This window comes from Pararhizobium gei (genome assembly GCF_029223885.1).
Taxonomy (GTDB): Bacteria; Pseudomonadota; Alphaproteobacteria; order Rhizobiales; family Rhizobiaceae; genus Pararhizobium; species Pararhizobium gei.
On the sequence record NZ_CP119410.1, the window covers coordinates 55,808 to 113,478 of the forward strand.

Consider the following 57,671-nt stretch of genomic DNA (forward strand, 5'->3'; position numbering starts at 1 on the left):
GGCGGCCAGACAGATGAAGACGCTGGCGACCTACCATACGTTCAATCATCGCTCGAACGATCCTTGCGCGGACGTGGTTGAGCAGATCGCCGAGCTTTCGCCAATTTCAGGGAGCAGGGTATTTCTGGTCAACTCAGGCTCGGAAGCCAATGACACGATGGTCAAGCTGGCCTGGTATTATAACATCGCCCGGGGAAAACCATCCAAACGTAAGATCATCAGCAGAAAGGGCGCCTTCCACGGCAGTACCGTGATGGGAGCAGCTCTCGGCGGCCTGCCGCACATGCACGAGAGCTTCAATCTGCCAGGTCTGAACGTTATCTACGCGGAGAAGCCACACTTCTACAAACACGGTATGCCGGGCGAATCGGAGGAAGCTTACTGCGATCGTCTGATTGCCGACCTGGAGAGCCTGATTACCGCAGAAGGACACGAAACCATAGCCGCAATGATCGCCGAACCGGTCATGGGTGCAGGCGGGGTCGTTACGCCTCCGCCCGGGTATTTCCCACGCATCAGCGAAGTCCTCAAGCGCCATGACATTCTCCTTCTCTCGGACGAGGTGGTCTGCGGCTTCGGACGCAGTGGCAACTGGTTCGGATGCGAGAGCTTCGGTTTCGTACCCGAAATGATGTCCATCGCGAAGGGCCTGTCCTCGGGTTATGTCCCTATCGCCGCAGCAGTGATCGGAGATCACGTTTACCAAACAATAGCTGACGAGGCCGATCGCATTGGGGTTTTCGGACACGGTTTCACGTATTCGGGTCACCCCGTAACGGCGGCTGTGGCCGCCGAGGTGCTCCGTACATACCGTGAAATGGATATCCCCGCGCGTTCCCGGGAACTAGGCCGTTATCTTTTCGAGAAGCTTGAGACCTCGATCGCTGGCAGCCCCTTTGTAGGTGAAATTCGCGGCGCAGGCTTTCTCGCCGGGATCGAGCTCGTAGCCGACAAGTCGACGAGGACCGCGTTTGAGCCAGCCCTCAAAGTTGGCGCATTTGTCGAGCGTCGTTGCCGCGCACACGGCGTCATGATCCGGAACATGGGCGATGTGATTTCCGTCTGCCCGCCATTCATCATGACAACACCACAGATCGACGAGCTTGTGGGCGGTATTTCCGCGGCGCTCGAAGACGCTGTTTCTGAATTCAAGAATTGAGCGTGTACGATGGATGAACTTGCAAAACTCGATCTCTGCGCCCAGGCGGCGCTCGTCAAGGCAGGGCAGGTGACTGCCGAAGAGCTTCTGGAGGGCGCCATAAGGCGGTCCGAAAAGACAAACCCGCAACTGAACGCCATCATCCGGCCTCTGCATGAGGAGGCTCGCAGGGAAGCGCGGGGCGCAGATAAGAGCAGCGTTTTTGCGGGCGCTCCCTTCCTCGTCAAAGACCTGTATTGCCACATGGCAGGCGTGCCAACCACGGGTGCTTCGGAGATCACACGGGATTTTGTGCCGGACCACGACAGCGAACTGATGCGCAGGTACCGCAAAGCTGGGCTCAGTACGTTCGGCAAGACCAATCTCTGCGAGTTCGGTACCCTCGGGACCACAGAGCCGAAAATCTTCGGAGCCACCCGCAATCCATGGGACATTTCACGGTCAAGCGGCGGATCGAGCGGCGGCGCTGGGGCCGCCGTGGCTGCTGGCATCGTCCCCGCAGCCCATGGCGGTGACGGAGCGGGCTCGATTCGAATTCCGGCGTCATGCTGTGGCTTATTTGGTCTAAAGCCGTCGCGTGGAAGGATCACACTCGGCCCGGATCTGGGGGACAGTACAGGTGGGATCGTGAATGAACATGTTCTATCGGTGAGCGTCCGTGACAGCGCCGCTCTCCTAGATGCGACCCGAGGGACTTTGGCTGGAGACCCCTATACGGCTCCCACCCCGGAGCTCAGCTATATCGACGTGTTGCGATCAAGGCCGCGCCGGCTCAGGATTGCGGTGACCACCACCTCGCTGCTCGACACATATGTAGATCCGGAGTGCGCAAAGGCGACGATCGAAACCGCACGTCTTTGCGAAAGCCTGGGACATGAGGTGGTCGAAGCCACCCCGCAGCTGGATGGCGATACCTACCGCACTTACTACAAGCGGTTCTGGGCAATGACCGCCACCAGGGCCATCACGGCTCTGGCCAGAAGCAGGAATGTCAGGCCCGAAAGCCTAGCGACCGGTGTCGAGCCCTTCAACCAATACCTGTACAGCGTTGGCTCGAAGGTCACGGCGGCCGATTATTTGGTAGACCTCAATTGGTTTCATGGTGTCGGCCGGACCATCGCGAACTTCCTCGGCGACTTCGATCTCTGGCTGACACCGACACTCGGCTCTCCTCCGCCTTTGCTCGGGCACTTCGATGCGGACATTCACGGCGGTGAGGAAGTCATGGAGCGGTTCCTCCAGTTCCTATCGTTCACCACATTCGCCAATATGGCCGGTCTGCCGTCCATGAGCGTGCCTCTGTACTGGACACCGGCTGGACTCCCGGTCGGCACACAATTTACGGGTCGCTTCAACGACGAGGAAACACTGTTTCAACTTGCCGCTCAGCTTGAGGAAGCTCGCCCGTGGTCGGGCAGACGGCCTCCGGTCCATGCAACGGCATAAGCGCATCATAAAAAGGGGAACCGCTATGTCATCTTCAACGTATGTGGAATTCATCAATGTCGATAAAAGCTATGACGGGCGAAACCTCGTCGTGGACAGCCTCAACCTCTCCATCTCCCAAGGCGAGTTTCTGACAATGCTTGGACCATCGGGCTCGGGCAAGACGACGAGTCTGATGATGCTCGCGGGGTTCGAGGCTCCCAGCGGCGGCCACATCCGCATCGCTGGTCGCTCATTGGCATCCGTGCCACCGCATCGCCGGAACATCGGGATGGTGTTCCAGAATTATGCCCTCTTCCCGCACATGACCGTTGCGGAAAACCTGGACTATCCCTTGCGCGTCCGCAAGCTATCCAAAGCCGAACGTAATGATCGTGTCCGCAAGGTTCTGGATGTGGTGCAGATGGGAGCTTTTGCCGAACGAAAGCCCGCGCAGCTTTCGGGCGGGCAGCAGCAGCGGATTGCACTCGCTCGGGCGATCGTTTTCGAGCCAGACGTAGTCCTTATGGATGAGCCGCTCGGCGCTCTGGACAAGAACTTGCGCGAGCATCTCCAGCTGGAAATAAAACACCTTCACGAGCGTCTCGGGATTACCGTGGTCTATGTCACCCACGACCAGTCGGAGGCCTTGACGATGTCCGACCGTGTTGCGGTGTTCAACGCTGGGAAGATCGAACAACTGGCTCCGCCAGCTGAACTTTACGAGCGTCCCGCTACTCCCTTCGTTGCAGGCTTCATCGGGGAGAACAACCGCCTTGCGGGTGAGATTTCCGGGCGGAACGGTGATGAATATGTCGTCCAAACAGAAACCGGTCACAGAATGATCGTTCGAAGCCAAATGGACTTCTCAGAATGCCAACGGGTCATGATATCTGTCCGACCCGAACGGGTGCGGCTCGATACCGCTGAGGCGTGCCTCAACACCTTTAGCGGGACTGTCGAGGAGGTGATCTATCTTGGCGACCACAAGCGCGTCCATGTCAGGGTCAGCGAGGCTTCCACGCTCATTGCAAAGCTCCCCAATGCAGGCACCAACATCGACATCAAGCCGTCTCAGGCGTTGTCCCTCGGATGGGACAGTGGCGATGCGGTACTGATCCCGGCTTGAACTTCAGGACAGACTATTATGGTTGTCTTCCGGGATCTCCACCTTCGCAACCCTAAACTGATGCGTGATCGAGCCTTCGTGGCAGGGAACTGGGTCGAAGCAACGTGGGCTGATCGTATTTCCGTGACCGATCCCTTTGATGGGAGCGCTATCGCAGACCGACCGTCATCGCTGGCGGGCGCTGGAGCGAACTGGGTGGAAATTTTTTCGAGCCAACCGTCATGACGGGCGTTACCCAGGAGATGAAGGTGGCGAAGGAAGAGACATTTGCTCCGCTGGCTCTCCTGATCGCGTTTCGCACCGAGGTCATCGCCATGGCCAACAACACGGAATACGGGCTGGCGTCCTATTTCTTCACCGGGAATTATGCGCGCATATGGAGGGTGGCTGAGGCACTTGAGGCAGGCATGGTCGGTGTCAACACCGGGCTAATCGGAAGCGAGTCAGCTCCGTTCGGAGGGGTGAAGCAGTCCGGTCTCGGGAGAGAAGGATCAACGTACGGGATCAACGAATACCTGGAGATCAAATACGTTTGCGTCGCCGGGATAGGGTGGGCTGGCCTAAGATGAAGGTCGTCTATTCCCACCTCCACAGGTTACACGTTCCAGGTGACGTGGTCGAGAACGGCGTACCTCGTCCAAGCCGCGACGTCCCCGAACGACTGGATGTTCTCCTGCGAGCTGTCAGGCAAGCGGGCCTTGAAGTTGTAGGCGCATCAGACCATGGCCTTGAAGCGCTTGCCACTGTGCACTCGACCGAATACCTGTCTTTTCTGGCATGCGCTCACAGCGAATGGCAAAGAGATGGCTTGCCTGGTTCCGTTGTGCCCGCAGCCTTTGAGACGCGACGTGAGACCTATCGGGTTAACTGGCCGCTCATTGCCAAGGCGGGTTTTCATCTGCGTGATCAAATAACACCCGTGGACGAGGGGACCTGGGACGCTGCTTACTGGGCAGCTCAAACAGCTGTTACTGCAGCGGATCTCGTCGTAAAAGGAGAACGTCAGGTCTACGCTCTTTGCCGTCCATCAGGTCACCACGCCGGGCCAGACTATGGCGGAGGTGCAACCTATTTGAACAACGCCGCAATTGCCGCTCGGCGACTGGCTGCGGAGGGAATGCGCGTTGCCATCGTCGATTTGGATGTCCACCATGGGAATGGCACGCAGGACATATTCTGGAACGATGCGAGTATCTTTTTTGCCTCCATCCACCGCAGCCCGGCAGGCTATTACCCCCACTTCACGGGTTTTCGTGAAGAGGTGGGTGGTATGTCTGCCGAAGGTGCCAACATGAACCACCCCTTAGACAAAGACGCGGGCGACAAGGAGTACCTTGTCGGCGTCGAGGGCATCTTGACCGCAGCGCTTGAACACAACCCCGCGGCTGTGGTCGTGTCGCTTGGTTTTGATGCACTCGCGAGCGATCCAGCGAAGGGGCTGGCCGTGACCGAAGAGACATTTGAAAAAGTAGGTAGGCTGATTGGAGATGTCTCGCTGCCCGTCCTACTGGTGCAGGAGGGCGGCTACGACCTGAAGAGGTTGCAGCATGTAGCGGCTCGCTTTCTTGATGGCTTCTGTTCGCCTCGTTAGCGGCCGTCGCGTTTGATTGAGGAACCAACGGCGGCGGGGACAATGTAGCGGTCGTACATATTGCTCAACGCCGCAAAAACAGACGTCCCCTTTTCGGCGCCTAACTTGCAGAGGCGACACGATCATTCGATGAAATCGAACAACATAATCTAAATTATCCAAATTCCAGAGCATGCGGGGAACGCCTATGTTGCCTCAATGAAACGACCAGTCTCCACAGATGGGAGGCAGCGAAGGAATGCACCATGCAAACTCCAGCAGTAGAATTCGGGCTCGATACCTTTGGCGATGTTACCTACGACAGCACGGGCCGACCGGAGCCACACGCGACCGTAGTTCGAAATGTTATAGAGGAAGCGAAGCTCGCGGATGAACTCGGCATCGACTTCTTCGGCGTTGGCGAACACCATAGAGAAGACTTCGCGGTGTCTTCGCCTGAAACCGTTCTGGCAGCGATTGCGGGAGTGACATCCCGGATCAAGCTTGGCTCCGCAGTTACGGTCTTGAGTTCGGACGATCCGATCAGAGTCTTTCAACGCTTCTCGACACTGGATGCCGTTTCCAACGGACGCGCCGAAGCGATTTTGGGACGGGGCTCTTTTACCGAGTCATTCCCCCTGTTCGGGCTTTCGCTGGATGACTACGAGACACTATTCCAGGAAAAGCTAGACCTGTTTTCAAAGCTGCTTGAACAGAAGCCGGTGACGTGGTCAGGCGACACGCGGCCTCCACTAAAGGATCAGAGTGTATTTCCTCCCGTCCAGAACGGGAAGCTCAAGACCTGGATCGGTGTTGGCGGTAGTCCGAACTCGGTCATTCGGGCGGCGCAGTACGCGCTACCCTTGATGTTGGCAATCATTGGCGGCAGCCCTTACCGCTTCAAGCCTTACGTCGACCTCTATCGGGAGGCGACACACAAGCTCGCCAAAGAACAGCAGCCTATAGGTATCCATTCTCCAGGATATGTAGCCGCGACAGATGCAAGGGCTCGAGACGAGTTCTGGCCGCATTACCGGGTCATGCGCGACAGGATCGGGAAGGAGCGGGGTTGGGGACCCGTTACCATGGATGAGTTCGTATCTGAAATCGATAACGGTTCGCTGTATGTCGGTTCCCCCGAAACAGTCGCGGCAAAGCTCGCTCCGGTAATCTTCACTCTAGGCATCCAGCGTTTCCAGCTCAAGTACAGCGCAGGAACTCTGCCGCACAAGGATCTGATGACGAGTATTAGGTTTTTCGGCGAGGTAGTTGTTCCCACGGTTAAAGCCGCTCTGGGGGATCGGAAAGCAGCTTAGCTCTCTCGAACCCGCATGCACATTGTCGCGGAAATCCATGCGCAGCGGACGGAGGAGGTTTGCGGGTTTACCCGTCCAACCTGCTCTGGTTTGGAGAGGCGAAACCGACAACATGCCTGTGACAGCCGCTGTGACCTGAGAAAACGATAAGCGAAAAAACGCCTTGATAAATAACTTATAAGATATAAGTTCTACTTCCAGACGCCAAAGGCGCAAGGGAACTAATTCAGAACCGGGAGCTTGTTATGCAGAAACTGTCGCGTCTTTCCTCAGTAGCAACAGTCATTGGACTCTTGCTTTCCACCCAGCCTGTGCACGCCAAGGACTGGTGGCCGTTCAAGATTGCAGCTGCAAAAAACGGCGACCTCAAGAAGGTCGAGCAAATTGAGTATACGCCGCTCCTGAAAGCAGAAAAGGCTTGGAACCTCTGCGTCCTGTATCCTCATATGCAAGACAGCTATTGGGTGTCCGTGAACTACGGACTTATCGAGGAGGCGAAGCGCCTCGGCGTGAAGGTGAGTGCATTCCAGGCTGGTGGTTACACAGCCCTCCCGAAGCAGATTGCCCAGTACGATGACTGCCTCGCGGCAGGTGCCGACGCGATCCTCATCGCCCCCATTTCTGAAGCGGGGCTCGCCTCGAAGATCAATGAGGGAATGAAAAAGGGGATCGTAAACATTGCTGTTGCAAACCCGATCCTTGAAACTCCGATTACCGCCCGCATCACCCCTGATACCTACCAGAAAGGCCTGCAGACGGGCGAATTCCTCAAGAAGCACCTCGGTGAGAATAAAGGGGCCGCCGTCGGCTTCCCCGGACCGCAAGGCAGCGGATGGGCGGAGAGCTATATGGCTGGTTTCCGCGATGCTTTGAAAACTGGCAACATTCAGCTTCTGGCCGAGCAATATGGCGAGGCCAGCGTGCCGGCACAGCTAAGGCTGGTGGAGGACGCCCTCCAGACCTACGCCGATATCAATGTGATCTGGGGGGGAGCGCCCACGGCCGAAGCAGCTGTCGGAGCGGTCGCAGATACCGGAAGGGAAGACGTGACAATCATGGCTTCTTACGAAAACCAGACGATGCTCAAAGCGGTCGCGGATGGGAAAGTCGTTGGCTTCGCCTCCGAGTTTCCTGTCATGATGGGAAAGATCAGCGTCGACCTGGCCGTTCGAGCCCTGGAGAAGAAGCCTTATGAGAAAGTCCTACTTGTGGCGCCCGGTATCGTAACGAAGGACAATATTGCGACCTTCGATACCACCCAGATATTCGCCCCTGAGGGTACAAAACCTGAATTCTCTGTGAAGTGAAGCTCCCGTAGGCGGACTAGCCGCCTACGGTTCTCAACTTTGGAAACGCAGATGTTGTTAGGTCAGAATCTCGGAAAACGGTTCGGGGGCGCTGTTGCGCTTGAAGCCGTCGATTTCGAACTGCGGAGCGGCGAAGTCCATGCGCTGCTCGGTGAAAATGGAGCGGGTAAGTCGACGCTCATCAACCTCTTGGTCGGCACATTCCCCCCGACAACAGGTTCGATTGAGCTGCAAGGAAAGAGCCATGCTTCGATGTCTCCGAACATGGCGAACGAGCTCGGCGTGGCGGCCGTGTTCCAGGAATTCAGCCTGCCCCCTGATCTGACAGTGCTCGAGAGCCTGTTCCTGGGACGTGAGAAGCGCCGGGGATTTTTACTGGATCGCCGAGGCATGAGAAGCGAAGCAGAGCAGTTGTTACAGCAACTTTCCTTCGATATCGATCTCGACCAACAGGTCTTAAGCCTTACGCGCGCTCAGAAGCAGATGGTGGAGATAGCAAAGGCCCTACGGACCAGTCCCCGTGTCCTGATATTGGACGAACCGACGGCATCTCTTACTGACGGAGAGGCGGGAAAGCTGTTTGACGCCATCGCCCAGCTCAAGATGGGCGGCGTCGGAATCATCTACGTCTCGCACCGCATGTCCGAAATCCGCAATCTGTCTGATCGGGTTACTGTTCTACGCGGCGGTCGCAGGATCGGCACAGTCAATACAGCGGACGTGTCGGACCAAGAACTGATCGAGATGATGGTAGGCCGCCCTATGGAGCAGCTGTTCCCGGTGATCAGCTCCGCTCCCGGATCAGTAGCCGTTCAGGTAAGTGACTTATCTACCGCTGACGGCACGGTCAGACACGCCTCCTTCACCGCTAGAGCGGGCGAGGTGGTCGGTCTAGCGGGGCTGGTGGGCTGTGGGCGAAGCGAGCTCTGCCGCGCTATCTTCGGTCTCACCTCTATAACAGGAGGCTCGATCGAAGTACTTGGGAAGAAGATAGGCCAGCAGCATCCCTCTTCAATGCTCGACCGCGGCCTTTGCTATTTTCCACCAGACAGGGGAGCGGAGGGTCTGGCACTCTCGCGGCCAGTTCGGGAGAACGTGACAATGAGCTCCCTGGACCTCACCTCCTTGAAGGCAGGCCCTTTTCTAGACATCCTGCGCGAGCGACGGGTCGTTAGAGGACCTTTGCAGGAGTTGAAGCTTAGGCCACTTTCGCCGGAGAGCCCGGTGTCGACGTTTTCCGGCGGCAACCAGCAGAAGGCAATGCTCGCTCGCGGGCTGATCAAAGAATACGAGGTTTACGTATTCGATGAGCCGACAGTCGGCATCGACGTCGGAGCCAAATCCGATGTGTATCAGCTTATCAAGAGGCTGGTCGAACGAGGGGCGTGCGTGATCCTATCGACGTCCGAACTCCCTGAACTCATCAACCTGTCTTCCAGGATTTACGTGATGCACCAGAGCTCAGTCGTTGCGGAGCTTCACGGAGAGGGAATGACCGAGGCTGCCGTGCTTTCCCACTATTTTGGGAACTCGGCAGAGGAAAGGAAACTCCAGTGACAAGCATAGCTGTTTCGGGAATGCCGAATGGGCGCGGTAGGAGCAGGCGCGACAGGTTCATCGCCCAGGGAGGAATTGTCCTGACGTTCCTCGTTGTCGCGGCGGTGGGGACATACTTGTTGGAGCCGAGGTTCATCAACCGCCTCAATATCCTCAACCTTCTTAGAAACTTCTCGTTTCTCCTGCTTCCGGCACTCGCCCAGATGGTCGTGATGACCACAGGGGGATTCGATCTTTCGGTGGGTGCGATGGTCGCAATTTCCTCGGTTCTGACCGCCACCGTAATGCTGTACCTGTCGTCATTCGCTCCAGACATGCCGGTAGCAGTGTCATTGACCGCTCTGGCAGCATGCCTTCTCGCTGGCGGGCTGGTGGGCTTGGTGAACGGCGTCCTTATCGCGGTGTGGAAGCTGTCACCTTTCATGGTGACACTTGCCACGGCTTCCATGATTACAGGGACGACGCTTTACTACACCCAGGGCATACCGATTTATGGTGTCCTGCAGCAGTTCTCCGACGGCGTTGGACGGGGCCAGATCGGAGGAATACCCGTCGTTGTCGTAATCACACTCGCCGTAACCGTCTGCCTTGTGATTATGCAGCGTCAGACAGCCTTCGGTCGGCATCTCTACGCGGTGGGTAGCGATTTTCGGTCGGCACGGCTTTCCGGAGTCGGCACGATACGCACCACACTCGCTGCCTATATGATCTCCAGCACCCTGGCGGCGATAACCGGATACCTTATGACGGCGCGCCTTGGCTCCGGGCAGGGCACGATCGGAGCCACGCTTGCTCTCGAGACGATCGCCGCCGCGGTTATAGGAGGTGTGTCCTTGCGCGGCGGTGTCGGGCGGGCCGAACTGGTGGCGGTCGCGGCGCTCTTTCTCGCAGTCACCAACAACGCCATGAACCTCCTCAAGATCGACAGTCGTTTCCAAACGCTGATGCTGGGCGTCATCCTGATCGCCGCGCTGTGGACCGAACGATCCCTCATAAGGAAGAAGTGATGGCGGAATTGGCTCTCCCTGAAAACCGTTCCTTCGACAAGGCCAAGCTGCGGACATGGACGCTGCCTGCTGCAGTAATTGCTGTGTTCGTCGGCTTCTCGATCGTCGAGCCCCGCGTGTTCTCGCAGGCGAACATCTTCAATATAGTCACACAAACAAGCTACCTGGCCATATTCGCAATGGCGCAGACGGTCGTGATCGTAACTCGGGGATTTGATCTCTCGCTCGGCTTCGCAGTTTCGCTCGTCAGTGTCCTCTCTGCCATTGTAATGGTCGCGGTGGGCGAGCCCACCTTATACCAACCGTCAGTGAGCATGACTCTGAAGGGGATTCCCAGCAGCCAACGAATCTGAATCTGTGATGCAAACTGGAGGTTTGTGATGGGTTCAGCGATTTCTTTGCGATCGGACTTCGACGGAGCCAGGTTGCGGCTTCTGGCTCGGCAGACACGCGATGCCGATCAGGCACGGCGGCTTCTGGCACTTGCATCGATCTATGATGGCGGCTCACGCGCCGATGCCGCCCGGCTTGGCAGTGTGACGGTTCAGATCGTGCGCGACTGGGTGGTGCGCTTCAATGAACGCGGTCCCGCCGGCCTTATCAACGGCAAGGCCCCGGGCAAACCTTCTCTCCTGAACGATGAACAGCGAACGGCTTTGGCGCAAGCCATAGAGCGCGGACCGACCCCGTATCTGGATGGAGTCGTTCGCTGGCGTCTGTGTGATCTGGCGCAATGGATTTGGGAAGAGTTCCGCATCTCGGTGAGCGAGGAGACCCTGGGCCGCGAAGTGCGTGCCATGGGCTATCGCAAGCTCTCGGCTCGCCCAAGACATCATGCGCAGGATGCCGAGGCGGCCGAGGCATTTAAAAAAACTTCCCCGCCGCTGTGGCAGAAATCGCCGCAGGTCCCGCCAAGGGCAAAGTAATCGAAATCTGGTTCCAGGACGAAGCCCGGATAGGCCAGAAGAACAAGATCACGCGTCGTTGGGCCAAGCGGGGCTCAAGGCCGTCCGCGCCGCACGACCAGCGAACCCGATCGGCCTATATCTTCGGTGCCATCTGTCCCAAGCACGGCAAGGCCGCCGCTCTCGTCATGCCGTGGTGCGACACCCATGCCATGAACCAGCACCTGATCGAGATATCCCGCAACGTCGCCGTTCATGCACACGCCGTCCTCATCATGGATCAGGCCGGATGGCACATGTCCAACAATCTCGTCGTTCCAGAAAACATCACCATCCTGCCACTGCCGCCCAAATCGCCCGAGTTGAACCCGGTCGAAAACATCTGGCAGTTCATGAGGGACAACTGGCTCTCAAACCGAGTCTTCAAATCCTACGAGGATATCGTCGACCACTGCTGCTACGCTTGGAGAACCCTCCAGCAACGACCATGGAAGATCATGTCAATCGGCCGACGCAAATGGGCGCAAGGGTTCTAATCAGTGACGGTTGGTATTAGCGATAGCCGCCGGCATATTTACCGGCCTTGTTGTGGCTGTGATTATAGGCATGGCAAACGGTGTGCTGATTGCAGGAATCGGAATAAACCCGCTCGTGACGACGCTCGGCGTCGCCAACATAGTTTTATCCCTCGCCTCAACAGTAAGCGGAGGCTTTCCGGTCAGCGGTTTCACTCTTCAATTCAGTCAGTTGTTTGCCCAAAGCTCGTTCCTAGGGCTTCCCGTTCCGGTGGTCGTCGCGGCTGTGGTTTTCGCGGGATTGTCCGTGTTGATGAATTTGACCTCATTCGGACGCAGCCTCTATATAATTGGGGCCAACCCCAAAGCCGCCGTGGTCGCCGGGATCAGGAGTGGTCCCGTCGTTGCGGCGGCCTACTGCCTGTGCGGAATGCTCGTCGGGCTCGGCGCTTTGATGCTGACAGCGCGAACTGGCTCGGGTGAACCGAACCTGGGAGGCAACCTCACCCTGGAATCCATCGCGGCCGCTGTAGTCGGAGGCGTGAAGCTCTCCGGCGGCGAGGGCGGCGTTGGAGCCGCAGTCCTTGGCGCGCTGTTTGTCACCGTGCTGTCGAACGGAATGAACCTTACTCAGGTAGACGGCTATCTCCAGCAGATCTGCCTCGGCGCGATCATCATCATTGCCCTGGTCACCAGCCGTGGCCACAGCAGACATTAATAGAGGAAGCTATGGGATATCAGGTTTGTATCGATATCGGCGGGACTTTCACCGACTGCCTTGTGTCAGATAAGAATGGCGAGATCTCGATTTTTAAGTCGCCCACCACGCCGGGCGAGTTCGAGAAAGGGTTCATCAATGTCCTGAACGTGGCCGCCGAAGGTTATGGCCTCGCGCCTGACGCCTTCCTCAAAGATATCGACCTTATCGTCCACGGGTCCACCGTTTCGACCAACGCTCTGGTCGAGAAGAAGACGGTGAAGGTAGGGTTGATCCTGACAGCCGGACACCAGGACATCCTCGTGCTGCGCGAAGGTCCGCGAAAAGGAGCCTTCCAGTGGAAACTCAATTATCCTGAGCCTTACGTACCGCGGCATTTGACTAGGACAGTGACCGAGAGGATCGATGCCCGGGGTCGCGTCCTCACAAGCCTGCTCGAAGACGACGTTTTGCGCGCCGCTTCCGATTTCAAGGCTTCCGCCGTCGAGGCGGTCGCCGTCGGGCTCCTTTGGTCCGTGGTCAACAGCCAGCACGAGCTGAAGGTCCGGGAAATCCTTGAGCGTGAACTGCCGGGAGTTCCTGTAACCCTGAGCCATGAGATCAATCCGATGCCGCGGGAATACAAACGCGTGATCGCGGCCGCCATCGACGCCTCGATCAATCCCATCGTTCGCACCTATATCGAGCGGCTCAAGATGGCACTAGACGAGGCGCAGTTCGCAGGGGAGTTGCTTCTGGCGAACTGCGTGGGCGGGATGATGCCGGTGCCAGAGATGATCCGGAAGCCTATCTATAGCGTCATGTCCGGGCCGACACTCGCACCGATGGCGGCGCTGGCTTTATCATCCGAGCCCGACATAATCGTCGGCGACATGGGCGGTACCACGTTTGACGTTTCCGCTCTGCGAAGCCACCAGATCATCGTTACGCCAGATTCCATGATCCACGACGACTCTCTGGGCATTCCCAAGGTGGACGTAAGGTCCGTCGGCGCTGGAGGTGGTTCTATCGCTTCGGTCGATGCTGGAGGGATGCTTCATGTCGGCCCTCATAGCGCAGGCGCTCGACCGGGCCCTGCCTGCTATCAACGGGGAGGCATGAAACCCACGGTAACGGATGCGAACGTCGTCCTCGGTATCATCGATCCCGACTACTTCCTCGGCGGAAAGATGAAGCTAAGCAAGGAGCGGGCGGAGCAAGCACTGGCGGAAGTCGCCGCGCCTCTAGGTCTGTCGATCGAGGAATCGGCATTCGCGATCTATACCACAAGCAATCACAACATGGTCGCCGCGATCGAAGAGATCACGGTGCGTGAGGGCATCAACCCGCGTGATAGCTTCTTCGTCTGCGGTGGCGGCGCAACGGCGATACACATTGCAGACATGGCCGATATCCTCGGCCTCAAAAGATATATGATACCAAGATTCATGGCGGGATTGAGCGCATTCGGCGGACTCATTTCTGATATCCGGAGAGAGGATACCGCCGTCCTACTTACTTCCAGCGCGACGTTTGACGCTGAAGGTGTCACTGACGCTCTCGGAGGGCTCCTCAAAGCAGGCCGTCAATTCCTTGCCGAAGCAGGGGTGTCGCCGGAGAACCAGCGCTTCGAGTTCGCCTTCCTTGGACGATACGAGTACCAGTCATTCGAAATCGAGGTGCCATTTGTTCCAAAAGACCGCGCGGTAACGCCAGGCCAGCTTCAACGTCTTGTGGAGGATTTCCACCGAATGCACGAGCGCATCTATTCGATTAGGTCGGATGGTGACGTGGTCGAGTTCACCGGATGGAAACTCAGGTCCATCGGCAAGCGCGACGGCCAGGATATCTGGCTTAACCACAAAGTGCCTCGTCAGATAGAAACCGTCACGGCCGCAGGTTCCCGAGCCGTTTACAGTCATTCGCTCGGTCGCCGCGAAGAAATCCCGGTATTCAAGCTCTCGTCTCTCGGCTGCGGGGCCGCGGTTGATGGCCCCTGCGTCATCGATGCGGACACATTCACCGCCTTCCTCAAGAGGAGCCATCGCGCAACGATCGACGACTACGGGAATGTCGTCGTAACGGTCGAATGACCGCAGGAGAACCACATGAATACTGTCGCGAAGTTCGAAGCCGAGCATATGAATCGTCGGGTGGACCCATTCATAATGTCGGTTCTCAAGAGCCGTTTCGAAGCGATCGTGCGCGAGATGACACTCGTGGTGATGCGCGCCAGCCGCTCGGCCGTGATCAAAAATGCCCGCGATTTCAGCTGCGCCATCCTCACCTACGACCATCGCCTGGTTTCTGTCGAGGACGCGCTGCCGATCCATGTGATGTCCATGGACATGGCGACGCGCCCGATCACCCGGTTCTTTGACGACATCAAGCCGGGCGACATCTTCTTCAATAACTGCCCTTTCACGGGCGGCACCCATCACGCCGACCTTATAGTGGCAATGCCTGTCTTCTATGACGGCGAGCCGCTCTTCTGGATGATCGCTCTCTCGCATCACGCGGACACCGGAGCGCCTGTGCCCTCTACATATCTGCCTTTCGCCAAGAGCATATTCGAAGAGGGCATTCATTTTCCGTGTGTGCGTGTGGCAGAGAATTACGTCGAGAAGGCCGATATCCTTCGGATCGGCAGCACGAGAAATAGAGTGCCGGAACTTTGGCTGGGCGATGTCCGTGCGCAGATCGGCGCTTGCCGCACGGGCGAAAAGCGGATTGCGGAACTGGTTGGTAAGTATGGCAGGGACGTCGTGACGGACTTTGTTGAAGACTGGTTCGATTATGGTGCTCGGTGCGCGAAGGCGGCGATCGCAAAACTTCCGGCCGGGAGCTACACTTATGAAACCCGGCACGATCCAGTACCTGGAGTGGCGGAAGATGGAATTCCAGTCAGGATCACGGTGACGGTCGATCCCCAAGCCGGAGAAATCGTCGTGGACGCCCGCGACAATATCGACAACGTGCCTGGCGGCCTCAATCTCTCGGAGAACACAGCAACAGGGTCCTGCCGTATCGGAGTTTTCAACAATCTTGATGAGTCTGTTCCTCACAATGAAGGAGCAAAGTCACAGATAAAGGTGCTCCTGAGGGAAGGGAGCGTGGTTGGCAAGCCTTCGCCGCAGGTAGGTACATCGGTCGCGACCACCAACGTCAATGACCGCCTTATGATGGCGGGAAACTGTGTATTCTCCGAGATGGGTGCGCCGTATGGCCAAGCGGAAGGCGGGTCCCATCTTCCGGCAGGCATCGGTGTCATCTCGGGTCGCGACCCCTTCAAAGGCGGTCGGTCTTACGTGAACCAGATATTCGTCGGCTACGCAGGCGGTGGAGCGCGCAGCGAGTACGATGGCTGGCTTACCTATTGCGGCCCTGCCAACGCGGGTCTGATCCAGTTAGACTCGGTCGAGGTGGACGAGTCGATGTATCCAATCATTATCGAGAGCCGAGGTGTTGTTGCAGACAGCCAAGGATACGGCCAATTCGAAGGCGCTCCTGCAGTTGGTGGCGTCTTTTATCCACTGGAGCACGACATGACGATCGTATATGCTGCGGATGGAACGACGTTTCCCCCTAAGGGCGTGCTAGGTGGTCGAAATGGGGGAGCAAGCTCAAGTTGGAAGATTACTTCCACGGGTCATACCGCCGACCTACCTGCCTTCGCGGAAGTGGTGATCGAAAACGGGGCAAAGATCGCCTTCAGAGCTTGCGGCGGGGGCGGCTACGGTAGTCCGCTTGATCGCGATCGGGTGAGGGTTTTAGAAACCGTAAACCGTGGATGGCTATCGCCTGAGAAAGCCAAAGAGGTATATGGAGTAGGGGTACGATTGACGTCGCAGCCCGGCCTGTTTGAGCTGATAACTTAGTGGCAATCTCGTTACTTTCACGGACCATGGTATCAACCGTGAGACGACGACGGAACCGTAAAAATCGGCTGCGAACATGCCTGGTCAGCAGCCGGCTTCCATGACGGTTTCGGGAAGCCATTGGAAACACCCATGTTCCACCCAAGGAAGCGCCAGCAAGCACCATGCCGCCGCGCTGAGGCAACGTGATCCGCCTTCGATGTGCAAGGCGCGTCAGGCCAGATGGCGGGCATTTCGACAGGTGGCTTCTCCACATTTCAAATCATTCTTGGAGAAACAGGCAACCTTCGTAGAGGCTTAATCTACCGGTCGCATTCGGTCAGTCGCTAAGTTTCTCTCGTGTCCAAAGCGCAATCGGCGCAAGCGAGAGGAAAGCAAAATGTCGAAGGTTTGGTTTATCACTGGTGCAGCCCGCGGTATCGGCAAGGAAGTGGCACGTGCGGCGTTGGCTGCCGGAGATAAGGTTGTCATCACTGGCCGCAATGTCGAGCAGCTCACGAAGGCATACAAGGGCGATGACGATGTTTTGGCTCTTCAGCTCGATGTATCGAACGAAGAACAAGCCGCAACTGCAGTCGACGCTGCTGTGGCCTATTTCGGCCGCATCGACGTTCTTCTGAACAATGCCGGCTTCGGCCAACTCGGACTATTCGAAGAAATCGGCTCCGCTGCAATCGTCAACCAGTTCAACACCAACGTGTTCGGTCTCCTCAACGTGACCCGCGCGGTGCTCCCCGTCATGCGCAAACAGCGCGGCGGCCACATCCTCAATGTATCATCGATTGGCGGGTCCGTTGGCTTTGCGGGTTCTACAGTCTACTGCGCCACGAAATATGCTGTCGAAGGGTTCTCTGAATCGCTCGCGCTTGAGGTTGCCGACTTCGGCATCAAGGTCTCGATCGTAGCGCCCGGCTTCGTCCGTACGGACTTTCTCGACAGTTCATCGGTTCGTTACGGTGACAAGACGATCGATGACTACGCCGAAGTCTCCGCCAATATCCGCGCCACCTACGACAGCTACAGCCACAAACAAGCTGGCGACCCCAAGAAACTGGCGAGCGCGATCGTGACGCTTGCCAATCAGAACGAGCCTCCGGTGCGCCTGCTCACGGGATCGGACGCTATCGCCATGGCAAGGGAGAAAATCGGGAAGGTCGATCAGGAAATCGATCGTTGGCAGGATCTCTCCGCTTCCACGGACATCATTGAATAAGGATGGTCACGAGGAGACCGGCGCTCCTGCCGGTCCCTCCTTAAAGTTTGAACTGATGTATAAAAGTCAGAAGATAGCAGCACTGATCGGACAAAATACCGGGATGGACGGCGTCTTCTCGACCATCCTGCCCGGCGTTTTCCTGCTGCGCGCCTCACGTCCGACGGCCCCGATACACACCATCTATGAGCCGAGCCTTTGTTTCGTCGCTCAGGGCCGTAAGCAGGTGTCCGCTGGTTCCCTGAATTATACCTACGAACCGGGGGCGGCGCTTGCAGTTTCCGTCGCGTTGCCTGTGCGTGGGCAAGTGTTGGAGGCTTCCCCTTTAGAGCCCTTTCTGTGTTTGCGCATTGAGTTGAGGCAGGAAACTTTCGCTGGACTTCGCGGCATTAGCACAAGCCAGTCTGACGCTAACTGTCTTCACCCAGGAATGGGTATCGTTCCGTCCTCCATCTCTCTGGAAGACGCACTTGTCCGGACATTGCAGCTTCTCGCAGAACCGCGAGAAGCTAGGGTGCTTTGGCCCCTGTTGGAAAAAGAAATCAGCTATCATCTGCTGTCGGAATGCTCGAGCCCTGTCCTCAGGCAACTATCACTGCCAGCGCGCCGATTTCAGCACATTACGCGGGCTGCCGGCTACCTGCGCCGACATTTCCGCAAAAGCGATGCGCCAAAAGACCTCTCCATTTGGGCTGGCGCTCGGACCATGACCCTCGATCGTGATTTCAGACTTGTGACAGGAATGAACGTTGCTGGCTACGTGCGCACCCTGCGTCTGCAGGAGTCCCGGCGACTGCTGATGTTGGGTATTCAGGATCCATGCGAGCTCGCAAGGAGCACGGGTTACTTCGACGCATCTACCTTTCTACAGGACTACAGCACAACGTTCCATTCGACGCCCGTTATGGATGCCGAGCATTGGCGTCACACTTCCAGACCCGCTGGAGAAGAGTGATCAGACTTGCTCTCCTTCACGTAGTCGATCCACGCTCTGAAAGCAGGCGAGACCTGCCGGCGGCTTGGGTAGAACAGGCTAAAACCGGGCAGGGACCGTACCCAATCCGGCAGCACTTTTACCAAGGTGCCCGCCGCAAGGTCACCCGTCACCTGAGACTCGAACAAAAAGGCGAGCCCGAGGCCGTCCAAGGCCGCCGCGCGGATTGCTTCGCCGCTGTCCAGCACAAGCGGCCCGTCTCCTCGAAACTCAAATCGCGCATTGTCTTTTTCAAGGGGCCATCGGAAGATTCTGCCAGAGGTCGCAAACCGGTAGTTGATGCATCGGTGGGATTGCAGGTCAGCTGGCGTTGACGGCAGGCTCTCGAAGCTCGCCAGATATCCCGGGCTCCCAACAATAGCGGCTGGCGACGTTGAAGACAAACCAACCGCTACCATGTCTTTTTCGACCAGCGAACCAAAGCGAATACCGCCGTCAAAACTTGCCGAGATGACATCAGTCAGGCCATCGTTGACGGAAACCTCCATGCTGACGTGCGGATACCTGGCGACAAACCCGGATAGCCTCGGGCGTATGAGCATATCATAGGCGACCTGCACGGTCGTCAGCCGGATTGTCCCGGCTACGTGAGAACGCATATCCTGCAGACCCTGGAGTTCGGCCTCGATTCCGCGCAATGCCGGTTGCAGGGTCGCAAGAAGCCGTGTGCCGGCCTCCGTGGGCGACACATTCCCCGGACCTGTTGCGCTGGATGTACTCCCGCTCCAACACAAAGGCGGTTGAGATAAAGGCTAGCCATATGGTCCAAATGTCTCAGACCAAGCGGGTAGCGGACATGATCATGGAGGCGGTGAGAGCAGTAGAATAACAGGAAAGAGCAGGCGGGCCGGAAAGCCGCCTGTTCTACCTTTAATGTTCGCGCCTCAACACCATGCCCGCATGGTAGAGGACATCATCGATGAAATCACCGTCTGCCGTGAAACCCGTATCGTCGACATAATCGATGTGGTCTCCGGTAATGCGGTAGCTACCCTGGTAAGCGCTTTTCCTCTTTCCACGCGCTTCATCATATCTACCATTAGGTAGAAGCTCATGACGGATGTAACCGTCTTCCGTGACCCACATGCCGACGTAAGGATGTTCGTTCTTGATCACGGTGTTCTCCATGTGTTGATTTTCCGTCGTTGCAACCTCATTCGAAAATGCATGGTGGCTTGCGAGGATCAGGATCGAACCAAGGAGGATCGACGCAGCTATCACTGCGCGTCGTTCATCTCGGCGCATAAGCTTGCTCCGTAGTCATTGCCAGATAATGGAGATCAAGCACGCCGTGGATCATGGTGGGGACGGCATCCACGAACTGTCTCATGTGAGGCGTTTCGAAATGTGCGTCCAGATCCTGCTTGCTGCGCCAGTTCTCGTAGACGCACCAGACGTCAGGCTCGTCGAGCGAACGATGGACATCATAATTGATGCAGCCTGGCTCGCTACGGCTTGGCTCGGCCAGCCGATTGAGCCAATCGCCGAGCACATCGGCGCTTCCCTGCTTTGCTCGCATGAAAGCTATGTTTGTAAGTTTCGTCATGGTTCTCTCCTCATCGTTTTTGAAAGGCAGCCAAATGGCTGTCCATGAGACAAACATGCACGACCTCGGCACGAAGGCGGTAGAACGCTTCTCTGCGCGGCTTGCCCGATTCTATAGGTTCCATAAATGGAGAAGCCGCCCGAAGACGGCTCAGAAGTTCGAGAACCTATTGCCAACTCGTGGCGGGCATCGCCTTCATTTTTTCCACATCCTTCTTCGGCGAAAGGCCAAACATCCGGGCGTATTCGCGCGAAAACTGGGAGGGGCTTTCATATCCAACCGAGAAACCAGCGGATGCGGCATCCAGCGCCTGAGCGATCATCAGTCGCCGTGCCTCCTGCAGTCGCACCTGCTTCTGATATTGAAGGGGGCTCATCGCCGTGACCGTTTTGAAATGCTGATGGAACGACGAAACGCTCATATGGACCTGAGCGGCAACTTCCTCAATCTTCAAGGCCCGATCGTACTGGGTCTTGATGATCGCGATGGCCTTGTTGATCTGACTAAGCTTGCTCTCGGCCATTGCGATCTGACGGAGACGGTCGCCCTGCTCGCCAAGGAGCAGCCTGTAAAGGATCTCGCGCTCTGCAAGCGGCGCCAGAACGGCCCGGTCGCTTTCACGTCCGCTTTCCAGCAGCTCTGCAAGCCTGACGACCGCGTCAAGAAGTTGCGCTGGCACGTCACTGACCGCGATCCCTCGCTGGGGCTCCTCGTTTCGAAGCCCACCGGGCACGGCCGCGGTGATGACGTCTGCAATGGCGGCGGGTTGAAGATCGAGTCGCAAGCAGAGGTACGGGATTTCAGGCGAAGCCTCAAGAATTTGACCGGCGATAGGAAGATCGACACTGACGATGAGAAATTTCATTGGCTCATATAGATAAGCCTGATCGGCCAGCGTGGTTTGCTTGCGGCCTTGCGCGACGAAACAAACCGCCGGCTTGTGCAAGATTGGAACCGCCTCTGTCGGCGTGACTGAACGTAAGATATGGACCCGCGGGACATCTGTCTCAGTGACACCGTCGTTTCGGCAGTTGTCGGCCAGAATGCGCGCGAGACGTTCGATCATCTATGTTCCTAAAATCGTTTGATAATGTCACACAAAAATAGCCGCGAAATTCGCGGCTATCAATCTATTTCATCCTAACTTGATTTCCCAGGATGAGCGCCGATTACCGGCTGTTCTGCGAGTTGGGGAACTCTTAGCCCGACGCGGCACTTCCGTTCCCAATCGCGGATCCCCGACGAGCAGGCCCAGGCGCGAAACGCCGAGATCTGCCAGATGCTCGTCGGGGAGGCGGTCAAGCTCCTTCTTCAACCTTTTTATGCGGTAGGACCGGACTATATTGGCAAAGAATTCCATCTCTTTCTCCTCTCGTGTCGTTTGATGGTTGAGTAATCCCACAAGCTTTGAGAGAGGCGGTATCACGATGCCATAAGGGAATTGCACGATCCTACGAACCTGAACGGCTGTCCCGTCTCAGCAGCGGTTTCAGTCCCTCAGTAGGTTGAGCGCGACCAGTGCCTGCCCGAAATGTTGAAGTGAACCGGAGGCTTTGAAACTGCCAAGGTCGGACGGCGCAAAGCCCAAACGAGCGATCAGATCTGCTACCTTCTTACTGGCCTCTGGAAAGTTTCCCGACAGAAAGAGAACGCGCTTTCCGCTCGCTTTCACCGGATCGGCAGCCAGTACAGCGGCCGGGAGGGTGTTGAACGCTTTCACGAGCTGAGCGCCAGGGAAGAGATCGGAGACGATTTCCGAAGACAGCCGGCCACCAAGTTCACGTGGTTTGAAAGCAGGAAAGTCGATAGCGTTCGTCGCGTCCACGATGGTGTGGCCATCCCAGACCGCTTTTTTGCCAGCGACTTCCGGTACCGCATCATAAGGCACGGCCAGAATAAGAACGTCGGATTGAAGAGCCTGATCGAGTTCGACGGCCTTCACCGTGCTGCCGAACTTGTCGGTGACAGGCTGAAGCGAGCCCGGACCGCGTGTGTTGGCGATAACGGCGTCAACGCCTGCAGCATGGAAGCGTTCAGCAAGTGCAGAGCCGATCGCACCAGAACCGATGATTGCATAGGTAGTCATTGTATTTCTCCTTGATTAGATGGGGTTTCAGTTGAAGTTGTCGGGGAGGGGAATGAACTCGTCGTCGCCCGGCACGCCGGGGAATTGTCGTTCGCGCCACTGGTCGGCAGCATGGCGAATGCGCTCCTGATCCGTGGCCACGAAATTCCAGCGGATGAACCGCTTTTCAGGAAGCGGCTCGCCTCCGAAGGCAAGAAACCGGGCTGGCTGGTTCGCCTTTACAACGATCTCCGCGCCCGGCTTGAACACGATAAGACGATCCGGCCCGTAGGTACCGTCCTGCCCGATGATCTCGATCGCACCGCTGACGACGAAGATCGCTCGCTCGATATGCTCCCCGTCAATCCTGTAGCGTGCTCCAGCCTGAAGCTGGATCTCTGCGGAGAAGAGGTCAGAGAAGGTGCTGGCAGGTGAGCGCCGTCCGTGCAGGGTGCCGGCGAGAAGCTTCATATCGATGCCCTCACCATTGATCGTTGGCAGTTCATGGGCGCCGAGGTGCTGAAAAAGCGGTGCAGTCTCTTCCGATTGCTTGGGAAGAGCGATCCAGCTCTGCAGGCCCGTGAGCTTGCCCCCATCCTTGCGGATATGTTCCGGGGTCCGCTCGGAGTGAACAATGCCGGAACCGGCGACCATCAGATTGACTTCCCCGGGGCTGATCGACTGTACGTAGCTCTCGCTGTCACGATGCAGCAACTCACCTTCGAGAAGGTAGGTGAGTGTTGAGAGACCGATATGCGGGTGGGGGCGGGTATCAATCCCCTCGCCAGCACCGAACCGCACTGGCCCGAAACTGTCGAGGAATATGAAGGGCCCGACCATCTGGCGCATGGCCGCAGGCAGCGCCCGGCGAACGGAGAAGCCTCCGAGGTCACGGGTCGAGGGCAGGATAACCTGCTCGATGTCAGCGTTAGACAAATAGGACATTGTCAGCTCCAGCGGTTGAATTCGATGGATTGAAGGTAGGCCCCCTAGACGTTTCGGAAAACTCAGATAATTTCGGCGAAAATGATCGAGGAATTAGAAATGTCAGACCCCGGCCAGCCGACGCTGGATCAGCTTAAAGTCTTCATCACCGTTGTTGAGACGGGGAGCTTCGCGGCGGCTTCCAGGAAGCTCAACCGTGCGACTTCTGTGATCAGCTACACGATCGCCAACCTCGAAACGCAATTGGGTGTCACGCTCTTCGATCGGCTTTCGACGAAGAAGCCGCAACTGACTTTGGAGGGGAGGACGGTCCTTGCCGAAGCCAAGAGCGTCGCCCATGGCATCGACAATCTTCGGGCTAAAGTAAAAAGCATGCTCCGCGGCGTGGAGCCGGAGGTGCACCTTGCGCTCGACGTCATGCTTCCTGCCGCCCGCGTCATGGACGCTCTGAAAGCGTTTCGAAAAGAATTTCCGAGCGTATCTCTTCGGCTTTACGTCGAAGCCTTGGGCGCGGTAACGCAGATCGTGCTTAACCGAACCGCCGCGATAGGCATCAGTGGCCCACTCGATGTCGAGATCGCGGGCTTGGAACGCATAGGGGTTGGCTTTGTAAAACTTATCCCTGTCGCGTCCCCGGACCACCCTCTTGCTGGCGGGTCGCATCCACCGGGCGCAGCGCGGGGCCATATCCAGCTAGTCCTGACAGACAGATCGCCTCTGACCCAAGGCCACGAGTTTGCTGTCGTCGGAAACCATACCTGGCGGCTCGCCGATCTGGGCGCCAAGCATATGCTGCTCAAGGAGGGTATCGGTTGGGGCAATATGCCAGAGCCGATGGTGAGAGACGACATAGAATCAGGTCGCCTCGTGCAACTGGATCTTCCGGACTGCAAAGGCGGTCCATATCGCCTTCAGGCCGTCTACCGCACCGATACACCGCCAGGACCAGCCGCACGTTTTCTGATCGACCACTTTCAGAGCCAGGACATCGATGATCCGATCGCGGCCGGCTAAACAAATGCAGGATCAGGCAAGGCGCGCATCAACGATCTACCGACCGTTTATTATCATGGATATTCAACACTTGGTCAGTGGCCCGACGGTTCGTATTGGTTCAAGACCAGATAACTTTTCGGGAAGGCATTGGGTCTCGCGGATTTCAAGTGCTAGGCATATTCCGAGAATACCGGTTCGCAATTATCTCCCGGAATCTCTTCACGACCTTTCGAAATCCCAGGTAGCCCGGATGGAGTTCATTTGCCCAGTCCGCCGCCTTTAGTAGGCCTTGTGTTTTTATAAGGTGAAAGTTGTTTCCGGCATCGACCTCTAGTGATTCAAGCATACTCTCAAATTGAAGGAGTGCCTCTTTAACAATCCTGGTTCCATCTTGCAGTGACCAGCCACACAAATCCAGCGACGGCTTCAGCCATGGGCCCGCACAGGAAGGATGCACCCCGTTTGGAATCGCCAAACCATAAGAGTGACCATAGATCGGAACGCCAGGAGCATATCGGTTTCGAAGCTCAAAAAGAGTTGAATAGGACGCCTCGACACTGCCAAGAATCTTCTTAAATCTGTTGATATTTAAACCTTTCGACGTTCCATCGTTGAAGTCCAAAAAGTTGCAAAATTGATCGCCGGCGACATCGTTACCCCCTGCTGAAAACAGAATTGCATCTGGTTTCCCTCCAACCCAGTTTGCTCGGTTCCGAAGAGCGCTAATTGCGCGCTGTTGCTTGGGTAAGGACATTGCGTCGGTCGATGCATCACCGCGGTGTGCGAGATTTAGAATCTTAAATGGCATGGCGCCGTATTGTTCAAGTTGGGCGACAATATCCGTTTTTTGTAGCACCGGACCATTATTAAGTAGCGGATAATCGAACCACGAGTCGCCGAGTGCAAGGAGTATTAGAGGCCGCTTAGGCGTGATAGCAGATGGTAAGGTTTGCCTTGCTTCATGTGCAGCTGAATAATTTGACACGATCGACTGATGGAGGCGCGTCCTTTCTGCCAGTTCAAACTCTATGGTGCTGTTCAGTCTTGCGGGCGTTAAGCCTAGCTCTTGCAAAGCGGCCTCCTTCTCGTAATTTTCAAATATAGCCATATCTGATACCAATGCCCGATGAAATCGACTCACGGGATTCCGTTTTCGAGCAAATCAGGATTCAACATGGCGGAAGGAGATTTCGCCATGGGAACGGCCCTCAATATCCGTCAGGATTACACTGCTTGTGACCTGCGTCAGCTTGCCAGAAAGAGCCTGGACGCTAACTGGTCCCGCCGATTGCTTGCTTTATCAGTGATTTACGAAGGCGGTTCTCGGAGCCAGGCCGCCTCTATTGGCGGGGTCGGTTTGCAGATCATCCGCGATTGGGTCGAGCGCTTCAACCGAGACGGTCCAGACGGCCTGAAGAGTGGAAAGGCCAAGGGCCGTGAGCCGTTGCTGAACGACAAGCAGCGCAAGGCGCTCGTCGAGGCGGTAGAAAAAGGCCCCGTTCCCTATCTTGATGGCGTGGTGCGCTGGAGGCTCGTCGATCTTGTGCAATGGCTTTGGCAGGAACACCGTATCTCGGTGAGCCGTCAGACGCTTGGGCGCGAACTGCATGCGATGGGCTATCGCAAACTCACGGCCCGGCCAACGCATCATGCGCAAGATAGCCAGGCGATTGAGGAATTTAAAAAAACTTCCCCGCCGCTGTGGCAGAAATTGCTGCCGGAGCAGCCCGAGGAAAGCGAGTAGAGATTTGGTTCCAGGACGAGGCCCGGATCGGACAGAAGAACAAGATAACGCGCCGCTGGGCCAGGCGCGGAACGCGGCCTTCAGCACCGCATGATCAACGCACTAGGTCGGCCTACATCTTCGGGGCGATTTGTCCGAAGCTCGGCAAAGCGGCGGCTCTTGTTATGCCGTGGTGCGACACCCACGCGATGACACAGCATCTTGCCGAAATCTCCCGCCATGTCGACGAGAACGCGCACGCCATCCTCATCATGGATCAGGCGGGCTGGCACATGTCCAACAACCTCGTTGTGCCCGGAAACATCAGCATTCTGCCGCTGCCGCCGAAATCCCCGGAACTGAACCCGGTTGAAAACCTCTGGCAGTTCATGCGCCAGAACTGGCTCTCAAACCGGGTCTTCAAATCATACGACGACATCGTCGACCATTGCTGCGACGCTTGGCGGAGACTCGAAAACCAGCCTTGGCGCATCATGTCCGTCGGTCACCGCAAATGGGCGCATGAATTCTAATCATTGAGCGTTGGTATTACAAGATAATTTCTTCCACATATGCATGTATTGTCTGCTGTGTTTCGGATCCATTTCACTCGGCCTTGTAAAAAAAGCAGCTCATGTGCCGAGAAGCGGAATCGGCTAAAACTCAACGTCAAGCGCCGGAAAACTCGCGTTTGCCGGTGGTGATTTGTCACCACATTCGGCGTCGTCAATGACTGCCCCTCCGTTGTCACTGAAGATTTCGGCCTCGTGATCGTTCCAGACAACGACCGCTTCGGGGGTCATTCCCGAAAAATCCGCATCAGGTCCGGCCGTCGCTTTATCGCTCTTTCCATCCCACCAGAACAGTTTCGGAGCGGGAACGCCACCGTCTGGTTCGGAGCCGGCGACAATCAGATAACGGTCTCCAACACGCGCAATATCCCGGATTCCCCGTCCCGTTGCGCCGGTCCCGTCGGACAGGCCGAGTTTGACGATCCGAGAGACTCTCGCTCGCCTATCCTTTGCGTTCGAAGCGATGAGTTCTGCGGGATTTCCGATCTCCACCAAGATTGCCTCGTCGGCTTGCTCGGTTCTCGGACCTCTGAGACCGATAAGCAGATGTCCGTCCGGGGTGTCGGTCATACCCTCAATATTGAAGCGCACCTTCAAATTTGCCTCGGTCTCATTCAGCGCGAGAGCCAAGTCTTGGCGCAGATTGCGATACACCTTGCCCTCGCTAGAGAGTGTCCCATCAGATTTGATCCGGGTTGCGAAGAGGAGCTTTCTTTTTTTCTTGTCCTCGCCGTCTTTGTTCAGGGAGTGGGAGGTGGTCCAGTAGATGATATCATCGATCCTGGCCGCAGCTTCGATATCCGTTGCGTCGTCACCTAGGTCGTATCGCGAAACGGGCTGAGGCTGCCCGCGTTGATAGATCAAAATTGTCTCGTAGTCGTCGCTGGCGATTGCAACATGAGACTGATCCACCAGAGTCGCAGCAGAGGCCTCGCAGATCTTGTTGTAGTTTCGGCTACTTGCTGCGGCAGGCATGGCCAGACCGCACGATATCAGCATACCAAGAAACATTCGCTCGTAAAATTCCATGCCACTCTCCGGTTAAGTATCGCGGCCGATGCCACGATGCCAGAAGTAAAATGCCAGCTCGGGCAAGGCCGAATAGTGCCAATTCGCACGGCCATGGTTGTTTTCGTGTGCAAATTTAGGGGGACTTCCAATGTAGCAAGAACGACCCTTGTTTCATCTGATCGATAATCTTCGTTGAATACTGGCGGTCTAACGCAGGGCATCCTTCGCTGCGGCCGATCCGGCCGTACTTTTTCGCGAACGCCTCCGAAACGTAATCTGCTCCGTGCATCACAATATAGCGCGAACGAGCACGGGAATTCGTTTCTTCCAGGCCATCGAGACAAAGCGAATAGCCATTCTTGGTTGATTGATAGGTTTCCGCACAACGATAAATGCCGAGAGAGGAAGCATTGGAATCTTCGACATTCGAAAAGACGTTTGCGTATCCATCGTCAGTCGGCCCTTCAGATCCTTTGCCGTGGGCGCAAAGATAGGATTTTGTGTCACGCTCGGCCAAGTCCAAGACAAAAAGCCTCGGTTTACTCGAATGGAGATCGAAATTAACGATGCCCCAATAGCGGGGACGACTTTGTGGGTAGCGTTCGTTGCGAAGCGCGATTAGCCTCTCGATTGCGAACTCGAGATGATGCCTGGCGCCGAGTTCTCGAAGAAGCGCCTCGTCCTCACCATCTGCCATCTCTTCCAGCGATAGAGGAGTGAACGCATTGTCGAAATCAATGGTTGAACTCTGAGCCGTTCCCGATGCAGCAAGCTCTTGACCTTCGTCGTTGTCGGTCAGGCTTTGCATGAGCGCTGTGGCATCTGCCAACGCATTATGAAGATTTTCGATCGCTTTGCCCACACGAGCCTGGGTGTCCGTATCGGCTGAAATTTTCTTTGCCATGCTGTCCTCCGTGCCCGATTTCTACACGGACCAAGCCGCGTGAATATGGTTGGAATGTCCATTATCTCCCGGCCCTAGAACCTGTGTGGCACCGAGAGCGGCGCACTTCCTTCTAAACTCCGTCTGTTCAGGGTGAGCGGAGCAGACATGTCTGCCATTGATGACGTTCACGTCTGCGGTGACCCCGCGGTAATGCCGAGACGCGCGGCTATGTTCGCCACCGCAGAGTTCAGACACGTCGAATGCGAATTCCTCTGCGAGGGAGAGAAGACCCTGCAGCATTCGTGGATCGAGTGCGACCGTGCCGCCTGGTGCCGTTCCATATGAACTACGACTGGCGGAAAGGCCGTTTGCAGTATCCACAATGTTCTGATGAGCTGTTGCATTGTCATCGACACCTGACACGTGAGCGCTTGCAAGCCGGATATTCGGGTTGTTTAGGATTTTCTCCGCAAGAGCCTCGGGACTGGCATCATCGACGCGGCGGCGCGAGGTTTCGGACGCTGACGGAGGTTCCAGTTCGCTCCAGTCAGTGACGATTAACGTGCTCAAGAGAGCATCTTGAACTGAAGGTCCAATATCCGGTTCATGGTCCGTAACGGGAGTGCCGTTCGCAACGATCGGGAGGATCGACAAATCCCAATTCCCGTTCCTGACCTCCCGGCTCAGGTCGTTTGTACGATAGTTGCTTGCCCTGATGACCGGATTAGCATGCAACGACAGCCAAGCATGCCTGACATCCAGATACTGGCGGATCCAGGTTTTCTCTTCTCCGCCGCGGTCGGGTGTTTTTTCAGGAAAACGTTGCCGGAGAAAGCCAAGGATACCGCCGCTATGGATGAAGGAATCATAGATGACGAGGATGGAAAGTGCGCGGTTAAAACCATGATCAGTCGCCCAGCGGAGCGCCGGCTGAAAGTAGCGCTTGTCGAAAAACTGATCCTGAGTTCGGTGCATGACCGGATCCAATCCGGCGGAACGCAATAGCCCCTTGAAGGTGCCGTCATCAACGAGTGGGGTGATACCGATGCGCGTAACGTAGGTGCGCAATGCCGCAGAATACCGCCCGTTGGCCGCCGCATACATGTCGATGAGTTCCCGCAAATTTCCGTACTCGGTCGTCTGCGAACGGCCATAAGTGATCTGCCGGCGCCCGTCAGGTCCGTCGTTGTAGATGCTTATTGCGTCGTACTTGCCATTGACCGTTCCTGTTTCGAACACGTTAATGACGCGTTCGCAAAGTCGTTTTTGGCGATCCGAAAGGACTACCGACGCGACGGCTCTCTCTTCCTGCGCCGATGCACGTGGCGGGTGATCATTGCCTTCGTTATTTGGTTTGCCATCATCCGTTGGCTGGAAGCCGCCGAGCGTATCCACGAGAGCCTTTGCAGTTTCAAGTAAAGTTGTCAGCCGGGCGGAATCTTCGGCTTTTAGAATTGGCTTCACCATCGCCATCTCCCTGGTCCGACCTTTCGCGGCCCGGACACTTTTTGAACGAAACTGGTTTACGAAGTTAGAACCATGCGTAGTCCACGGGTATCGCCACGATCAAGCTAGCCGGTATTGAGTTTTACATTCCCACCATGCGCCGGTTCACTACGTTCCGACTCAGTGAGGCGCGAGATACACGAATTAGAGAAAAGATGGATTTTGAACCGCGGAGCGCTATCGGGCGCCAAGCGGTTATTCACGCAGGGGAACGATACACTTTATCCGATCGTAGTTCATTTCCCTCTCTTTTGACGGGCGAAGTAAACATCAGCTTCTCGTTGCAGTCAATATCGTCCCGCCTCGCCAAATGGGACTGGCGGGGTGCGTTTGTAAAAACCCCTATCTCAAATACAGCACCACCCCCAATGATGTTGACTCCACTTCGCGTTGCATGGACAGTTATGCCGTCCGAGGGTTCGGACGAACTTGTAGCGGGTGGTGAAAAGGCTTGTTGGCAAGATCCTCGCGGGTCATTGTCGAGCGGTTGTCGCGATAGACAAGGCAAGGGAAGTTGAGCGGGCCAGCCATGTCGCGGCTTTGACCGTCCGCTGGCGGCGCGTAGGCCAGCATCAGCGCCGGTGAGGTCGAAGGGAGTGATCTGGCGTTAGCCGGTTCAAGGTGGAGATGCGATCCAGATCGCCTCCCACCCCAAAATTCGGATAAAGAGTCGAGGCCAACGGAGTCTTGCAGGAGTCCAATACTGATCCGGGCCTGTTGCAAGCTTGTAGCCAACCAGGAAAATTTGCGACGGGCTCCTTACACCTAGTGGTTGACGCCCTGCTGTTTCACTGCTGCCCGATCTTGCCGATTGACAGGCGGGTGCCGGCGCCGGCCAGCAGCGCAAGCACGATGTCCTGCACGCTGCCCCAGGTATTATTCGTCATCCACAGCACCAGCACACCCGCGCTCGCGATACCGGCAAGCGCGATAACGTTGGTGATCCAGTCCCAGGCGCGGAGCGAATGAAGCAGAGTTGTCAGCGGCGCGCCGGCAGCTGGCTGAAGCGCGCCATTCGGCCATTTGACTATCAGACCGCTTTCCGCTGCGAGGATTATCGGCACGTTGATCGCCCCATCGGCACTTTCCAGGCCCAAAAGCACGACAAACCTCTCCGATAGTTTCAAGACGTCGTCCAATGTTCCTTCAACGGGCGGATTTGCGGACTTCAGCGCCCTAACGTCCCGCTGAAGCTTTGCCAGCTCGGCCTTGAGGTCATCCGTCGGTGGTGCCTGCAAAGCTCTGGTAATTTCCCTGTCGAGCTTCTCGAGCACGGCCGAGGCAAAGGCGGCAGGCTTTTTCTCCAGAACCGCGGTGGCACCGTTCAACGCCGTCGCGCGGGTCGCGGTGTGTTTGCCGTCACCGCCGGGCTCGATTGGAACGAATGCGCCATTGCGAAGATCGAGCGCGCTATTCCACTCGGCAGGCGCGTCGGTGCCCAAATAACTCGCTGCCGGCGCCAGCTTGGCGGCTATCAGGTCGTAACGACGCGCTGCCTGGTACAGCAAATCGAAATCGGCAAGTTCGGCGCAGAGTGTCTCCAAGGCGGCGGCAACGGCATCGCGGTTCCATTCGATGGCATCCAGCGTGATGCACAGCCGTTGTGCCAAAAGGCCGAAGGTTTCGGTCGCGTTATTCCTGGGTTCCGTGGGCTGCGTGACTGCAATCAGCATTCCGTCTGCCCGCGTGAGCAGTTCGATCCAGGCTTTGTAGTCCCCGACTTTTGCCGTGGTGTCCACGCCAGCAAGAATCTCGGTATCGAGCGCAGTCAGCTCGGAGACAAGCCGCGTAGCCCGCCTCCTGACCGCCGCCTGTTTCGTCGTGTTCGCTAGCGTTTGCGCAGCGTCACGCAGGCGCGCTGTTTCAATGCGATGGACGGCAATTGGCCGTGCGGTGCGCCAGTCGGTCACCGCGGCACCAAGCAGCACGCCCAGGGCGATGACAATGCCTGCAAGCCATGCTGACGCCCGGACATCGACACTGAGCGTCCGTACTGACTGCCCGCCTCCGTTGCCCGGCACGATCACATTGATCGAGTAGCTGCCAGGGGCAACGCCTGACGGCAGTTGCACAGCGAAGACACAAGATTGGTTAGCGGGCAGGGGGCGGGGGCAACGGTCGTCGCTCACCATTGGCTCTGTCTCAGTGGCCGACTGCACTTTGGCATCGGTGGGGCCGAAAAGCAGCTGCCCGACAATCGGCTGACCGATCTCGACAGGCTCGTTCGATGCGTTGTGCGCGGTCAACTGGATCGGATAGGGCTTCGGGGTGAGGAAGTTGAGAAAGCTCAGATCGGCATGCAGCGGCTTGGGCTCCAACAGCAAGCCGTCCGTGACAGCCGTCATAGTGCGGGTAATTCGCACCGGATAGCGCGAGGTCCCCAACTTTCCCGCAGCCTCAATGAAAATCTCGTAGACGCCGGGTTTGGCAAATTCGCCGCTGACTTCGAAGGTTGCGGTCTCGCCTGACATGAGTTTGAACGTGCCGTCCGACGGGGTCGCAAGCGGGTACTTGATCCACTTGGCGTCGACCTTTTCATGTGTGGTTTCGTTTTGAAACTCCTTACCCACCGTTACAAGGACCTCCGCCTCCTCACCCTTGAGCGTAATCGATGCGCGGCCGTTGACGATCGTGGTCTTCGTCGCCGTGGCCGTATCGCTGGTTGCATTGTTGACCTTCTCCACGCCTGCCGCCGGCCCGGAAATGGCCGCGATCAGTATCGTAAAAAAAAGCAATCCGATTCTGGAACTAAACTTCAAGTTCATCGTCCGATCTCTCCCAAAAGCCACGCCATATGAAATTCCGAACTACAATATTGATAATCTAAAAAGTAAATTATGCCAATAAAGCGTGTATTTTTATTTATAGCTCGATTGATAGTTTGTTGATTTATATTATAAATACGATGGGGTAGATTTTTCTGCAATTTCACGTCACGGCTTCGATAGTCAATAGTAGTGCAGAAATAGAGTACCGATGGCGACCGTCGCGCGGATGCCCTTGAAATAGTCGACCGATATTCTTGCCCGGACTGCATGTGCTCTTGACGTAACGCGATTTATGGTAGTAGATTTCTTTAAAGTCAAGGAGCGGGCCGGACCGGCATGAGAGCTGTCTTACATAGGTCGCAAGAGGGCATATGCGGCGTTTGCCGGTGTGTTGCTATTTCCCAATTTATCGCCCCCATGCTTTGTGAGACGAGGACGGGAGTTCGCCGGAAACGGCCGATCGAGCATGACGATTGTTGATATCCTGGGCATGGTTGAGCTTGCACAAGGACCGGTCGCGGAGGGGCTTGACGTTCGGGTTCGCTTTGAGGACACAACGATGATGGACGGCCCGTCGATCGTGATCGCCGAGACCATGGTGCGGCTGGCGCCAGGCGCAGCGGCGTCCGCTCGGTTCAGGCTGGCTGTGCCCGCCGGCAGACTCGACACACGGCGGCATTATACGCTCTCGGCGCGCGGCAGGCGTGCAGGTTCGTCCGATTTTCGGGACTTCGGCACCGTCCAATCCTATTCATGGCGTGCTGGCGTCGACACTTTGTACCATCTTACGATCGAGACGTTCACGGGCGACCAGCAGAATCCGAGCGAACTTCGGCCTTCTGAATAAGATCACGCGGGTAACCGGGCAGCGCAGTCCATCGGCTGCTGATTTTTGCGACCAGTATCATGCACTAGCAACGAAATTCAGAGGAGGACGGCATGGCTGACGGCGAACAGACTGGCGGGAACGAAATCAAGACCACTTTCATGTTGGTGGGAGACAAGCTGCGCCCGGTACAGTATACGGTGGTGGACGGCCTGGCAGTGGTCGAGGGGTGCATCGTCATCGGCACGCCGGAAGAGGCGGAAGCCAATCTCAAAGCGGTGCAGGATCAGCCGGGCCTGTTGCGCGCCGATGTACAAGCTCAGGGGGTGGCCATAAAGGGCAAGGCCTTTCGCTGGGACAAAGGCAAGCTGATATACGAGATCGATCCTGCGCTACCCCATCCCGAACGTGTCGAGCAGGCGATGGATCACTGGCGCCAAAACACCGCGATCACGTTCGAGAAGCGAGATCCTGCCAACGCCGAGCATAAGAACTATGTACGCTTCGTCCCCGGCACCGGCTGCCGCTCGGCGGTAGGCAGGCGGGGCGGCATGCAGCAACTGGTGCTCGGCCCGGAATGCACTAAGGGCAACGTCATTCACGAGATCGGCCACGCGCTGGGGCTCTTTCACGAGCAGAGCCGTGGCGACCGCGATGCCCATATCCGAATCCGTTTCGACCGCATCCAGGAAGGGATGGAGCATAATTTCACCCAGCATATAGACGACGGCATTGATGTCGAGGCCTATGACTTTGGCTCGATCATGCATTATCCGCTCAATGCGTTCTCGGTCGACGGCAAGCCGACTATCGAGTTGGTTCATGACTTTCCCGGCGTGGTCGGCCAGCGCGAGAAGTTGAGCGAAGGCGATCGTGCCACCATCAAGAAGCTCTACAAATGACGCTGGTTTTCGACCGTACCGCCGATCTCGCGGGGAAACCGCAGACCCATGTCTTTCTCGTCGGCGTCAGCGAATACACGCATCTTCCCGGCATCGACGAGCCGCCGGACGCGGCAAGCTTCGGGCTACAGCGTCTCGCGTCCCCGGCGCTGAGTGCCTGGGAGGTCTGCCGCTGGCTCGCCGCGCATGCCGATACGCTGTATCGGCCACTGGGCTCGATCCGGTTACTGATGTCGCCGGCGCCCGACGAAGTGGCGAAACTCATGCCGATCACCGCGCCAAGGGGCGTGCAGATGACCAATACTCAAGGCGAGCGTATCACCGCGCCCGACGGAACCAATATCAGCGCCGCCAACGTCGAGCAGGCCGACTGGGCTCATTTCGTGACGGAGGCCTGGGCATGGCGGCGCGCTGCCGCGCCTCATCGCGACAGCGTCACCATGTTTTATTATTCCGGCCATGGGCTCGAACGTTCCGGCGATACGCTCATCACCCTTGCTGATTTCACCGATCCGGCGGGCGGTGGCAAGCTGCAGCGCTGCTGCGAGGTGAAGTCTAATTTCGTGCTCGGCATGGCGCCCACCAACGATGAATTCAGCAATATCGCGCGGAGCCAGTTCTATTTCATCGACGCATGCCGTGAACCGTTGCTCGAACCGGTTGCCATCACTGCGAATACCGCTTCGGTGTGGGAGACGATGGCGGGCAAGGACGACCGGACCACGCCGATCTTCCTCGCCACCTATGCGGGCCTGCGCGCCTTGGCCATCCGGGGCCAGGCGACCGATTTCTGTGCCGGCCTGCTCAAGGCGCTGGACACGGGTTCGGACAATTGCGACGTGCAGGACGCGCAGGGACGCTGGCCGGTCGATAGCGTCTCGCTGAGCGCCGCCCTCGAGAACTACTTCGGATGGATGGGCACGGGACAATTCGCGCCGACAACGGGAACCGTGTTCGGACGCCCGAGACTATGCTGGCTGGCCGATCCACCGGTCGTAGACTTCCGCGTCCTGGTGCGCCCGGATGCGGCAATCCCGGCTACTGAAATTCTCCTGACCAATCAGAACACTGGCTTCGAGAAGCGCATCGCCGCATCAACCGCCGACCACCCGTATCCAGTCAATGTGCCAGCCGGCGTCTACAGCCTCCTTCCGACTGCGAGTGGCGCCAAACGCCCCCCCGTTTTTCAGCTCGTCAACCAGCTCATGTTGGAATGGCCGGTCACGATAGGTTGAGCGCCATGGCAAAGAAAAAACTCTTCCTCACGGTGCCGAAGGCCTTCGAGAACGCGCGTGCCCAGGTGTCGATCCTTGCACACGACCTGACAGTCGTGCGCTCAACGACGCTAAGAGAAGCCGCCGGCGGTATAGAGCTGGAGCCTGGTGTCTATGCCGCGCGTGCCGTGCTGGCTGATGGAAATGTTCTCCAGGCCGCTTTCAAACTGTACAAGACCACGAAGCAGGAAGTGGTCGAACTTGTCGCCATGCCAACCTCCCAGTCCGGCTTGCACGCGGTTTCGTCACGTGTGTTCGCGACAAGCAGCGCAGCCCGCAATAGTCTCGCCCTGGAGGGCGTCGCCGCCTCTTATGCGCCGGGATCGAGCGCACTTGTTGAGGCCGATATGACTTCCGAGTCTGTTGCGTCGGTCGAGGCGCCAAGCTTGTCGCTGGTGAACCTCGGACTGGAAGGCGTGGTTTCAGAGAGCGCGGAACCGGTGACGCTGGATCCGGCAGGCAAGGTCCAGATGTCGGCGCAGGCTGGCATCCGATTCGTAAAGGCGCATTATCAGACGGGCGACCTGCTCGTGGCCGTGCCGACCAGCCATGGCGAGTCGGCAACTCTGAGCTTCACGCCGGGCGATCCGGACGTTCATGTCGACCTGGAAGATGACGATGCCGACCTGCTGCTCGCCTATCTAGGCACGCGCCAACTCGAGCAGCTCTCGCAGCTCATCGGCGGCTACTGGGAGAGGTCCCGCGATCTGTTGGAGGGTAAGAGGATACGCCCGGTGGCCGCCGCGGTTGGCGCCTATGTGTCGGTTCTTGTCGGCTCTCCGGACCTCAGCGAGGCGGACTGCCTGTCCGAAGACAACTGGCTAAACAGATGGACCAACAACCTTTTCAAGGACTTTCCCTGGCTGGTGGATGGATTGTGCATCCGAGCAGAGATTCTGGCTCGGCGCGGGGAGCATGAAGAGGCGATCAGGCTGTTCTGCATGTTGTCGGAACGTGGTTTGCCGATGTTCACCTTTGGCTTCCGTTTCGCGATCGATCGCCTCGGTGGCTATCGCAACGCTGCCGAGAAAGGACTGCTTCGACAAGACCATCTGGCATCGATCGAAGCCGTGTTGACGCCGTTGAAGCGGCTCGCGGCCACGGTCGATTTTCGCAGGCCGGTGTTGAGTTTCTGGCACGCGGCTCCCACTCATCAGCGGGAAGAGGAGCGGCAACTGCCTGTCCCGTCCATCCGCACGACAGCAACCACAGCGGTGATATCACAAATCACGAGGAGCCAACCAATGGACGAGGCAGTCGAGCGGCAGCGCCGGAAGAATGCGCGAACCACACGTAACGAGGAATTCGTGCAGCGCCTGTTTGCCAGGCATCCAGATGCCAGCGCCCACTATAAAGCCGAACTGGAATCCGCGTCTTTGGAGAGCGATGTAGCGCTTGAGTCGGTCGCCTCCGCCGCGCCCGCGACGACCGGGCGCGAGCTCATGCTGGAGACGATCGTACGCAAGGAGCGCCCGGTACTGTTCGTCAGGGACGACTGGCTGGACATCGAGAACGTCACGACATTTGGTCTTGAAGCGGAAGAACTGGTACGCGACCTCAACGCGCGGCGCAATATACTGAAGCCGCTGATGCCGCTGGTCGGGCGCATTGACGTCACTTCCTTTCCGGGTGCCGAATTCCTGGGTACCGCCTGGTTTGTCGATGTCGATATCGTCGTCACTAACCGCCACGTTGCCGAGTTGATTGCCCGCTGGGACGGACGTCGTTACGCCTTCAGCCGCGGGATCGGAGGAACGATTACCGCCTCGGTCAACACGCTGCACGAATTCGATGACCTTGCGGGCGACGCCGCGCGCAGTTTCGCTGTCGAGGAGGTGCTCTACATCGAGCGCGATCCGGCGGTCGATATTGCCTTCCTCAAAGTGCGCCGGCGCACCGATGGCGCGCGTCTCGACCGAATTACGATCGCATCGTCCGACGCCGAACCCGACACATCCGTGGTCACCGTCGGCTATCCAGCGCGCGCATCCAAGCGCGTCATCCCGGACCAGGACCTGATGGAACAACTCTATCGCGGACGCTTCGACATCAAACGCGCGGCGCCGGGCCTCGCAATGCCGCGCGACGGTGCGTCCTGGCGTCACGATTGCACCACGCTCGGCGGCGCCTCGGGTTCACCGGTGTTCGATCCGCGCACCGGCACCGCCGTCGGTTTGCATTTTGCAGGACTCTATGAAGAGGCAAACTTCGCGGTGCCGGCAACGATTTTGCGCGATTATGTCACCAAGCGGCGCTGGACAAAGCCGCCTGAGATCGAAACGACGCAACCGGCCAAGCCTGCGGCATCGCTGCAGACGCTGACTCCCGTCTCTCCGGTTCAGGCCACCACTCCCGGTGGGCTAACGGTAGGCTCAACGGGCGGCTCTGTAAGCGTGACAATCCCGCTCACCATCAACTTCAGCCTCGGCCAGCCCATGGCGAACGTTACCGTGGCTGCCATGCCGGCGGTCAGTGTCGGGCCGACTGATGACGGCGGCGCAACGATGGACGCGGAATCCGCTGTCAAGGCATTTTGGGCCGCGCGACCGGAGGGTGTGATCGCTGCGCGCGTGGGATTCCGCAGTGTCGGCGGGGCGATTGGCGAGCAGCCCTATATCGCGGCGGCAGCGCCTGCCGATCGGTTGGCCGACGTTGCGGATCGCGGACCCGTGCGCTTTGCCGGCTATGAGGTGCGCTATGAGCCGGCCAATGCCACCGAGATCATCGATGGCATGGCACTCACGGAGTCAGTCGACGCGATTTCCTATGACGACAGTGCGCGCACAGGAGCGGCCTTCTCGTTCGACCAGGTTGATGAGGAGATGACGGTCAGGGCACATGTCGGGCCGGAATATTCCTGGGATGAGCTCAAGGCTTTCCTGTCGGATGGCCGTGGTGGCGATCTCGTTTCGGCAATCTACGAATTCCACGCCCCGCAGATTAAGGATGTCCTCGAGGCCAGGCTGGTTGCCGGAGCCTCGCTGACGCTGGTTTGTGACAATGTCACCTATTCGCCGGTTAAGAACCCGAAGGAGGAGTTCGAGCGGATCGAAGTATTTAATGACTGGAACAATCGGTTCCGGCGGCGGTTCCAGCGGATGGTTCCGCCGGAGGGACGCAATGGCCTGATCTCGGACGCGTACCACATCAAGGTCACGGTGAAGCAGGACGACAGCTTCTGGCTCTCATCGGGAAACTGGAAGGCGGGCTCGAGCCAACCGGTGATCAGTGACGCGCAGCGTGATAACGCCGCCAGAGTCGATCTGCCTGGAAACCGCGAGTGGCACGTGGTGATCGACAATGCCACTCTGGCCGACCGCTTCCGCAGCCATATCCTGCAGGATTTCCAGCGCTCGAAGGATCTGGGCGGATCCGAGCAGCCGCGCCAGCGCGAGGCATCGGACGCGTTTATCGAAGTAGCGCTCGACCAGCAGATCCTGGAAGAGCGACCGCCAGCGAGCCGCCTGCTCAAGCCCAAGACATTCTCCGGCCGCGTACGGGCGAAGCCGCTGCTTACCCCCGACCAGGAAGGTGCGGTCTATTCCGAGGCCGTGCTGGAACTGATCGGCTCGGCGACCGACAACCTGCTTTTCCAAATCCCCTACATCTCCATGCCGTCCAATCCTGATGCGGATCGTGGCTTCATCGACACGCTGCTCCAGGCTCTGACGGACAAGCTGTTGACGTTGCGCGATGCCAGGCTGATCCTGCGCTCGGGCGGATCTAAATTCTCCGCCCCCACCCACGCCGCATGGTTCTTCAAGTCGAAAGGCGTCGATATCGACAATCGGGTAAGGCAGATCGAGAACCATCATACCAAGGGCATGATCGTCGATGGCAAACGTGTGCTGATCGGCAGTCATAACTGGAGCAAGCCCGGCGTGACTCTCAACCGCGACGCCTCGCTGCTGTTCGACAATACGCCTATCGCCAGCTACTTCGCCGAGGCTTTCGAGATCGACTGGCAGCGTGGCAGTCGCATCCGTCCGCGCGAATTCCGGCGGGAATCGATCCTGGAGGCAGCAGCAGGTGCCACGCCCCCGGGCCTCATGCGGGTATCGCTTTCCGCGTTGCTCAAAGATGAGGACTAGATATGGTTGGTGTCGTTGCCGTGGGCGTATCCTTCTTAACATCGCGCGGACCACCGTCAACCAACGACGGCCTTACGACTACAGGTCGATCATGCACTCGACTTCGACCTTCTTCTCCATGAATAACGAGTCAACGATTGAGCCACTTTTGTCGAGCGCGAGCATTGGGCGGACAGGACATTTGAGTGGCAGCGACATCCTGCTCATCAATGCGATCTATCCAAACCAAGCCGCACCATCGTAGTTCGCGAGCGCCGAAAAACAATCATACATCACCTCCAGAAATCCCGAGTGAATATTTACAATTCAACTATTGGGCGTATGTTGATGGTACCGACTATATCCAAGAATGAGCGTTCAGAGTGCTTGGAGCGCTTCAATTCAATCGGGAAACGCTCCTAGCGCCGATCCACTACGGGCTAGCGTTTCGGAGGAGCCTCATGCCGCCGGTAATCAAGGATAACGACTTCGAAGGAGCAGATCACGGGCTTGTATTGCCGGTGCGCCGACTTGTCGATGGCCCGTTCGAGCTTCGCATCGACAATCTCGATCGTGTGGATCCGCCCAGCCCGTACAGGCCCGGTGGCGTGCCGCGCGCCAGCACCTTTACCAAGAATGTTTTGACCCTGCCGGTGGAGGACGGCATGCCAGAACTCAAGGTGGCGTTGAAAATTGCCGGCTTTGATCCCGCGACGACGCCGGTCATATGGCGATTGCAGAGTCTGCACGTGCTCGGCCGCTTCCATCGGAAGGGTGGCACAAAGACCGACCCGCAATATTGGGCCAAGGTCGTGCCGCTCGGCGACGAATGGCGCGGCGAGAGCCGCACTGCCGACTTTACTCTGTTCGCTAAGGATACCCCGCCCGCGGATCACGTCGGCGGCGGCCACGCCATTGTCACCGTGGCCGTGAAACCGCCCGGCGCGACCGGTTGGCTGCAGGATTTCGTCCATTTGCGTATCATTGGCGCCAACCCGGACAGCAAATCAGTCAGGAAACAGATTCGTGCCGCATTGCCTGGCCGCGACCCCAATCTCTGGTCGATGCTGGACGCAATCTTCGCTTGGGAGGCGGGCTACAAGCAGTTCCGGCCCAAGTCCTATTCCGGCGATACTTATATGGGTGTCTCCTTCAAGTGGCCGTCTGACCCGGCTTGGTTTCCGGTGTCGTCCTTCGATTTCGGAGTCGGGCTTTCCCAGTTCACGCATCCCGATCAACTCACGGCTTCGATCGCTTGGGATTGGCGTGACAATATGAGCTCCGGCATCAACATCTTTCTCGATGCATTGCGCGGCTCATACAAAAAAGACATCACCTGGATCGACTGGGCGAAGGCTGGTTGGCAGAGATACAACGGCAGTGCCGATTACGCAAAAAAGCGAGCCGAATCCGACGACGGTAAGCTCGTCTCAACGGCCCTCACACCAGGCGATCTGGCGGTTAAGGCGCTGACCAAGATGCTAGCGCTCGTCAAGGCACCGACCTGGCCAGCGTGGCCTCCCGAGGCCGAGCTTGTGGGCACCAGTGAGGATTTCGAACGCGTCGCGACCGTGTCGCGGTCCGGGGTCAACACGATCGCCGAAGCGGTGACGGCCAAGGTGACCGACCGTGCCGCGCTGCTATGGATGTGGCCGCAGTTGGAGAGCCAAATGCTTGACTTCGACGACCATCTCGCCACGCCCCTATTTCCTGGTCTCAACGCCGAGCAAATCAGCGCAATGCACGCGGAGCTCAGCTCCGACGAGCTGCAGGCGGCGTTGGATCACGCACTTCTGGTCGCGCTACGGCGTTTCGACGGCCCTGTTCTTGAGACCAACGCTGCCGTGATGGAAACGACGCCGTCCTCGGCCAGCACCCTTGCCGAATGGAACAAGCTTTCGACTTTTGTGCGCAACAATATCAATGGCGGCTTTGCCGGCTACCAACAGCTGCGGACCAACCTACTCGGCCAGTTCGGCGGCCTGAACGACCCGGACAAGGCCATCAAGCGGATCAACGCGTATTACGGACAGTTGACCGGTGCCGCTTTTCCCAAATCCGCCAGTGCTGCCCCGGTCCACCCCGAACTCAAGGCCCGGCTCGCCAAGGGCAAGGCGATCGCGAACGCCAAGGGGGCCGCAGCGGCGGTCGCCTCCATCGGCAAGATCGGCGGATTCAATATACGACCAAACGCCAACAACCCGAACAAACTCAGCCTGCACTCGTTTGGCTGGGCGGTCGATATCGACTGGGACATCAACCCCAATGTCAAGAAAACGGCCTTGCCGCTTGCCATCATCAAGGCGGTTACCGGCGTCGACCTTTATGGTGCGGAGAGCATTCTGCTACGCGTGCCCGCACCCTATGACACGATGCTGCCTGCCGCGAGCGTACTATCGAAGGCTAATGCCGATTTCAAGGTCGCATTCGCGACCCAGGCCGGACTTAAGAGTGCGATGAAAGAAACGGTGAAGCGGCTCTGCGCCATCACATTGTCTGCCGCTGACCTGACGGCGGCCGAGGGTTTCGCGACCGCTCAACCGGCCAAGCTGGACCGCATTCGCGATCTGCTCGCCGGACTGGGTGTTGCGGCGGCAACGGCGAAAGCAACAGCCAAGCTCCTCGGCGAGGCAGCCGACCTGTTCCGCCGAGCCGCAAAAGTCACCAAACCTGTCGCCAATGGCCCCAGTGACGCAACGCTCGCGCATTTCGGTTTCTTCAACCATGCACCCGAACTGGTAGCTGCACTCGCCAGCAGCGACGGCGCCGGTCTGCGTTGGCTTGGCGCAGCGAACGGCACCAAGGACTACATGCATTTCGAACTGTTCCCGGCCGACACGCCCGACCTATTTTGAGGGCTCCATTCGGAAAGCTTGGCCCTAAGTGGCGCTATCCTATCGTGACTAGCCCGAGCCTTGGCTTGATGTACGGTGTCCCAGTTCGGGCGAAGCGCTCGCAATCGCGGCGGCTATTTCTTTAAGGAGACATGGACATAAGCACTCTTCTTAAAGAACACCCAGCCGAGCCCGGCATCTATCAGCAGCTGGCCGACCCGCCCTAGCTTGGCGCCGAGCCGCCGCCCTTTACCTAGAGTCCAGCATTGTTCTCGCTTCACCTGAATTTATCGCGTTCTTGAAGTTCAAAGCGCAACTTGGTCTTGTTAGGAAGTGAGGCTACAATAGCCAATGTTCTTCGGGAGGGAAGGTCGTGCGCATCATTTTGCTTGTTTTCGCCTTTTTCGCCGGCCTAATCATAACGACCGTCGAGTGTTTTGCAGCCCAGCAATGTCCCAGTGCAACGCAGTGCCGCGAGATCCCGCCGAATGGCAAGTTGATCCACAAACCCAATAGCGCGGGAAACAGGATTTGGACCAGTCCGTGCGGCCCCAACACTTTCCCAAGCTCAGACGATCAAATCTGCCTCGAGATTGCAGCATGCCCGCAAGCTGGGGCCTTCGGAAAATTCCTTAAGGCCGTATCAGGTCAGTGTAAGCAGAAGCATTTCAACGGTTTCTTTGGTCTCGACGGCATGACGTTTGGTATTCTCGATTGGACGTCTTCGAATATTCCCGGTGTACTGAAGGCGCATGAGGCTCGCTCACCGTCTGAATACCAGCGTCTTTTCGGGACACTGCCAACGAAGAACGGGTGTGTCGATACCGCCTGGGTCTGCAAGGCCAACCGAGAGGCAGCTTTCATGTGCGACAGTGCATTGCGTGACAGCTTCACGTCAGCGCTCGCGACCAGCGATTTTCGGAAAGCCGAAATGGATTACGCCTTGAAGCAATACGAAGAGCGCCTCAAACGCTATGAATCGCTTGGTCTCAAGACGGAATATGGCAATACGGCCATGGCAGTCTTGGCGAATAATCTTAAGCGGACAAATTCGTGCAAGCCCTCGGTATGGAAGGCTGCCTGCAGCAACAAGCCCACGGAGCGCGAGGTCGTCGATTGCATGCTCCAAAAGTATATCAATGGCACGTGCAGGGGCAGCGTCAGAGGTTCGCGCGAACGAGTCAAGGTTATCAAAGCATTGTTCGAGGGCGGGTCAGAGAGCACCGTCATTCACCCGAAAATTTCGGAGGTGGAGAAATGCGTAACCAACTGGAGCCGCTAATCGAATGCTCTCATAGGGCGAGGCCTCGAGGCATGCCAAAGAACTGCTCGGCTGTCCGGTACCACGTCGGACTGATCGAGCATGTTCGAAGACTGCTAGCGGAAACTGACGCTGGGCGCGGCCAGCGGCCGAAGGTAATCGTGGTCCAGTCATCAGGCTAGCCGTCAAATGTGAAAGGGCAGGCTGCGGTTTGAATTGACTAACCGGCACTTGATCATCGCGGCTCTCGTCTGCTTCTATTGAGCCGTCTCAGACGGTGCTTCACGGTTCGGGCACGAATTCCTTCGGCACCTTGTGCCCGTCCGCCTTGAACTGAAAAACGAAATAGGGCGGAATACAGAGACCCCTCTGGTCGCCCGCGCCTTCGTTGCTGCCGAGCCAGGCGTTGTCGGGCATCTTCTCGCCGAAGAAATTGATCGCCAGACGCTTGCGGTTAGCGGCGGTTTCCTTAACGGACATCCGGGCATCCTTGCGTCGTTTCGCGCGCTCGTCAAACTTCGTTTTGGCGTTATCGGGCGAATAGCCCATCGGGCTCAGGCATATATAATCGTCCCGGCAGGGATGGGCCGCGTCACAGGCGCGAACTCCGGAATAGTTGGTATAGATTCCGAAACAATTGTCAGGTGTACGCCTGCCCTCGCCGACCTCGTCCAGGCAGGGGTTGAAGCCGCTCGCGGCGAGAAGGCCGCATGTCGCTTCCTCCGGCAGACCGACGCATTCGGACAGTCGCAGCGCGCCAGCCGGAAAACCGCCGGTAGCCTGCTCCCGCACCCGCCGGGCGTGTTCCTCGGCCGTCTCCATCCTTGTCTTGCTTCCCACCTTTATCTTCATCGGGTCCAGCCCTCCGATCCCTTCATAGGCTTCCTGGTGGGACGCCACATAGCTGTTGCCGAGAGGAGCGGCAGGCGTCACATGCTCGGTCGAGATCGTCGTGTCGCGCGGCATGCCGTCCTTCGGACCGGGAACCTTGGGGTCGCGGAAATATTTTTCGATGCCGAATATCCTGGACACGACCTTGCCGACCTGCATTGGGTCGCCGATCTTCGCCCCCCCGTCGGGGCTGCTGCAAATGCCGATGCCCAGCTGGTTGTCCGACTGGAAGACGGGCTTGCAGGCGAGATGCTTGGCGCATCCCCATTGCCGCACGCCCTTCGGCGCCACGCCGTCCATCAGGCAGGTCGCGCCCCAGCCGCCGATCAGCTGGATGTCGAGATCCGCCGCCCTAGCGGACGCGGGGTCAGGTTTCAGCGCCTCATAGCTGTTCAGGGGACGAGCCGCATAACTCGTCGCGAGATCCGGGAATGTCGGAACCTCCCCGCTTGCAATTTTCTCGAGGATCTTGATGCGGCGGAGTTGGTCGCCGAAGAAATGCGCCGAACCCGGCAGGAAGACCGCGTTTACCGGCGACGTGTCGGGCCTATCCGCGCCCGGAAAATGAAAGCCCGCGATGGCGCGTGTTTGATGGCATCCGGAACAGGAGGCCTCGTTAAGCCGGGTGCGGAATTCGAGCGCCGATCCGACATAGCCGAGCGTGTAGTCGTCGTCGTATTTCTTGAGCGCGGCATCGATCTCCTTATTGTCGATGATCTGTTCGGCCTTCACGGGGGCGTCCCAGAACGGCTGGTTGCCGGACCGGCTGGCGCCGCCCGGCGAGATCGAAATGGCGCGGCAGGCAAGAAATTCCTGCGGAATATTGAGCAAGCCGTTATCGACGTCGCCGATTGCGTTCTTGCTCAGGAGATATTCGACAAGCGCCTGTCTGCTGATCTTTAGGCCCCGCTTGTCCTCGCAAGTATTGTCGTCGAACGGTTTGCCCAGCAGCCGCGCGCGATCGATCTGGTTGGTCATGTAGCTGGGCTTCCAGCGTCCGCCATTCTCGCCCTGCGTCCATCGGAACACCCTGATGATATAGGTGCCGAGGGTGCCGAAATCGGTGATATCGGCCCCGGCGGCCACCCTCGATCCCTGCATGTTCAGCTCGATCCGTTCGATATCCTCTGGCTTCAGCACGGAGACGAGCAATTTCGCCTGCTTGACGAGGTCGCCGGTGGGGGTCCCGTTCTTGAGACCATCGGCATAGTCCAGCCAGCGCCTGGCGACGTCCTGACAGCTTATCGCCTTGGACCAGGGACGCGCCGGGAAAACCACGTTCATCGTCACGGGCAGCCGCGATCGGTAGTCCCGAGTGCCGATCGCCGTGCTCGGCAGCCGTCCTTCATATGCGAACCGATAGATGGCGCTGATTTCTCCGCATTCCAGGCGCTCGCCGCGACCATCGACCCTGTCGCGGTTGAACTGCCGGTCCATGCGGTTGATGACGCCGACCAGCTCGATGCGCGCGCCGGCATAGGTTAAAAAACCTATGTCGAGGCTCTTGGCATTGCCGCCACCGAATTCTGTGTGCTTGGGCAGGGATTCGAGGTCCGCCTTCACCGTTTTCCGCACCTCATCGAACACCGAAAGCTGAAATGGGTTCGATGCGAAGTCCTCCTCCTTCATCATCGACCGGTCGTCCTTGAAGACGAGGCACTGGAAATTCAGTGATCCCGCCTTGGCGCAGTCGCCGTCCTGCTGGTCGAGCTCCGCAAGCGTCGTCGGGTCGATGATATAAGGTCCTACTAGCGGCGCGGGGATCGTCGCCGTCACATGCTGCTCGGAGGCCGCGCCTCCTCTATCCGGCACATGCACCAGTAGGAGTGCGGACAGGACCATCGGGATGAACCGGACGGGCCGGCGGCGAAAATATGTTGGAAGATTAAGCATATGTTCCCCCGAACGCTTGCAATGCCAAGTTGATATTTTGGCATACTGCGTTATTGTCAAGCGGTTTGATGCCTACCAGATTGAATTGACGTTGCATTCGCCTCGGCGATGTGCCCGGGTGCGTGAGATGGGGGAATTTCATGTTCTTGTCGATCCATATCCGCATGATCGCAGCGGCGCTGGCGGTGTCGGCCATCCTGACCGCACCCGCGGATGCGGCAACGAAATGCCCCAAGGCCGCGCATGGCCGTCGCGTCTTCCCCGATGGCGCCATCCTGATGCGAACCGAACTCGCGGTTAACCCCGACGGTACCGCGGCATCCTATGTGCCCGGAGATCACGGTTACACCTATGTGGCCAATGGCGTGAATCTCATAGACAAGGGCGAGAAGCGCGATTGCCTGGATAATTTCACGCTCTGCCGGAGGAAATGGAAGGAAGCGGAGACCGCCGACTTCGCCCCGGGTTCGCCGGAATTCTGCGTCTTTGCGCTCGAAGCCGTACCGTACAAGGCCGGTATCCCTCAGTCGAAATGCGAAAGCGACCGCTATGTCGTCGGCAATGGCAAGGGCAGGCCGAAGCTGGGGAAGAAAGTTTCGGCATTCGACGGGTCTGAGGTTGATACCTATCTATCGACCACCTCATTGAAGCACACCGTCGACAAAAAGCCCGTCTATGTCGACTCCGCCGCCATCCCCGGCTTGGTCGTACCGAGAGGCCAAAGCAGCCTGCTTGGATCGCTGGCCTGGGTTCGGTATGGCGATCGGGAGGTTTTCGCCATCGTCAACGATACCGGCCCAAAGTTCGGCGAAGGGTCCGTCGCGCTGCATCAGCTTCTGCGCTATGGCGCCATTCAGCCTTTCCAGCCGATCGGACCGATTTGGCTCGATCAGCGCTGTACAAAGGCGGAACTCGATCTCAAGGCACCCTTCCTGTCAAAGCCGGATGACGGAGAGGATGACCTATGCAAACCCGGCCATGTCACCACCAGCGCCTCGGACATCAGGGCTTATGACGGCATCGGCGGCCATGTCGTCACGATTATCCTCGCTAAGAAACCGCCGATGAAAGGCAAGCGACTGGTGACCGAGGAGCTGACGATCGATCACCTGCACCAATGGGTTCTCGATGCCGGCTACAGCTCCGACAAACTGAATGAGATGGCGAGCTGCCTGGGAAAAAAATAGACGCGGCCTCCGCACTGGATGGGACGGTTTGATTGAAGCAAGGCGTGGCGCGTCAAAAGCCACCAACAAGTAATGTCGGCGACGGCCACTCACGGAGAGGGAGAAGCATATGCCAATTACAGGACAGGGTTGGGAACTTCACGTTGAGCGCCTGGGAATTCAGAAAAAGGGCGGGCTGACGCGGACCTATGGAACATATCAGGTTTACATCAACGGCAACCCCGCGGCCGAGCTTTCAGGCCATATATGCGAAACAATCGGGCCTGGCGACAACAGCAAGAAGAACAACGGGAAGCGCGTCGAAGCGGGGGCATATCCGCTTTCGACACATTTTGGGGCCAAGTATGAGACGATTGGCTATTCGGAAGATCTGGAGACGCCGGGCGAGATCCATATGCCGAGCGTTCTGCTACTGGACACCAACAAGCGAACCGGCATCCTTGTCCATCCCGGCCATCCACCGCACCTCTATCTCTCGAGCGTCGGCTGCTTCAATCCGACCAAGCCACTGGGGTCGGCCGACGAAATGGATTTCTGGGAGAGCCGGGATCGCGTGATCGCGATCATCGAGAGCCTGAAGGCGTTTGCGCCCAATGCATTCCGCCGCCGCCGCCAGACGCCCATATCGAATGCGACGGTCGTTGTGGATGGCGAGCCGATGGGGACGGTCAGAACCAATCCGCCGGCCGACGTCCCGGTCATGGCCCGCGCGGCAGACGGCGGTCCGCCGCCTCCGGCGTCCAGCGTGCAGATCGGCCTGCTCACACAAGCGCTCGATGCGCTGAAGCGCTCCGGCCGCCCTGTGGCAAAACTGCATGTGGATTTTCTGGATTCGACGAGCTTGGCGACAATCAACGTGGACTTCCATCCGTCCACAGCAACCGCCGCACTGAGCACCGCTTCTCCAAGGGAGCTCAACCTGCACGACAAGGTACCGAACCAGAGCGAGATCAGTGTCTGCGGAGCGATCGTCAAGAAGATCAAGCGCGGTGATCCGGAGTTTGCTGCGTTAGTCAGCAACGCCAACGCCAATATCGAATTCAAGGATGAGGAAGGCACTGGGGCGGATCGCATGATGTCGCCCCGGCTCAGGGACGGCCTCGACCGCCTGGCCACATTGGTTGCCGCGGAATGGCCGGGCGTGAAGTTGCGCGTGACAGAGGCATGGGACGAGAACAACGAGCATCACGGCAGGTCGCTCCATTACGAGGGGCGCGGTGCCGATCTGACCACCTCACCCAAGGATGGCGACAAGCTCGGCCGCCTCGCCCAGCTGGCAGTCGATGCTGGGTTGGACTGGGTCTTTTTCGAAGACACCTCTCATGTCCATGTCTCGGTGAAGCGTTAAAAGCGTCGGAAGATCGATGCTAGGCAACGTCGCCCGGTTGAATCAGCGCAGCGTGGACCTTTCCTCGCTGCGCTCCAATTCATTCGATCGCGTCCAGTGACGTTTCCACCTCGATCTTGGGATCTGACAGGAAGAGTGCGGTCGAAAGCCCAGATGTCGTTGGGCCGATGGTCGGCACCCTCGGCAGCTTGAGAAGCTTGCTTTTCAGATCATATGCCGCCTTGATCTTCGGGCCATAAACGGCGCCATCGCCGTTGTAGATTTTTCCGAAGTTGGTCCAGTCCTGGGTTTGCATGTCATTAATGAGCTTCTTGTCTCGGCAGAAGTCAGCGAACCCCAGGACATGCCAACGTTCGTCGGCTGAGAAAGCATTGGCCAATTCTGTTGCCGATGAATAGCCGAGCGCCGCATGGTTGAAGCCCATGATTTGGGGGCCTCCCCAGCTTGATGAAAGACATGCAGCCTCGGTACCGCCCAGTTCCTTGGCGAGGCCGAAGGCCTAGTATTCGACGGTCTGGCTGTCAACATGCGACGTCTTGAATGGTCCCGTCGTACCCACACGATATTCGTGGCCCTTATGCCGCTGCTCCCCATCGCACCGACATAGAAAGCATTGCCTGCAAGCGCAGGTGACAGCAATTCCTCTCCCAATCATGATCATGGAAGGCAAAGACCGCAGTTGATCGATCGCCCCATTGGATGGTCGGCGCCTGGTGGGGGCTGTGCAGCAGATAGAACCCAGCACCAGCCATTTCGCCATGGTGCAATGTGAATTCGTCGTTCGAGTGGAGTTCTACCTCGAAGGAGGCAACGGCAGCCATCCTGCAGAGCGCCACCGCGGCCGGACCCGTACCCATCATCACCAGCCGGCGCCGTGTTTGATAGGTCATCGCCATACTATCGAAATGTGCCCGAGGGCCCGATTTCATTCTGCGTTTCACGCGTCGGCGCGCAGAGATCGCAGTGTCGATCCGACGAAGTTCACTCTCCGGCACGTCGACCTCGAAAACGAGCTCGATAGCGCTTCCGCAGGGGAGCTGGATGTCAACGTATGGAGAGCCGACGCCATATCGCACGCGACGACCTCGCCGACGCGTATCGCATCCAGGGCCTCCGCCACGACGGCGCGTTCGATGCAGCCGCCGGACAGGTAGCCGACCTATTCGCCGCTTTCGGAAACGGCCATCTGTGCGCCAAGCGGCCTTGGAGAATTTCCTTCGATCAGAACCAGTGTTACCAACGCGACCCGATGTTTGGCAGCAAGCGTATCGAGCATGAAGTCGTTCCACATAGTCGTCAAACTTGTCCCGTATTCCGTCAGACTTCATCATGACGCTGGCCTCCCGCCGCTCGACATTTTCCATCGCCGAACCGATAGCGAACGGGGCTTCCTGACGCCACTATGTCTCGCTCGATCGATGGATCCGTCCGACATCACAGCGCCTGCCGCGCGGATCTCAATCGGAAATGCCCGGCAAACGTTCCGGCCGCACCTATATTTGACAAGCAATCAGCAATTTATCGCGGAGGAACAGTTGATTCGTCCGGGTAGTGCAGTGCAGCAAGGCATAGGGCCGAGCGTCATTCGGATGAACGGCGGCTCGGCCGCCGGCCACCGAAGCCGAATGCGACGAGCGACCCCAACATGAGCGCGATGCCTAGTAGCCCCGATTGCGTCGGATGTTCACCGATCGTGATGCCGATCAGGACACCCCCAGCGATCTGAACGAAGTCGGTGAGCGTCACCAGCGAGGCCTCGCCATGCTTGAGGCATTGGTCCAGGCAAGCGTCCCTATGGCCGAGAGCAAGCCGGTCACGAACAGCATCAGTGCCTCAGTGGTCGAGGGCCATGTCCAAACAAGGGCCGCCGGTGGAAAGCTGAAGACCGCTATGATCAGGGTCGTCCAGGGCACAATCGTATAGGGATCTTCTGTTCGGGCCGTGCTGCGCTCGATGCAGGCCGCTGCACCCCAGCAGGCGGAGGCGGCGAGTATGTGCGCCACAATACAAGGCGCACGCGAGCGGACGCCGATAATCTCAAGCGGCTTCACGCGTTGCATCGGGGTGAGGGCCCCCAACGTGAGGCGCATGATCGAGCGCCAAGTTTTACCGCCCGCCGGCGATCTTCCACGCAACTGGATCATCACTTTAAGCGATCTCCGGCACCTTCGGTCCCTGGCATCAACTTCTCTCGTGTCGTCAGCCCTCTGACTGAGAGTGCTCCGAAGATGTCACAGCCGCGGCAGTTGACGGCGTGCGAGAAATACTCTCAGATACCCGCGAAAATTGTTCTCTGGCCGGAGCGTTTCTGGCCGATGCGCGGGGGGCGCAGATTGCAATGAGACGAGTGCTTGCCATAGGACTGAGCCTTCTGTTCCCGGCCTTCGCACTTGCAGGTCCCCCAGAAGCGTGGCGAAAGCCCGCTGCCGACATGGTCGCCTGGTTCGAAACTTCGGGCGTCGGATATGGTATGGTGACGCCGGATTTCGACTGCCAGGGCCTTTCGGCTGGGGTCCTGCAATGGAATGTCGGCAAGGGCTCGTTGTGGGACAAGTTGCTCTCCAAAGTGCCCGCCGCGACGTTCGACGCGACAATGCCAACCTACGGTGCAGACTTCCGGGCCGCATTAGCGAAATCTAAGGCCAAAAGACTGGAATATGTGCGCGGGTTCCAGACATTTGCAAACGAGGAGTCCTGCAACGGCAATGTTCGTAAGGCCGTATGGTCGACCGAAGGCGTGGCGTTTGCAAAGGAGGTGTCGACCCTCCTCAAGAGCGCGCCTGTCGTGGCCCTTCAACAGACTGCGCTCAACAACAAGCTCGATGGTGGATGGCAGTATGCGACATGGTGGGCTGAAGCAAAACGCGGCGTCGGGGCAACGCCAACCTATCTTGAATTCGCGACCTTCACGGACACGCTGAACTTCAATGGCACCTGGAAAGAGCAGGCCAACGCATCGCTCGTGGAGGAATTCCGCAAGGATCGCACCGATGACGATGTGTTCAAGGAAATCCTGGACTATCTGGCCGCGGCTCCCGACGACCAGTATCAGCGAACCGAAGCACGCAAGAACGCCACGCTCTGGAAGGGCGAGGGCTTGAACGACGAGAAGATCGATCTTCTTGTCTTTGCGTATCTCGTTGCAACCCATCTGACGAAGGACCATGCCAAGCCCTTCAAGCTGAATACGATCTCGCGACGTGGCGCAATCCTGTTCGAGGGTGGGTGGGTCAATGGCGAGAACGTCAGGTTTAAGTCGCCGCCATCGCACTAAATGGATGACCATGGCTCGCTCTCGCAAAAGAGCAGGCTTAGAGGAGAGCTTGGAGATGACACTGACAGCACGCGCGCATACAATCATTCAGGTCTGTGTGACCCTGCTCATGGCGTTGACTTTCACAGTGGGCCTGACGTCGGTGGGCCGCGCTGACGACGAGCTGACCACTATTTACATCGTCAGGCATGCCGAGAAAGAAAAACTCAAGCGGGGCGAGAAAGACCCACCAGGCCCTGGGCTCACAGACGCGGGCAGGAAACGGGCGGAAACCTTAGCGGTGATGATGAAAGACGCGGGCGTGAAAGCGATCTACATCAACAACTACCTCAGGACGCAGCAAACGGCAGAGCCGACCGCAAGGGAAACCGGCGCGAAAGTCTCTGAGATTAAGGATGCCGCCGAGACCATTAGAGCGATCCGGAAAGAAGACGCAATCCATACGTTCCTGATCGTAGGACGGTCCAACACGGTTGACGATCTCGGTAGCGAGCTCGGCGTGACCATCCCGACGCTCAACGAAACACAGTACGATCGAATGTTCATCGTGCGAATGAGAGGCGACAAGGTCGAATTGGAAACGAGCAGATACGGCGAGAAGTCTCCTGACTAGTCAGCCGGATTCCTGTTGAGCACCTGTCGGGTTTGCATCGTGAGGGAGTCAATCCTTTTTGCGCCTCGGCGCGCGACCACGCGCATTCGCCGGCGCTCCTGATTTTGGGTCTGTCGCCTCTGCAAGAAGCTCTTCGATCGCCGCCTCATTGATGGGCTCCTCGTCACCCTCATCTAGGTGTTCCATCGCAGACATTCCGAGAAAGGCGGCAAAGACATATCCGTCGATCAGGCCATCTCCTTGAAGGTCGACGCGAGCCCATTCGCCGTCGAGCCCCAGGATCGTGAGCGAGGTGCCCGCTTCAAGCAATCTTGCCCGGTCGAAGGCAAGGCCCGGTCCCCTTCTCAGCCAAAGCCCATCGCGCGCATTGACGGTCGAGTGAGCCACTGGCGGGGCGCCCGTAGACATTGTCAGCACCGCCGACGCGAGAAAATCGTGAGCCGGACTGTTCCAGCCCGCGCGGGCGGCCGTCCGCAACCATCCAGGGGCATTGGCCGACAGCCCATCCTTTCCCCACACCAATTGCTGTGTATCGCTCGCTGTTCGACCAAATCCGACATGAATTGTCTCTGGTCCCATGTAATCGGTTGCGGCGCCGATTCCATTCGAGCCTCTTGCTGCGCAGGCCGTTATGAAGGGTGCGACTTGACTACCATCGCTGTTGTTGAATTTGAGCCGCGCCCCGTTCTTGATGAGTTGAAGATCCGCCGCTCGGCCATTGTCATGCCGTGGCGAGCCTTTCCAGCCGCATGGAACGCCCTTTAGGTGAGGCGCGTGGTTGCTGGGCTGACCCCCCGATGTAATGACGATCTTGTCGATTCCCGTGGCTTGCGCCGCCGAGTCCAAGAGGTCCCGAAGATTGTCGGCAATAGGGCGGCAGCGCGTTGCATTCGACGGTGGTCCGACGATATCGACCATTGTTTTCCTCCCGGCTTCGTTATTTTAGCAGAATTGCACCTCTGCCTAGTGCACGCAACTTTAAAGTTTAATGAGGCATGGATTTCATCTTGACTGGCGAACCTGACGCCCGAAGCATGAATCTATTCCAGCCAGCAAGGCGACTGAACGATGCTTCAACGTTCAAACAAGCAGTGTCACGAAACGGCATCGTCAACTTAACGGATTGTGGAATTCGATGTGCGATGACGGGCATGCCACATCGTGACCCGCTCTATCGCCGCCATCGCTTTCCCGCTGAAATCATTGCTCACGCCGTGTGGCTTTATTTCCGTTTTCCTCTCAGCCTGCGGGTGGTCGAGGACTTGCTGGCTGCCCGTGGGATCATTGTCTCCCATCAGACAATCCGGCAGTGGGCGGAGAAATTCGGCCGCACCTTCGCCAACGAGATCCGCCGTCGATCATCCGGTCGGCTCGGAGATAAATGGCACCTCGATGAGGCCGCCATTTCGATTCGAGGCAAGAAGCACTGGCTGTGGCGCGCCGTTGACCAGGACGGTTTCGTCTTGGAGGCGCTGGTGCAAAGCCGCCGCAATGCCAAGGCGGCCAAACGCCTGATGCGCAAGGTCTTGAAGAGCCAATGAAGCCCGTTTACGGGATCGATGATGCTTTTGGAGGTGCCAATCGATGACGTCAGCCATCCCCGACTTTGTCAGTGAGCTATATCGGTCGGCCAACGAGGTCTCAAAGCTGTCAACGTTCGAACGCCGGCGCCTGGTCGAGCGCGCCGCAAGCGTGATTGCCGAGCAGCGGATTACAACTTGCGGCGACTGGCAACGTGGTATCCATCTCCTCAAGCGTAGTCGCAGGCATCGAGGCTATTCTTCCCCAAGTCGACGACATGCCCGATCTGCTCGTCAGCCACATCCTTCTGGAATGCGCGGATGAAATCCGAAAACTGCATATCCTGAATGCAAAGACCGGGTGATGGGGGGCTATGGCAAGGAACAACTGCTGCAGCAGTGGAGATAGGGACAATCTTTTCGGTTGCAACTTTCTCCGGAGCTCGTAACTATAGCGAGAACTGAAATTCACATAACTCGGAATTATGTGAAATTATGATGCCCTAGAAAGCGTTTGGTCGCATCTATCCACGTCATACACTCATTTTTCAAGCCGTTAGCTATCCTCATTGCGAGGGTCGCCGGTCCAGAGCAAGCGCAGCTCCATTCACACCTTGACCGGACGTTTAAAGACTGCAGAGGCTGACCAACACCTGAACACATCTGCGTTGTGATACCTTGGCCTGCCATTGTTATCGGGAGGCCAGTATGTGCAAAAAAGTGGCTATTTACGCGCGGTATTCAACAGCCCTAGCAATGTTTCCGCTGGCACCCACCTGCGCTGCTTGGATCAACTCGGCTCTAGCGGTGTATTGGCGTGTCTGAATTTATCTCGCCATAAAGGAGAAGCTTTTCATGATACAAGCCGAGGATATCCTCGAATTCGATCCACACGGCCATGGTTTGAGGTCAGAAGGCAGGATCGACGGCATAACTGTAGTCGTGATCACTAAGAACAAGAACCACACGCACACCAATGACGGCATCTACACGGTCAATGTGCTCGGCGAGGAACTCCAAAATCGTTTCCGAGAAATCAAGGAAGCCAGAGATGCAGCTCGCATCGCATTCGCCGCACGCGTATCATCGGCGCTAACGGACGATAGTATCACTTCGATAATGAGTGCAATCGGGCCTCGCCCCTTCCATACCGGTCACTTCATTGACAGCCTCGCCACTATTCGCCCCGATTTGTGGAGTGCGCTGATCGCTCGCTACGGAAAAGGTGGGCAAGGTGCAGGCACGCATTTTTCGGCGTTCTCGGCGGTGGCCCACGCGCTGCACCGGGCGGCAATTAGAGGTGTGCTCGACAAGCTTGAAGAATATGTCCCCGCGCCGCCAGACTTGAATTGGGGAAGCCCAGTCATTCGGTACTGGACGGGGGCCGGTGGCTTTTCGGATCAGCCCTATCCAGATGAACCGTCCCCTGAAGCCAACTATACCGAGGGCGCCATCATTGAGGTCAAAGTCAACCGTTACGAGAGAAATAGGGGCGCCCGCGCCGCCTGTATCAGCCACTACGGCACTGTTTGTCAGGGTTGCGACATGGACTTCGGTTCCCGATACGGTGAGCGTGGGAGGGACTTTATGCACGTGCATCACTTGGTTCCACTGAAGCAGATCAGGAAGACCTACAAGGTCGACCCGATCGCCGACCTGAAGCCTGTCTGCCCCAATTGCCATTCTATGATACATCGGCGAGAACCGATGCTTTCCATAGAGGAGTTGCGGGCAATCATCACGTGAGTGGGCGAGCAGGGTAAACAGGCAGCTATGTGGCTGAGTCAGCTATTAATGAACGATTACAGTAGGATAGATTTTGTACCTACCAGGCTGCCGGTTCATATCCGTTCAAGGCGTGATGGTCGCATCATGTTCGCGGCCTTCATGAAATGAGACGCAGGTGTCCGGCTCCCGGACGCCCCGCGTCTCATAATAAATTGTACGTTATGACAGGGCGACCAGAACCTCTATCTCGACAAGCCATTCTGGCAAGGCGAGCGCTTCGACGCCGATCCAGGTGCTCGCGCACACCGGCCAACTTTCGCCGAATATTTCACCGCCTGCCCCAAAGATCGCTGGAACGAGATCTGGAGTGTGCCGGACGACGTAGATCTTCATCTGCAAGATATCGTCCGGATGCGCCTTTATGGCCGCGAGGGCGTCGAGGACATTGCTGAAGCATTGCCTCGCCTGGGCCGCGTGATCGTTTCCACCGACGAGTTGACCCGCCCTGTCGACGCCGACTTGGCCCGAGATGGCGGCAAGCCGCGCGCCAGGCGGGGTGACGGCGATCTGTGCAATCAGGTGCGAGGATGCTTCGGTCAGGGACGAGGGGTTCAGAGTTTCCATTGATGCTCTCCTTATTCCTGATCGACAGCGGCGACATAACCGTCGGGCCTGACCAGCAATGCCCGAACGCCGCGCAGGGCCGCATGGTCGGATGGAACTGCCGCCAGGGATTGGACGCTGCTGGATCGCAACCATTCCGGGCCGGAAACCGATGCGCCTGGTTTGAAGGAAATGTGAAGCCAACGTCCTTCGACCAGCAGGCTGTAGAGCGACATCGGTCCTCCGTCTCTACCGACAAGTTCGATATCCGGAACGCGTACCCCTGCCGCCAACTGCCCGGCAGTAAGGGCCGCCTTCGCACCGGCGCCATAGGCGACGTCGAAACCGGAAAGCTCACCGGCAAGACGATGATTGACTGCCGGAATTTTGAGGAGCTCGTTCAGCGTCTCGCGCAAGGCAAGGGTCGCCGGATCGAATCGCGTAACCAGCCCGACCTGTGCCAGGGTGTTGGTATAGAGGATCTGTCCTATTGGACGACGTTCCTCGTCATAGGTATCCAGCAGTTGGTCAGGCGCTTCGCCCTTCACGACTGCGGCCAGCTTCCAGCCGAGATTCAATGCGTCCTGCAGTCCGACATTCATGCCCTGTCCGCCCATGGGAGCATGGATATGAGCGGCATCGCCGGCGAGGAGGACGCGGCCCTTGCGATAGGTTCCGGCAAGGCGCGTCTCATCGGCGAAACGCGAAAGCCAGATCGGGTCGCGAGGCTGATAGTCCTCGCCGAGAATGCGCGCGG

50 protein-coding genes and 2 pseudogenes (2 of these 52 running past the window's edge) are annotated in these 57,671 nt (G+C 57.9%); 32 read left to right on the top strand and 20 right to left on the bottom strand.

Going from position 1 to position 57,671, the window contains the following annotated elements; all coding sequences use genetic code 11:
- The 16 genes and pseudogenes from PY308_RS21310 to PY308_RS21385 form a co-directional block, all read left to right on the top strand.
- A protein-coding gene (locus tag PY308_RS21310; protein ID WP_275791498.1) for an aminotransferase crosses the window boundary here: on the top strand, positions 1 to 1,159 show its 3' portion. It extends 179 nt beyond the left edge of the window; only the last 1,159 of its 1,338 coding nucleotides appear in the window; its start codon lies off the left edge, out of view; it ends in the stop codon at positions 1,157 to 1,159.
- Between the two features lie 9 nt (positions 1,160 to 1,168).
- On the top strand, positions 1,169 to 2,605 hold the full coding sequence (locus tag PY308_RS21315) for an amidase (protein WP_275791423.1): 1,437 nt from the start codon (positions 1,169 to 1,171) through the stop codon (positions 2,603 to 2,605).
- 25 nt (positions 2,606 to 2,630) lie between these two features.
- Positions 2,631 to 3,713: an ABC transporter ATP-binding protein gene (locus PY308_RS21320; protein WP_275791499.1), complete on the top strand. Its 1,083-nt coding sequence runs from the start codon at positions 2,631 to 2,633 to the stop codon at positions 3,711 to 3,713.
- Between the two features lie 164 nt (positions 3,714 to 3,877).
- Positions 3,878 to 4,282: pseudogene (locus PY308_RS21325) on the top strand (aldehyde dehydrogenase family protein); the annotation flags it as partial.
- Positions 4,279 to 5,304: a histone deacetylase family protein gene (locus tag PY308_RS21330; protein WP_275791424.1), complete on the top strand. Its 1,026-nt coding sequence runs from the start codon at positions 4,279 to 4,281 to the stop codon at positions 5,302 to 5,304. The pseudogene PY308_RS21325 and the gene PY308_RS21330, both read left to right, overlap by 4 nt.
- Positions 5,305 to 5,549: 245 nt before the next feature.
- Positions 5,550 to 6,599 (top strand): LLM class flavin-dependent oxidoreductase, encoded by a 1,050-nt coding sequence (locus tag PY308_RS21335; RefSeq protein ID WP_275791426.1) that lies wholly within the window; start codon positions 5,550 to 5,552, stop codon positions 6,597 to 6,599.
- A 245-nt stretch (positions 6,600 to 6,844) separates the two neighbouring features.
- Positions 6,845 to 7,906 carry a TMAO reductase system periplasmic protein TorT gene (gene torT / locus PY308_RS21340; protein ID WP_275791428.1) on the top strand — a complete coding sequence of 354 codons (1,062 nt, stop codon included), beginning with the start codon at positions 6,845 to 6,847 and terminating at the stop codon, positions 7,904 to 7,906.
- Between the two features lie 39 nt (positions 7,907 to 7,945).
- A complete protein-coding gene (locus PY308_RS21345; protein WP_275791429.1) occupies positions 7,946 to 9,463 on the top strand; it encodes a sugar ABC transporter ATP-binding protein in 1,518 nt (505 codons plus the stop codon).
- On the top strand, positions 9,460 to 10,470 hold the full coding sequence (locus PY308_RS21350) for an ABC transporter permease (protein ID WP_275791430.1): 1,011 nt from the start codon (positions 9,460 to 9,462) through the stop codon (positions 10,468 to 10,470). Before PY308_RS21345 ends, PY308_RS21350 begins: the two co-directional genes overlap by 4 nt.
- Positions 10,470 to 10,823: a hypothetical protein gene (locus tag PY308_RS21355; RefSeq protein WP_275791431.1), complete on the top strand. Its 354-nt coding sequence runs from the start codon at positions 10,470 to 10,472 to the stop codon at positions 10,821 to 10,823. The genes PY308_RS21350 and PY308_RS21355 overlap by 1 nt, the downstream gene beginning before the upstream one ends.
- A gap of 27 nt (positions 10,824 to 10,850) precedes the next feature.
- Positions 10,851 to 11,911 (top strand): IS630 family transposase gene (locus tag PY308_RS21360; RefSeq protein ID WP_275782665.1). Its coding sequence is split into 2 segments (ribosomal slippage): positions 10,851 to 11,343 and positions 11,343 to 11,911, totalling 1,062 coding nucleotides; the frame shifts between segments, so codons are not numbered across the junction.
- A gap of 70 nt (positions 11,912 to 11,981) precedes the next feature.
- A complete protein-coding gene (locus tag PY308_RS21365) occupies positions 11,982 to 12,608 on the top strand; it encodes an ABC transporter permease (RefSeq protein WP_275791432.1) in 627 nt (208 codons plus the stop codon).
- An 11-nt stretch (positions 12,609 to 12,619) separates the two neighbouring features.
- Positions 12,620 to 14,680 (top strand): hydantoinase/oxoprolinase family protein, encoded by a 2,061-nt coding sequence (locus PY308_RS21370; RefSeq protein WP_275791433.1) that lies wholly within the window; start codon positions 12,620 to 12,622, stop codon positions 14,678 to 14,680.
- Positions 14,681 to 14,695: 15 nt separating this feature from the next.
- Positions 14,696 to 16,465, top strand: a complete 1,770-nt coding sequence (locus tag PY308_RS21375; RefSeq protein WP_275791434.1) for a hydantoinase B/oxoprolinase family protein — start codon at positions 14,696 to 14,698, stop codon at positions 16,463 to 16,465.
- 379 nt (positions 16,466 to 16,844) lie between these two features.
- Complete coding sequence (locus PY308_RS21380) at positions 16,845 to 17,678, top strand: oxidoreductase (RefSeq protein WP_275791435.1); 834 nt, start codon at positions 16,845 to 16,847, stop codon at positions 17,676 to 17,678.
- On the top strand, positions 17,671 to 18,633 hold the full coding sequence (locus PY308_RS21385) for an AraC family transcriptional regulator N-terminal domain-containing protein (protein WP_275791436.1): 963 nt from the start codon (positions 17,671 to 17,673) through the stop codon (positions 18,631 to 18,633). The genes PY308_RS21380 and PY308_RS21385 overlap by 8 nt, the downstream gene beginning before the upstream one ends.
- Here the strand turns inward: PY308_RS21385 and PY308_RS21390 are convergent.
- The 6 genes from PY308_RS21390 to PY308_RS21415 form a co-directional block, all read right to left on the bottom strand.
- On the bottom strand, positions 18,603 to 19,361 hold the full coding sequence (locus PY308_RS21390) for a LysR substrate-binding domain-containing protein (RefSeq protein ID WP_275791437.1): 759 nt from the start codon (positions 19,359 to 19,361) through the stop codon (positions 18,603 to 18,605). The two genes, PY308_RS21385 and PY308_RS21390, sit on opposite strands and share 31 nt — an antisense overlap.
- Before the next feature lie 181 nt (positions 19,362 to 19,542).
- Positions 19,543 to 19,800 (bottom strand): Atu4866 domain-containing protein, encoded by a 258-nt coding sequence (locus tag PY308_RS21395; protein ID WP_275791500.1) that lies wholly within the window; start codon positions 19,798 to 19,800, stop codon positions 19,543 to 19,545.
- 103 nt (positions 19,801 to 19,903) lie between these two features.
- Positions 19,904 to 20,218 carry a putative quinol monooxygenase gene (locus tag PY308_RS21400; RefSeq protein WP_112651819.1) on the bottom strand — a complete coding sequence of 105 codons (315 nt, stop codon included), beginning with the start codon at positions 20,216 to 20,218 and terminating at the stop codon, positions 19,904 to 19,906.
- A 166-nt stretch (positions 20,219 to 20,384) separates the two neighbouring features.
- A complete protein-coding gene (locus PY308_RS21405; RefSeq protein ID WP_275791438.1) occupies positions 20,385 to 21,284 on the bottom strand; it encodes an AraC family transcriptional regulator in 900 nt (299 codons plus the stop codon).
- 423 nt (positions 21,285 to 21,707) lie between these two features.
- Positions 21,708 to 22,304: an NADPH-dependent F420 reductase gene (locus PY308_RS21410; protein WP_206827473.1), complete on the bottom strand. Its 597-nt coding sequence runs from the start codon at positions 22,302 to 22,304 to the stop codon at positions 21,708 to 21,710.
- Between the two features lie 27 nt (positions 22,305 to 22,331).
- Positions 22,332 to 23,228, bottom strand: a complete 897-nt coding sequence (locus PY308_RS21415; protein ID WP_275791439.1) for a pirin family protein — start codon at positions 23,226 to 23,228, stop codon at positions 22,332 to 22,334.
- 99 nt (positions 23,229 to 23,327) lie between these two features.
- Here PY308_RS21415 and PY308_RS21420 point away from each other — a divergent pair, with 99 nt between their 5' ends.
- Positions 23,328 to 24,242 (top strand): LysR family transcriptional regulator, encoded by a 915-nt coding sequence (locus PY308_RS21420; RefSeq protein WP_275791440.1) that lies wholly within the window; start codon positions 23,328 to 23,330, stop codon positions 24,240 to 24,242.
- Between the two features lie 145 nt (positions 24,243 to 24,387).
- On the opposite strand, the gene PY308_RS21425 is transcribed toward PY308_RS21420, so the two are convergent.
- Positions 24,388 to 25,332: an SGNH/GDSL hydrolase family protein gene (locus tag PY308_RS21425; RefSeq protein WP_275791441.1), complete on the bottom strand. Its 945-nt coding sequence runs from the start codon at positions 25,330 to 25,332 to the stop codon at positions 24,388 to 24,390.
- Between the two features lie 18 nt (positions 25,333 to 25,350).
- Between PY308_RS21425 and PY308_RS21430 the strand changes: the two genes are divergently transcribed.
- Positions 25,351 to 26,480, top strand: a protein-coding gene (locus tag PY308_RS21430; RefSeq protein WP_434064276.1) for an IS630 family transposase whose coding sequence is annotated in 2 segments (ribosomal slippage) — positions 25,351 to 25,938 and positions 25,941 to 26,480 — 1,128 coding nt in all. Because the reading frame shifts where the segments join, the coding sequence is not laid out codon by codon here.
- 123 nt (positions 26,481 to 26,603) lie between these two features.
- On the opposite strand, the gene PY308_RS21435 is transcribed toward PY308_RS21430, so the two are convergent.
- The 4 genes from PY308_RS21435 to PY308_RS21450 all read right to left on the bottom strand — a co-directional run bounded on the left by PY308_RS21435 (position 26,604) and on the right by PY308_RS21450 (position 32,687).
- The gene (locus PY308_RS21435; protein ID WP_275791443.1) at positions 26,604 to 27,548 is read right to left on the bottom strand and encodes a DUF3616 domain-containing protein; all 945 of its coding nucleotides are present in this window, start codon (positions 27,546 to 27,548) and stop codon (positions 26,604 to 26,606) included.
- Positions 27,549 to 27,663: 115 nt separating this feature from the next.
- On the bottom strand, positions 27,664 to 28,434 hold the full coding sequence (locus tag PY308_RS21440; protein WP_275791444.1) for a murein L,D-transpeptidase catalytic domain family protein: 771 nt from the start codon (positions 28,432 to 28,434) through the stop codon (positions 27,664 to 27,666).
- 21 nt (positions 28,435 to 28,455) lie between these two features.
- A complete protein-coding gene (locus PY308_RS21445; RefSeq protein ID WP_275791445.1) occupies positions 28,456 to 29,883 on the bottom strand; it encodes a chitosanase in 1,428 nt (475 codons plus the stop codon).
- An 827-nt stretch (positions 29,884 to 30,710) separates the two neighbouring features.
- The gene (locus tag PY308_RS21450) at positions 30,711 to 32,687 is read right to left on the bottom strand and encodes a hypothetical protein (RefSeq protein ID WP_275791446.1); all 1,977 of its coding nucleotides are present in this window, start codon (positions 32,685 to 32,687) and stop codon (positions 30,711 to 30,713) included.
- A gap of 469 nt (positions 32,688 to 33,156) precedes the next feature.
- On the opposite strand from PY308_RS21450, the gene PY308_RS21455 reads away from it, so the two are divergent.
- The 7 genes from PY308_RS21455 to PY308_RS21480 all read left to right on the top strand — a co-directional run bounded on the left by PY308_RS21455 (position 33,157) and on the right by PY308_RS21480 (position 43,878).
- Complete coding sequence (locus PY308_RS21455) at positions 33,157 to 33,537, top strand: YbaY family lipoprotein (RefSeq protein ID WP_275791447.1); 381 nt, start codon at positions 33,157 to 33,159, stop codon at positions 33,535 to 33,537.
- Positions 33,538 to 33,629: 92 nt separating this feature from the next.
- Positions 33,630 to 34,418: a M12 family metallopeptidase gene (locus PY308_RS21460; protein ID WP_275791448.1), complete on the top strand. Its 789-nt coding sequence runs from the start codon at positions 33,630 to 33,632 to the stop codon at positions 34,416 to 34,418.
- Positions 34,415 to 35,653, top strand: coding sequence for a hypothetical protein (locus PY308_RS21465; protein ID WP_275791449.1), 1,239 nt, complete (start codon positions 34,415 to 34,417; stop codon positions 35,651 to 35,653). The genes PY308_RS21460 and PY308_RS21465 overlap by 4 nt, the downstream gene beginning before the upstream one ends.
- A gap of 5 nt (positions 35,654 to 35,658) precedes the next feature.
- Complete coding sequence (locus PY308_RS21470; RefSeq protein WP_275791450.1) at positions 35,659 to 39,783, top strand: trypsin-like peptidase domain-containing protein; 4,125 nt, start codon at positions 35,659 to 35,661, stop codon at positions 39,781 to 39,783.
- A gap of 91 nt (positions 39,784 to 39,874) precedes the next feature.
- Entirely contained in the window at positions 39,875 to 40,027 is a 153-nt protein-coding gene (locus tag PY308_RS23025) for a hypothetical protein (protein WP_350339849.1), read from the top strand.
- 196 nt (positions 40,028 to 40,223) lie between these two features.
- The gene (locus PY308_RS21475) at positions 40,224 to 42,617 is read left to right on the top strand and encodes a hypothetical protein (protein ID WP_275791451.1); all 2,394 of its coding nucleotides are present in this window, start codon (positions 40,224 to 40,226) and stop codon (positions 42,615 to 42,617) included.
- A 352-nt stretch (positions 42,618 to 42,969) separates the two neighbouring features.
- Entirely contained in the window at positions 42,970 to 43,878 is a 909-nt protein-coding gene (locus tag PY308_RS21480; protein ID WP_275791452.1) for a hypothetical protein, read from the top strand.
- Between the two features lie 261 nt (positions 43,879 to 44,139).
- Here PY308_RS21480 and PY308_RS21485 read toward each other — a convergent pair whose 3' ends face one another.
- Positions 44,140 to 46,641 carry a hypothetical protein gene (locus tag PY308_RS21485; RefSeq protein ID WP_275791453.1) on the bottom strand — a complete coding sequence of 834 codons (2,502 nt, stop codon included), beginning with the start codon at positions 46,639 to 46,641 and terminating at the stop codon, positions 44,140 to 44,142.
- A gap of 140 nt (positions 46,642 to 46,781) precedes the next feature.
- On the opposite strand from PY308_RS21485, the gene PY308_RS21490 reads away from it, so the two are divergent.
- Positions 46,782 to 47,828 (top strand): hypothetical protein, encoded by a 1,047-nt coding sequence (locus PY308_RS21490; protein WP_275791454.1) that lies wholly within the window; start codon positions 46,782 to 46,784, stop codon positions 47,826 to 47,828.
- A gap of 109 nt (positions 47,829 to 47,937) precedes the next feature.
- Positions 47,938 to 49,176 carry a hypothetical protein gene (locus PY308_RS21495; RefSeq protein ID WP_275791455.1) on the top strand — a complete coding sequence of 413 codons (1,239 nt, stop codon included), beginning with the start codon at positions 47,938 to 47,940 and terminating at the stop codon, positions 49,174 to 49,176.
- Between the two features lie 79 nt (positions 49,177 to 49,255).
- On the opposite strand, the gene PY308_RS21500 is transcribed toward PY308_RS21495, so the two are convergent.
- The 5 genes from PY308_RS21500 to PY308_RS23080 form a co-directional block, all read right to left on the bottom strand.
- Positions 49,256 to 49,654: an N-acetylmuramidase domain-containing protein gene (locus PY308_RS21500; RefSeq protein ID WP_434064280.1), complete on the bottom strand. Its 399-nt coding sequence runs from the start codon at positions 49,652 to 49,654 to the stop codon at positions 49,256 to 49,258.
- 97 nt (positions 49,655 to 49,751) lie between these two features.
- A complete protein-coding gene (locus PY308_RS21505; protein ID WP_275791457.1) occupies positions 49,752 to 50,066 on the bottom strand; it encodes a Rossmann-fold NAD(P)-binding domain-containing protein in 315 nt (104 codons plus the stop codon).
- A 269-nt stretch (positions 50,067 to 50,335) separates the two neighbouring features.
- A complete protein-coding gene (locus PY308_RS21510; RefSeq protein WP_275791458.1) occupies positions 50,336 to 50,452 on the bottom strand; it encodes an XdhC family protein in 117 nt (38 codons plus the stop codon).
- A 305-nt stretch (positions 50,453 to 50,757) separates the two neighbouring features.
- Complete coding sequence (locus tag PY308_RS21515; protein ID WP_275791514.1) at positions 50,758 to 50,922, bottom strand: hypothetical protein; 165 nt, start codon at positions 50,920 to 50,922, stop codon at positions 50,758 to 50,760.
- Positions 50,919 to 51,266: a hypothetical protein gene (locus PY308_RS23080; protein ID WP_434064277.1), complete on the bottom strand. Its 348-nt coding sequence runs from the start codon at positions 51,264 to 51,266 to the stop codon at positions 50,919 to 50,921. Before PY308_RS23080 ends, PY308_RS21515 begins: the two co-directional genes overlap by 4 nt.
- Positions 51,267 to 51,514: 248 nt before the next feature.
- Here PY308_RS23080 and PY308_RS21530 point away from each other — a divergent pair, with 248 nt between their 5' ends.
- Together PY308_RS21530 and PY308_RS21535 are read left to right on the top strand one after the other, a co-directional pair.
- Positions 51,515 to 52,450 carry a hypothetical protein gene (locus tag PY308_RS21530; protein WP_275791460.1) on the top strand — a complete coding sequence of 312 codons (936 nt, stop codon included), beginning with the start codon at positions 51,515 to 51,517 and terminating at the stop codon, positions 52,448 to 52,450.
- A 55-nt stretch (positions 52,451 to 52,505) separates the two neighbouring features.
- Entirely contained in the window at positions 52,506 to 53,063 is a 558-nt protein-coding gene (locus PY308_RS21535; RefSeq protein ID WP_275791462.1) for a SixA phosphatase family protein, read from the top strand.
- Between the two features lie 48 nt (positions 53,064 to 53,111).
- On the opposite strand, the gene PY308_RS21540 is transcribed toward PY308_RS21535, so the two are convergent.
- Positions 53,112 to 53,471 carry an SH3 domain-containing protein gene (locus PY308_RS21540; RefSeq protein ID WP_275791463.1) on the bottom strand — a complete coding sequence of 120 codons (360 nt, stop codon included), beginning with the start codon at positions 53,469 to 53,471 and terminating at the stop codon, positions 53,112 to 53,114.
- Between the two features lie 743 nt (positions 53,472 to 54,214).
- On the opposite strand from PY308_RS21540, the pseudogene PY308_RS21545 reads away from it, so the two are divergent.
- The 3 genes and pseudogenes from PY308_RS21545 to PY308_RS21555 form a co-directional block, all read left to right on the top strand.
- Positions 54,215 to 54,601: pseudogene (locus PY308_RS21545) on the top strand (IS6 family transposase); the annotation flags it as partial.
- A 197-nt stretch (positions 54,602 to 54,798) separates the two neighbouring features.
- Positions 54,799 to 54,948, top strand: coding sequence for a hypothetical protein (locus tag PY308_RS21550; RefSeq protein ID WP_275791464.1), 150 nt, complete (start codon positions 54,799 to 54,801; stop codon positions 54,946 to 54,948).
- Positions 54,949 to 55,438: 490 nt separating this feature from the next.
- A complete protein-coding gene (locus PY308_RS21555; protein ID WP_275791466.1) occupies positions 55,439 to 56,329 on the top strand; it encodes an HNH endonuclease in 891 nt (296 codons plus the stop codon).
- Between the two features lie 201 nt (positions 56,330 to 56,530).
- On the opposite strand, the gene PY308_RS21560 is transcribed toward PY308_RS21555, so the two are convergent.
- Both PY308_RS21560 and PY308_RS21565 read right to left on the bottom strand, forming a co-directional pair.
- Positions 56,531 to 56,935 carry a RidA family protein gene (locus tag PY308_RS21560; protein ID WP_275791467.1) on the bottom strand — a complete coding sequence of 135 codons (405 nt, stop codon included), beginning with the start codon at positions 56,933 to 56,935 and terminating at the stop codon, positions 56,531 to 56,533.
- An 11-nt stretch (positions 56,936 to 56,946) separates the two neighbouring features.
- On the bottom strand, positions 56,947 to 57,671 hold the 3' portion of the coding sequence (locus PY308_RS21565; protein ID WP_275791468.1) for an FAD-dependent oxidoreductase. Its footprint extends 715 nt past the window's final position; only the last 725 of its 1,440 coding nucleotides appear in the window; the start codon falls outside the window, past its right edge; it ends in the stop codon at positions 56,947 to 56,949.

Coding starts and splice junctions, on each gene's coding strand:
- PY308_RS21560 (WP_275791467.1), bottom strand. CDS start 56,935: ATGGAAACTCTGAACCCCTCGTCCCTGACCGAAGCATCCTCGCACCTG.
- PY308_RS21510 (WP_275791458.1), bottom strand. CDS start 50,452: ATGCTCGATACGCTTGCTGCCAAACATCGGGTCGCGTTGGTAACACTG.
- PY308_RS21555 (WP_275791466.1), top strand. CDS start 55,439: ATGATACAAGCCGAGGATATCCTCGAATTCGATCCACACGGCCATGGT.
- PY308_RS21370 (WP_275791433.1), top strand. CDS start 12,620: ATGGGATATCAGGTTTGTATCGATATCGGCGGGACTTTCACCGACTGC.
- PY308_RS21320 (WP_275791499.1), top strand. CDS start 2,631: ATGTCATCTTCAACGTATGTGGAATTCATCAATGTCGATAAAAGCTAT.
- PY308_RS21415 (WP_275791439.1), bottom strand. CDS start 23,228: ATGTCCTATTTGTCTAACGCTGACATCGAGCAGGTTATCCTGCCCTCG.
- PY308_RS21540 (WP_275791463.1), bottom strand. CDS start 53,471: ATGTCTACGGGCGCCCCGCCAGTGGCTCACTCGACCGTCAATGCGCGC.
- PY308_RS21465 (WP_275791449.1), top strand. CDS start 34,415: ATGACGCTGGTTTTCGACCGTACCGCCGATCTCGCGGGGAAACCGCAG.
- PY308_RS21330 (WP_275791424.1), top strand. CDS start 4,279: ATGAAGGTCGTCTATTCCCACCTCCACAGGTTACACGTTCCAGGTGAC.
- PY308_RS21470 (WP_275791450.1), top strand. CDS start 35,659: ATGGCAAAGAAAAAACTCTTCCTCACGGTGCCGAAGGCCTTCGAGAAC.
- PY308_RS21535 (WP_275791462.1), top strand. CDS start 52,506: ATGACACTGACAGCACGCGCGCATACAATCATTCAGGTCTGTGTGACC.
- PY308_RS21355 (WP_275791431.1), top strand. CDS start 10,470: ATGGCGGAATTGGCTCTCCCTGAAAACCGTTCCTTCGACAAGGCCAAG.
- PY308_RS23025 (WP_350339849.1), top strand. CDS start 39,875: ATGCACTCGACTTCGACCTTCTTCTCCATGAATAACGAGTCAACGATT.
- PY308_RS21425 (WP_275791441.1), bottom strand. CDS start 25,332: ATGGCTATATTTGAAAATTACGAGAAGGAGGCCGCTTTGCAAGAGCTA.
- PY308_RS21315 (WP_275791423.1), top strand. CDS start 1,169: ATGGATGAACTTGCAAAACTCGATCTCTGCGCCCAGGCGGCGCTCGTC.
- PY308_RS21435 (WP_275791443.1), bottom strand. CDS start 27,548: ATGGAATTTTACGAGCGAATGTTTCTTGGTATGCTGATATCGTGCGGT.
- PY308_RS21530 (WP_275791460.1), top strand. CDS start 51,515: ATGAGACGAGTGCTTGCCATAGGACTGAGCCTTCTGTTCCCGGCCTTC.
- PY308_RS21455 (WP_275791447.1), top strand. CDS start 33,157: ATGACGATTGTTGATATCCTGGGCATGGTTGAGCTTGCACAAGGACCG.
- PY308_RS21440 (WP_275791444.1), bottom strand. CDS start 28,434: ATGGCAAAGAAAATTTCAGCCGATACGGACACCCAGGCTCGTGTGGGC.
- PY308_RS21445 (WP_275791445.1), bottom strand. CDS start 29,883: ATGGTGAAGCCAATTCTAAAAGCCGAAGATTCCGCCCGGCTGACAACT.
- PY308_RS21495 (WP_275791455.1), top strand. CDS start 47,938: ATGCCAATTACAGGACAGGGTTGGGAACTTCACGTTGAGCGCCTGGGA.
- PY308_RS21395 (WP_275791500.1), bottom strand. CDS start 19,800: ATGGAGAACACCGTGATCAAGAACGAACATCCTTACGTCGGCATGTGG.
- PY308_RS21365 (WP_275791432.1), top strand. CDS start 11,982: ATGGCAAACGGTGTGCTGATTGCAGGAATCGGAATAAACCCGCTCGTG.
- PY308_RS21490 (WP_275791454.1), top strand. CDS start 46,782: ATGTTCTTGTCGATCCATATCCGCATGATCGCAGCGGCGCTGGCGGTG.
- PY308_RS21410 (WP_206827473.1), bottom strand. CDS start 22,304: ATGACTACCTATGCAATCATCGGTTCTGGTGCGATCGGCTCTGCACTT.
- PY308_RS21450 (WP_275791446.1), bottom strand. CDS start 32,687: ATGAACTTGAAGTTTAGTTCCAGAATCGGATTGCTTTTTTTTACGATA.
- torT (WP_275791428.1), top strand. CDS start 6,845: ATGCAGAAACTGTCGCGTCTTTCCTCAGTAGCAACAGTCATTGGACTC.
- PY308_RS21400 (WP_112651819.1), bottom strand. CDS start 20,218: ATGACGAAACTTACAAACATAGCTTTCATGCGAGCAAAGCAGGGAAGC.
- PY308_RS23080 (WP_434064277.1), bottom strand. CDS start 51,266: ATGCGCCTCACGTTGGGGGCCCTCACCCCGATGCAACGCGTGAAGCCG.
- PY308_RS21505 (WP_275791457.1), bottom strand. CDS start 50,066: ATGACCTATCAAACACGGCGCCGGCTGGTGATGATGGGTACGGGTCCG.
- PY308_RS21475 (WP_275791451.1), top strand. CDS start 40,224: ATGCCGCCGGTAATCAAGGATAACGACTTCGAAGGAGCAGATCACGGG.
- PY308_RS21420 (WP_275791440.1), top strand. CDS start 23,328: ATGTCAGACCCCGGCCAGCCGACGCTGGATCAGCTTAAAGTCTTCATC.
- PY308_RS21405 (WP_275791438.1), bottom strand. CDS start 21,284: ATGATCGAACGTCTCGCGCGCATTCTGGCCGACAACTGCCGAAACGAC.
- PY308_RS21375 (WP_275791434.1), top strand. CDS start 14,696: ATGAATACTGTCGCGAAGTTCGAAGCCGAGCATATGAATCGTCGGGTG.
- PY308_RS21460 (WP_275791448.1), top strand. CDS start 33,630: ATGGCTGACGGCGAACAGACTGGCGGGAACGAAATCAAGACCACTTTC.
- PY308_RS21485 (WP_275791453.1), bottom strand. CDS start 46,641: ATGCTTAATCTTCCAACATATTTTCGCCGCCGGCCCGTCCGGTTCATC.
- PY308_RS21380 (WP_275791435.1), top strand. CDS start 16,845: ATGTCGAAGGTTTGGTTTATCACTGGTGCAGCCCGCGGTATCGGCAAG.
- PY308_RS21335 (WP_275791426.1), top strand. CDS start 5,550: ATGCAAACTCCAGCAGTAGAATTCGGGCTCGATACCTTTGGCGATGTT.